The 47,847-nt window shown below is 46.3% G+C and carries 36 protein-coding genes; 21 read left to right on the forward strand and 15 right to left on the reverse strand.

What is annotated here, in order from left to right:
* Window positions 1-335: 335 nt before the first annotated feature.
* From A3EU_RS0120760 to A3EU_RS0120770, 3 genes are all read right to left on the reverse strand, one after another.
* Window positions 336-1,721 carry a DUF819 family protein gene (locus A3EU_RS0120760; protein WP_020538123.1) on the reverse strand — a complete coding sequence of 462 codons (1,386 nt, stop codon included), beginning with the start codon at window positions 1,719-1,721 and terminating at the stop codon, window positions 336-338.
* A 214-nt stretch (window positions 1,722-1,935) separates the two neighbouring features.
* Window positions 1,936-2,757, reverse strand: a complete 822-nt coding sequence (locus A3EU_RS0120765; protein WP_020538124.1) for an SH3 domain-containing protein — start codon at window positions 2,755-2,757, stop codon at window positions 1,936-1,938.
* A 319-nt stretch (window positions 2,758-3,076) separates the two neighbouring features.
* Entirely contained in the window at window positions 3,077-3,541 is a 465-nt protein-coding gene (locus A3EU_RS0120770; protein ID WP_020538125.1) for a hypothetical protein, read from the reverse strand.
* A gap of 557 nt (window positions 3,542-4,098) precedes the next feature.
* Between A3EU_RS0120770 and A3EU_RS0120780 the strand changes: the two genes are divergently transcribed.
* On the forward strand, window positions 4,099-6,522 hold the full coding sequence (locus A3EU_RS0120780; RefSeq protein ID WP_026211504.1) for an ABC transporter permease: 2,424 nt from the start codon (window positions 4,099-4,101) through the stop codon (window positions 6,520-6,522).
* Window positions 6,523-6,738: 216 nt separating this feature from the next.
* Here the strand turns inward: A3EU_RS0120780 and aroB are convergent, their stop codons facing one another.
* Entirely contained in the window at window positions 6,739-7,800 is a 1,062-nt protein-coding gene (gene aroB / locus A3EU_RS0120785; protein WP_020538128.1) for a 3-dehydroquinate synthase, read from the reverse strand.
* A 117-nt stretch (window positions 7,801-7,917) separates the two neighbouring features.
* Window positions 7,918-9,327, reverse strand: a complete 1,410-nt coding sequence (locus tag A3EU_RS0120790; protein ID WP_020538129.1) for a tetratricopeptide repeat protein — start codon at window positions 9,325-9,327, stop codon at window positions 7,918-7,920.
* Window positions 9,328-9,556: 229 nt separating this feature from the next.
* Between A3EU_RS0120790 and A3EU_RS0120795 the strand changes: the two genes are divergently transcribed.
* Window positions 9,557-10,672, forward strand: a complete 1,116-nt coding sequence (locus tag A3EU_RS0120795; protein WP_026211505.1) for a T9SS type A sorting domain-containing protein — start codon at window positions 9,557-9,559, stop codon at window positions 10,670-10,672.
* 149 nt (window positions 10,673-10,821) lie between these two features.
* Complete coding sequence (locus A3EU_RS0120800) at window positions 10,822-11,745, forward strand: PepSY-like domain-containing protein (RefSeq protein ID WP_020538131.1); 924 nt, start codon at window positions 10,822-10,824, stop codon at window positions 11,743-11,745.
* Between the two features lie 103 nt (window positions 11,746-11,848).
* Here the strand turns inward: A3EU_RS0120800 and A3EU_RS0120805 are convergent, their stop codons facing one another.
* Together A3EU_RS0120805 and A3EU_RS33130 are read right to left on the reverse strand one after the other, a co-directional pair.
* Window positions 11,849-12,154: a putative quinol monooxygenase gene (locus A3EU_RS0120805; RefSeq protein ID WP_020538132.1), complete on the reverse strand. Its 306-nt coding sequence runs from the start codon at window positions 12,152-12,154 to the stop codon at window positions 11,849-11,851.
* Window positions 12,155-12,163: 9 nt separating this feature from the next.
* Window positions 12,164-14,335 carry a CotH kinase family protein gene (locus A3EU_RS33130; protein WP_052331323.1) on the reverse strand — a complete coding sequence of 724 codons (2,172 nt, stop codon included), beginning with the start codon at window positions 14,333-14,335 and terminating at the stop codon, window positions 12,164-12,166.
* Between the two features lie 822 nt (window positions 14,336-15,157).
* On the opposite strand from A3EU_RS33130, the gene A3EU_RS31270 reads away from it, so the two are divergent.
* Complete coding sequence (locus A3EU_RS31270; protein ID WP_020538133.1) at window positions 15,158-16,546, forward strand: T9SS type A sorting domain-containing protein; 1,389 nt, start codon at window positions 15,158-15,160, stop codon at window positions 16,544-16,546.
* A 243-nt stretch (window positions 16,547-16,789) separates the two neighbouring features.
* Here the strand turns inward: A3EU_RS31270 and A3EU_RS0120820 are convergent, their stop codons facing one another.
* Complete coding sequence (locus tag A3EU_RS0120820; protein WP_020538134.1) at window positions 16,790-19,075, reverse strand: ATP-dependent helicase; 2,286 nt, start codon at window positions 19,073-19,075, stop codon at window positions 16,790-16,792.
* Between the two features lie 266 nt (window positions 19,076-19,341).
* Here A3EU_RS0120820 and A3EU_RS0120825 point away from each other — a divergent pair, with 266 nt between their 5' ends.
* From A3EU_RS0120825 to A3EU_RS0120860, 8 genes are all read left to right on the forward strand, one after another.
* Window positions 19,342-19,899, forward strand: a complete 558-nt coding sequence (locus A3EU_RS0120825; RefSeq protein ID WP_020538135.1) for a YceI family protein — start codon at window positions 19,342-19,344, stop codon at window positions 19,897-19,899.
* Window positions 19,896-22,778 carry a ligand-binding sensor domain-containing protein gene (locus tag A3EU_RS33135; protein ID WP_020538136.1) on the forward strand — a complete coding sequence of 961 codons (2,883 nt, stop codon included), beginning with the start codon at window positions 19,896-19,898 and terminating at the stop codon, window positions 22,776-22,778. The genes A3EU_RS0120825 and A3EU_RS33135 overlap by 4 nt, the downstream gene beginning before the upstream one ends.
* Window positions 22,775-23,521: a LytR/AlgR family response regulator transcription factor gene (locus A3EU_RS0120835; RefSeq protein WP_020538137.1), complete on the forward strand. Its 747-nt coding sequence runs from the start codon at window positions 22,775-22,777 to the stop codon at window positions 23,519-23,521. The genes A3EU_RS33135 and A3EU_RS0120835 overlap by 4 nt, the downstream gene beginning before the upstream one ends.
* 107 nt (window positions 23,522-23,628) lie before the next feature.
* Window positions 23,629-24,378: a c-type cytochrome domain-containing protein gene (locus tag A3EU_RS0120840; RefSeq protein ID WP_020538138.1), complete on the forward strand. Its 750-nt coding sequence runs from the start codon at window positions 23,629-23,631 to the stop codon at window positions 24,376-24,378.
* A gap of 5 nt (window positions 24,379-24,383) precedes the next feature.
* Window positions 24,384-24,752 (forward strand): hypothetical protein, encoded by a 369-nt coding sequence (locus A3EU_RS0120845; RefSeq protein WP_020538139.1) that lies wholly within the window; start codon window positions 24,384-24,386, stop codon window positions 24,750-24,752.
* Between the two features lie 12 nt (window positions 24,753-24,764).
* On the forward strand, window positions 24,765-25,178 hold the full coding sequence (locus A3EU_RS0120850) for an OB-fold protein (RefSeq protein WP_020538140.1): 414 nt from the start codon (window positions 24,765-24,767) through the stop codon (window positions 25,176-25,178).
* Window positions 25,179-25,230: 52 nt separating this feature from the next.
* Window positions 25,231-25,785 (forward strand): YceI family protein, encoded by a 555-nt coding sequence (locus tag A3EU_RS0120855; RefSeq protein ID WP_020538141.1) that lies wholly within the window; start codon window positions 25,231-25,233, stop codon window positions 25,783-25,785.
* Window positions 25,786-25,845: 60 nt separating this feature from the next.
* Window positions 25,846-26,724, forward strand: a complete 879-nt coding sequence (locus A3EU_RS0120860; RefSeq protein ID WP_020538142.1) for a DUF5777 family beta-barrel protein — start codon at window positions 25,846-25,848, stop codon at window positions 26,722-26,724.
* A gap of 343 nt (window positions 26,725-27,067) precedes the next feature.
* Here the strand turns inward: A3EU_RS0120860 and A3EU_RS31280 are convergent, their stop codons facing one another.
* Together A3EU_RS31280 and A3EU_RS0120870 are read right to left on the reverse strand one after the other, a co-directional pair.
* Entirely contained in the window at window positions 27,068-27,862 is a 795-nt protein-coding gene (locus A3EU_RS31280) for a phosphatase PAP2 family protein (RefSeq protein WP_020538143.1), read from the reverse strand.
* Window positions 27,863-28,090: 228 nt separating this feature from the next.
* Entirely contained in the window at window positions 28,091-29,560 is a 1,470-nt protein-coding gene (locus A3EU_RS0120870) for an ArnT family glycosyltransferase (protein ID WP_020538144.1), read from the reverse strand.
* A 166-nt stretch (window positions 29,561-29,726) separates the two neighbouring features.
* On the opposite strand from A3EU_RS0120870, the gene A3EU_RS0120880 reads away from it, so the two are divergent.
* From A3EU_RS0120880 to arsB, 4 genes are all read left to right on the forward strand, one after another.
* Complete coding sequence (locus A3EU_RS0120880) at window positions 29,727-30,092, forward strand: hypothetical protein (RefSeq protein WP_020538146.1); 366 nt, start codon at window positions 29,727-29,729, stop codon at window positions 30,090-30,092.
* Window positions 30,093-30,260: 168 nt separating this feature from the next.
* A complete protein-coding gene (locus A3EU_RS0120885) occupies window positions 30,261-30,593 on the forward strand; it encodes an ArsR/SmtB family transcription factor (RefSeq protein ID WP_020538147.1) in 333 nt (110 codons plus the stop codon).
* Window positions 30,594-30,603: 10 nt separating this feature from the next.
* Window positions 30,604-31,275 (forward strand): low molecular weight phosphatase family protein, encoded by a 672-nt coding sequence (locus tag A3EU_RS0120890; protein ID WP_020538148.1) that lies wholly within the window; start codon window positions 30,604-30,606, stop codon window positions 31,273-31,275.
* 149 nt (window positions 31,276-31,424) lie between these two features.
* On the forward strand, window positions 31,425-32,471 hold the full coding sequence (gene arsB / locus A3EU_RS0120895) for an ACR3 family arsenite efflux transporter (RefSeq protein WP_020538149.1): 1,047 nt from the start codon (window positions 31,425-31,427) through the stop codon (window positions 32,469-32,471).
* A 460-nt stretch (window positions 32,472-32,931) separates the two neighbouring features.
* On the opposite strand, the gene A3EU_RS0120900 is transcribed toward arsB, so the two are convergent.
* Together A3EU_RS0120900 and A3EU_RS0120905 are read right to left on the reverse strand one after the other, a co-directional pair.
* Window positions 32,932-33,834: a cation diffusion facilitator family transporter gene (locus tag A3EU_RS0120900; RefSeq protein WP_156825852.1), complete on the reverse strand. Its 903-nt coding sequence runs from the start codon at window positions 33,832-33,834 to the stop codon at window positions 32,932-32,934.
* Window positions 33,835-33,841: 7 nt separating this feature from the next.
* Window positions 33,842-34,882, reverse strand: a complete 1,041-nt coding sequence (locus A3EU_RS0120905) for an alcohol dehydrogenase catalytic domain-containing protein (RefSeq protein ID WP_026211508.1) — start codon at window positions 34,880-34,882, stop codon at window positions 33,842-33,844.
* A 515-nt stretch (window positions 34,883-35,397) separates the two neighbouring features.
* Between A3EU_RS0120905 and A3EU_RS35305 the strand changes: the two genes are divergently transcribed.
* The 3 genes from A3EU_RS35305 (at window position 35,398) to A3EU_RS0120920 (ending at window position 40,966) form a co-directional block, all read left to right on the forward strand.
* The gene (locus tag A3EU_RS35305) at window positions 35,398-36,021 is read left to right on the forward strand and encodes a response regulator transcription factor (protein ID WP_020538152.1); all 624 of its coding nucleotides are present in this window, start codon (window positions 35,398-35,400) and stop codon (window positions 36,019-36,021) included.
* Between the two features lie 310 nt (window positions 36,022-36,331).
* A complete protein-coding gene (locus tag A3EU_RS0120915) occupies window positions 36,332-39,505 on the forward strand; it encodes a SusC/RagA family TonB-linked outer membrane protein (protein ID WP_020538153.1) in 3,174 nt (1,057 codons plus the stop codon).
* A gap of 33 nt (window positions 39,506-39,538) precedes the next feature.
* A complete protein-coding gene (locus tag A3EU_RS0120920) occupies window positions 39,539-40,966 on the forward strand; it encodes a SusD/RagB family nutrient-binding outer membrane lipoprotein (protein WP_020538154.1) in 1,428 nt (475 codons plus the stop codon).
* A 72-nt stretch (window positions 40,967-41,038) separates the two neighbouring features.
* Here A3EU_RS0120920 and A3EU_RS0120925 read toward each other — a convergent pair whose 3' ends face one another.
* From A3EU_RS0120925 to A3EU_RS0120935, 3 genes are all read right to left on the reverse strand, one after another.
* Complete coding sequence (locus A3EU_RS0120925; protein WP_020538155.1) at window positions 41,039-41,992, reverse strand: hypothetical protein; 954 nt, start codon at window positions 41,990-41,992, stop codon at window positions 41,039-41,041.
* Between the two features lie 238 nt (window positions 41,993-42,230).
* Window positions 42,231-43,049, reverse strand: coding sequence for a hypothetical protein (locus tag A3EU_RS0120930; protein WP_156825853.1), 819 nt, complete (start codon window positions 43,047-43,049; stop codon window positions 42,231-42,233).
* Between the two features lie 34 nt (window positions 43,050-43,083).
* A complete protein-coding gene (locus A3EU_RS0120935) occupies window positions 43,084-45,258 on the reverse strand; it encodes a CHAT domain-containing protein (protein WP_020538157.1) in 2,175 nt (724 codons plus the stop codon).
* Between the two features lie 338 nt (window positions 45,259-45,596).
* Between A3EU_RS0120935 and A3EU_RS0120940 the strand changes: the two genes are divergently transcribed.
* Both A3EU_RS0120940 and A3EU_RS0120945 read left to right on the forward strand, forming a co-directional pair.
* Window positions 45,597-47,177, forward strand: coding sequence for a type I restriction-modification system subunit M (locus tag A3EU_RS0120940; protein WP_020538158.1), 1,581 nt, complete (start codon window positions 45,597-45,599; stop codon window positions 47,175-47,177).
* A 181-nt stretch (window positions 47,178-47,358) separates the two neighbouring features.
* Entirely contained in the window at window positions 47,359-47,736 is a 378-nt protein-coding gene (locus tag A3EU_RS0120945) for a GxxExxY protein (protein WP_020538159.1), read from the forward strand.
* Window positions 47,737-47,847: the final 111 nt, after the last annotated feature.

Below are 47,847 nucleotides of genomic sequence, written 5' to 3' on the forward strand. Positions count from 1 at the left end.
AAGTACGCAACTTGTTCAGAGTTTTACCCTGTTTATTCCTGTTTCCCCACCCTCGAGACAAGAGGGCATGGCTGCCAGTTTCATCACCTCACAATATTGTTGGTACTTATGTACCTACTTTGAAATCAGTATCTTTTTACTGATGATGTGACAAATTTAAAGCAAGTGCTGATTTATTGCAAATATTTTAATAAATAAAATTAATTTTTATAAAATTGATACTTTTTTGGCGTTTTTATTGATATTTTAAAAAAATAGAGATCAGTAATTGCGGTTGAATTACTGATCTCTTAATGGGCACTATATGAGCCTTTATTTTGCTTGATTTCTTAGGGCTAACTAACTGCTGCTTGCATTAAATAAGCACAGATAAGGGCACCATAAGTACCCAGTGCGTATCCTAGTACGGCCATCAATACACCTACAGGTGCTAAAGCCGGGCTAAAAGCAGAGGCAACAATCGGTGCAGAGGCTGCGCCGCCGACATTGGCCTGCGAGCCTACGGCAACAAAGAAGAAGGGGGCTTTGATGAGCCACGCAACAAAGAGTAGTAAGATGACATGAACGAGCATCCAGATTGCACCAATAGCAAAAAGACCCAGGTTGTTGACAATATCCCCAAGGGCCATGTGCATACCGATGGTGGCGACGAGGATGTAAATGAAGATACTGCCCCATCGGGAAGCTCCGATACCTTCTAGCTCACGGAGTTTTGTAAAGGAGAGTACTAAACCAATGGTTGTGGAAATGACGACCAGCCAGAAGAACCCACTTAATAAAGAGTTGAGGCCAGCTGCTTTTAGGCCATCTGCAAATGGTGCTAACCAACCAGTGATGAGTTCTGATCCCCAATGAGAAAGGGCCACCCCTCCGAAGCCTACGGCCAACAAAACATATAGATCGGTAGCAGTAGGGATTTTCTTGATTTTATCCTGGTATTCCGCAACTTTCTTTTCCAGGTCTTTGATAGCGGTATTGTCTGCTTTGAGGCGAGTATCGATACGGTCGGAGATTTTTGCGCCGTAAAGCAGGAAGCCCATCCATATATTGGCTACCACAATATCAACGACTACCATAGAAGCGAAGACACTTCCTTTGACCTCGAAAATTTCCTTCATGGCCGTCTGGTTGGCTCCACCTCCAATCCAGCTACCAGCGATAGTACTGAGGCCACGCCATAGCTCGTCGGGAGAAAATCCTACCAGATTAGGGAATAAATAGGTGAGGATAATAAGTGCAATGGGGCCGCCGATAACAATTCCCAGTGTAGCTGTGAGGAACATAATAATGGCCTTGGAACCCAAGCGCATAATACCTTTGAGGTCGATGCTCAGGCAAAGCCAGATCAAACTGGCAGGTAAGAGGTAGCGACTGGCGACAAAATAGAGTCGGGAACCTCCCTTGTATTCTTTGTAAACGGCTTCATCAATGCCTGCTTGGCCAAATAGTTTTTCGATTTCAGCTACCGAAGCTTTAGCCGGTAGATTTACGCCTAGCTCTTTGGCCAGGTCGTAGATGCCAGGCTCAAACCAGTCGTAGGCAATGAGATTAAGCGGCCAATGCAGAATGGCTGGTATAAAATAACACAGCAAAATAGCTGGAACGAAAGTATAAAATCGTTTCCAGGCTTTTTTGTCGCTACTAGCGGTAGTGAATACAAATGCCAGGGCCAGCATCAGGATACCGAAAACAATAGCATCATTGGTAAAAAATGGCTTCATAATTAAGGATGGGTAGATGAATTGATTACAAAAAATGCCGCGCTACTGAGCCTCAGTGGCACGGCATTTTTTGTAATGTGAGAATTGTTGCCAAAATAGGAAAATTTGCGCAATGCTTATTCTGACACCAAACCATCAACCATCCTCAAAGTCGGAAGTGCGGGGTTCGGAGTGCGGAGTGATAGGCATCCAACAATCGAACCATCAAACCAACTCAATCCCCCGCTACTAGCAGCACCATCTGCCACTGCCCAGCTTCATTCTTTTGGAAACCAGCACGGAAATCCAATGGTGAGCGGTAGAATTTCCCATAGAGGAACCCTTCCATACCATCGGCTAAGCGAACTTTGATCCAGGGGTGTGTTTCTCCACCGATGGTTTCCTGGGTGGGTGTTGTTTCGAGGTATTCCACGAGGTCATAGGAAAGCGTTTTTATGATTTTGGTACTCAGGCCGGGGCTGGAACGTAGGCGAACGCCAGCACCAATGACGGCACCAAACTCGTAAGGTTCGGCCGTGTGTGGCCAACAAGGGCCAAGGTAGGGAGCCTCGAAGTAAGGGGCTTTATCGTAGTTGTGGAATTGCCCGCCTAAGGCAAGCAAGCTTTCGAGCGTAGGCCAAAGGGTAGAGTTGGGGATTTTATCCGGGCTGTCTAATTCCCACATACGGATAAAATCCTGTAGGCCACCTTCCGCACCAAAGCCCGTTTTGATATTTTCACTGACGAAGGGCAAGAGCGCAAAAATATCCTTATTGGCAACAATGGTTTTGAGTTGTTCGCGGAAAAGAAAAAAGAGGGTGTCTTTGGGAGCGCCATCAGCAGGGTTGACCTTGCCAGCTTCGGGGTTGCATTCCAAAGGGAAAACCTCTTCTCTTGCTGTAAGTTGCTGTTGGTAGCTTTGGACAATACTATCGGTAAGGTTGGTATTGTTTGTGGTTGCAGTTTGTTCTGCTTCTGAAGTATCGGAGGATGCCGTATCTGTTTGGCAGGCCATAAAGCCCCAAACAAAAAGACCAAGTATTAGGTAGGTTCTCATAGCTCGTGATTTTTGGTGAAAATAACGCTTTAGTAGATGCTTGCGTTAATGTACAAAACCAGTTGATAGAACCCTAATAAAAAAACCTTCTCCATTTCAGTTAAGTATTGGTCAGAAATTAAGTTCCCTCTTTCAATTTCGGCTTTTAGCTTGAATAAACTCATCCTGACTTTTAGTACGGGGTCGTTTATATCTTCACTAAAAACCGAAAGTCGGGAATTAATTATTCGACCGTTACTAAAGTGAAATAAAGAAGGGTTGTGTTGGCAATATGATATTGCGCTGTTCTTTATTGGCTAAATAAAGATTTTACAAGCGTTTAGTTGTTGCCACCATCTTGTGATGCTCGCTTCTGACGAGGCTGGCCACGGCGTTCGCTTTTAGCTGCTGCCTGCTCTGCTTCCAGCATCTCAAATTGTTCTGGTGTAAGAAGGGCCTGAAGTTCTGCTTTTTTAGCATCGCGAATGGCTTTCAGTTGTTGGCCGTTGGCTCTACGATCTTCTCCGGCGTTGGCGCGGGCTTCTTTCTGTTGGTTGCGGTATTTTTCGTTGATATCTTTAAAGGCGGTAGCCTGCTCTTCTGAAAGGCCAAGTTTTTCTACCATTGCCTGGTGACGTTCTTCCATTTTTGCAGCACGCTGCTCAGGACTTGGGCCCTTGCGGAGTGGCGCTTCCATTTTATCCATAGTAGCGGGAGCTGTGCTGGTATTGCCTTTGTCTTGCGCTTGCAAGCTGAAGGTGAAAAGAATGGCTAGACTGAAGATTGCGAATTTGGTCATTTTCATTATTGAATATTTTTTTGACGTGAATATTTTTTTGAAGTTGTCTAATGTATTATTGCTCACTTACAGCAGAATACTTTAGAGCGTTTCTGTCCTTTGGACTCTGGCATTAGACTAAAGTAACATGCCGATTTTCCTGCGAATATCTTAAAGTTTTCTTAATTTTTTGCGCTAAGGATGGTAGCAGGCCCCTGCCAAGGGGAGACCGGGCTGGCGCAGCAGACCGGGCCGACCAAAGGGAGCTGCGCACAGCCTGACCCGCAGGGGAGCGCCCTAAGGTATAAGGTACTGGGTAAAATGTACGGGGTACTAGGTATACTGGAGCGCATGCAGAGACTGTTCATTTTTATGCAAGGATTGTCCGTTTTTGAACACTAGCGTGGTGTTTTGTAATGGTAGGTTTTGTTTAAGTTATTGATTATCAGTTGTTTTTTTATAGTGGAATGATAATTGAAACTATTGTGAGTATCGTTAAATGAAGGTTCTTCGCCCTTTAGGCGAATGGATCGTACCCGCCATAAATGACGGGGAACCATTAACACCGAAAAAAGCCAAAAGCAATGATAAAGAACTACCTAAAAATAGCGCTGCGTAACCTGAGACGCAGTAAAGTAATGTCGTTTATCAATATCTCCGGTTTGGCGATTGGTATTGCTACCTGCCTGCTTATTCTACTGTTTGTGCAGTATGAATGGAGTTTTGACCGCTACCATGAGAAAGCTGATCAGATAGTGCGGGTGGTCTTCAAGGGGATGGTGCAGGGAGAAAAGTTGAATGAATCCACTGTGATGCCCCCGGTAGCAGAAGCGCTGAAGGATGAATTTCCGGAGGTGGAAGAAGCTACCCGGTTGAGAGTAGCAGGTAGGCCTACGATTATTCGCGGAGAGGAAACTTATAAAACACACGAAGCTGCATTTGTAGATGCTAATTTCTTTTCGGTGTTTACCTTACCGCTGGTAAGTGGCGATGCCGCAACGGCTTTGGTGGAGCCCAATTCAATTATAATTTCTGAAGCCGTAGCTGAAAAGTTCTTTGGTGGAGAGAATCCGTTGGGGAAAACCCTTGATTTTAAGAACGGAGGCGAGCCCCACAAAGTAACCGGTGTGATGGAAGAGATACCGGAAAATTCGCATTTTCAATTTGATATTTTTATTGCCATGTCTGGCTTGGCAGAAGCTCGCCAGCCTTCGTGGATGGTCTCGGAGTTTTATACCTATCTGGTGCTACCGGAGGGCTATGATTATAAGAAGTTGGAAACGAAGCTACCGTCGGTTTTTGATAAATACGCTGGCCCACAAATGAAGCAAGCGATGGGCATGGGGATAGCAGAATTTCGGGCGGCAGGTAATGATTTGGGCTTGTTTTTGCAGCCCTTGACGGAGATACATCTCTATTCTGATTTTGCGTTTGATTTGTCTCCGCATGGAGATATCCGTTACCTCTATATTTTTGGTGCCATTGCGTTGTTTATGCTGTTTATTGCTTGTATCAATTTTATGAACATTTCTACCGCTGGGGCCTCTAAGCGAGCCAAAGAGGTGGGCGTTCGTAAGGTGATGGGATCGAGGAAGCGGGATTTGGTTTGGCAGTTTTTGCTGGAATCTATCCTGCTTGCGATGCTTAGTTTGGCGATGGCGATTGTTTTGGTTTCCCTGGCATTGCCTTTGTTTAACGAAGTTGCGGATAAGCAATTGAGCTTAAATTCACTGCCTATTCAGTGGCTGGTACCGGGACTGTTGTTGTTTGGGCTATTGGTGGGTACACTGGCGGGGAGTTATCCGGCGTTTTTCCTCTCGTCTTTTCGTCCTTCGGTAATATTGAAAGGAGGTTTAGGTATTGGGAATAAAAGCGTGAGTTTGCGGCAAGGGCTGGTGGTTTTCCAGTTTTTTCTTACGATAGCCCTGATGATTTGTACAGGTGTCGTTTTTCGGCAACTACAATTTATCCAGGATGCTAAATTGGGCTATGATACCTCCTCTGTATTGGTGGTGCCAGAATTGTGGGCATTGGGTAAAAACGAGGAGGTTTTTCGCCAGCAGTTGGCCCAGGATACTCGCGTGGTAAGCGCCAGCTATTCGGGTTATTTGCCAGCAGGATCTTCTTACAGCAACAATTTCTTTTTGATACCGGGCCAGGACAAGACCAAGATGGTGAAAACGCTGCGCTACGATGTCGACGAACACTATCTGCCTACGCTGAATATGAAACTGGTAACGGGCCGCAATTTTTCTTCCGAAATGGCAACCGACTCCAGTGGGATTATTCTCAACGAAGCCAGTGTGCGTGCCTTTGGCTGGCAGGAGGAAGAAGCCTTGGGGCAACAGCTGGTGTACGTTAATAACGAAGGACTGGGGACGACCTATCAGGTGCTTGGGGTTGTAGAAGATTTTCATTTCAAATCGTTGCACGAGCAGATTTCACCTTTAGTAATGGTGCTGGGGAGCAGGAGTGGTTCTGCCATCTTGAAAGTACAAACGGGTGATGTGGCAACCTTGCTAGCCGACCTCAAAAAGAGTTGGACGGCCCTGACCACTGAGCTGCCCTTTGATGCTTTGTTTTTGGATGAAAGAATTTACGAAACCTACAAAGCGGAAAGAAGAGTGGGAATCTTGCTAGCCGTTTTTGCTAGCCTGACCATATTTGTAGCTTGCCTGGGGCTGTTTGGGCTAACTGTTTTTGCCACGGAGCAGCGTACCAAAGAAATTGGTGTACGTAAAGTACTGGGGGCTTCGGTTGCGAGTTTGGTGCAGCTTTTGTCGAAGGACTTTATAAAACTGGTAGCAGTGGCCTACGTGTTGGCTTGTCCCTTGGCTTGGTGGGTGATGAACCAATGGCTGGAGGATTTTGCCTATCGGATAACGCTAAATGGCGGTGTTTTTGTCTTAGCGGGCATCCTGGCGCTGGCCATTGCTTTTGTGACGGTAGGGTATCAAAGCATTAAGGCGGCGCTTGCGCATCCGTTGAAGTCGTTGCGGAGTGAGTAGGGCTTTTAGGGTGCTAGGTATTTGGTACGGGGTACTTGGTATAATATTGCAGGCATAGGCTGATCAAACTGATATTGAAGCAGGTTGCGCGTGGCTATGCCAAAGCCCTACGCTTGGGACATATTTAGGAATGATTCAGGTAATGAAAGGAGTTTTAAACCTCCCTAATTAAAAGGTATTGACTTCCACTGAGGTGTTTCTTTTTGATTCTATCGCTTACCTCAACTGTCGATAATAAGCTAAACTCTCCACAATCTCTTCCTCAGTAGCTGTTTGGTTGACGGCTACCTTTCCCGCTGTGGGAATCAGGCTGAAATTGATGCGTGTATCTTCATTTTTCTTATCCTGGCGCATGGTAGAGAGGAGGAGTTCGTCGATACCTTCGGGAATGGCTTGATGGCCATAAATAGCTAGGAAGTAATCCGTGATGGCGGTAAGTTCGGGCTTGCTGAGGCTGAGCTGTTTTGCGGATAGCCAAGCTTCGCAGATCATCCCGGCGGCGATGGCTTCCCCGTGGAGTAGAGGCGTCGCTGTTTCCAGGAAATAACTTTCGATGGCGTGACCGATAGTATGGCCAAAATTGAGGGCCTTGCGGATACCTTTTTCATGAGGATCCTCCTGGACAATCTGTTGTTTTATAGCTACGGAGCGGGCTACCCATTTGCTCCAATCAATGTTTTCGAGATGGGTGATTTGTTGCAGTTCCTGCCATTGTTGTACATCAGCGATGAGGGCGTGTTTGATGATTTCGGCGAAGCCAGAGCGGAGTTCACGCGCAGAAAGCGTTTGAAAAAAGCGGGCATCAGCCCATACAGCGCGTGGATCACGAAAGAGGCCAATGCTGTTTTTTACACCATAAAAATCGATGCCGAGTTTGCCACCTACCGATGCGTCTACCTGAGAGAGTAGGGTAGTGGGGATTTGTATAAAGTCCATCCCACGCTTGAAGGTACCTGCGCAGAAGCCCCCCATATCGCCGATAACGCCACCACCCAGATTGAGCAAGCACCAGTTGCGGCCAGCACCTGCCTGGAAAAGTTGTTCCCAAATGTGCTGGCATGTTTCCAATGTTTTATGCTTTTCCCCCGCTGGAACGGTAATGTGATGGGGTTGGAAAGACGCTAATTGTTCCTTGATAAGTGGTAGGCAATGCTGGGCCGTATTGTCATCAGTGAGGACGGCGATGCCCGCAAAATCCTGGGCAGCCAGCCAACTTAGGTGGGCAGCGCTGATGGGGGAGATGTTAATGTCGTAGCAGTCGAGTTGTAGAACAGGCATGGGGGAGAAATTTTAAAACTAAAGTTTGCAGTAGCTTGGCGCTAAGATAATCATTAGTATTGCGCAGAAAATAAAACGCGATTTTGTTTTCGTGCTGTTTCTTAGAACGGGGCTATTTTAAGAAAAAGCATTACAAATATCTAGTAGCCAGTCCCGATCGGTAAGCAATTGAGTGTTTGCAATTGTCTGACGAATAGCTGCTCGTCGCGTTGGGGGGGTACGGAGGATACGAGCAAATATTTTGCAAAAGTTGAGGTAGGTCTGTTTCAGGTCGTGAGAAAGTTCTTTGTTGCGTTGGAGAAACATCATGAAAGCAGCCAAGAGAGAGGAGAGGGCATCTTCTTCCCCGGTCTCGAAATAAATTTTGGCGAGCAACACTCTTGCGCCCAGATAATAGTTGAGGTCGGTATACGCTACCCTGACGAGGTGCGACTGGGCTTTGTCCTGTTCCTTGGTGTAATAGAAGAGCTCTGCTAAGTTATAATGGTAGGCATTTTGCTGAAAAGCTTCGGGTAAATAGGGCAAAAACTTTTCGATAAAAACTTGGGCTGCTTCGTATTCCTTTTTGCGGAGGAAAAGCTTGATGACATTGGCGTAGGTCCAGGGAGAAAGCTGCCCATCTATGATGAGGAACCGTGATTCAATCCCCGTCAGGTAAAGCTGCAGGGCTTCTTGTACGTAAGGTTCGCGACCTTTACGGATTTTTCGCGCGCAATAATTGATCGCAAATTGATAAATCTCCGTAAGGTCGTGGTGAGAAATTTGATCGGTATACCGCTTCAAGTTGCCCTTAAGGTTGATAAAATGAGCTTCTTCCGATTCTTCACTGAGCATTTGGTAAATATCAAGATAGAGTCTAATGATGGGTTCGTGGCCTACAGGGCTGGCTTTAAGGTGGACAATCCAGGGTTCTGAAATGTTGATTTCGTAAACTGACTTAAGAATTTGCTGGCGATCCAGCATAGAGCAAGCGAGGTTCAATCGGCGCAAGTAATAGTAAGTGTCAAGGTCATGAGCGGCTTGTTGAATGGCAAGATCAAAGACCCTGTTTTTTTGCCGTACATAGTGTTGGTCCAGCGTTTCGGCATAGCGTGCTTTATTGCGAAAAAAATCAAAGCTATTACCCGTGGGTGTTGTAAGCTGCTGGCTGATGGATCGCTTTGCTGAGTCGTAATGTTTTTCCAGATTTCGTTCTGAAAAAACCTCCAGAGCTCCTAATTCTAGGGCTAAAGGGGTATTTGTTATCTTTTGTAGGCTTAGAAAATGAGTGGCGAGTTTATTTAATCTACTTAAGGCATACGTCAAGGTCTTGGCATTGTAATCCTGGTTGGGCCAGATCGTTTTGGCCAGTTCTTTGCGACTCTTTAAGCCCATACTGTCTGAGCTTAGCCACGTTTTTAGTATCCCTAATAAAGATAATAATTCAGGATCCTTATTGTAAAAAGGAGAAGCCAGGAAATCTTCCAGATCGTTCCATTCCTTATCTTTTAATGAACTAAGTAGAGGAATGACCTTTGATTTTTTCATAAATAATTAAAATTTAGCAAAATCGTATTTCGGTAAACAAGCAAAACATATTTAATTTAATTCAAATATTTATCAAGTAAATAATTGATTATAAGTTTTTTATTTGTGTAAAATAGGTTTTTAATGTTTTTATTGTTGATTATTTTTTTGGCAATTTAATAAAAATGTGGTTGCCAATGCTACGGATAACGATCACCTTTGTTAGGCAAAGAGAAAAAAGCAGAAGATTATGCGAAAGATATTATCCGTGACATTGTTGCTTTGCCTGATGCTGACAGCAGGAAGAACACAGGAGGTTTGGCCTGGGGACGTTAATAACAACGGTAAAGCAGACGGAGTAGACCTGTTGTTTTGGGGTTTGGCTTACGGAGCGGAAGGACCTGCCCGTATTGACGAAACCACTGATTGGTCGGCACAACCCCTACCGACTTTATGGCCAAGCAATTTTCCTAACGGCCTCAACTTTGCCTACGCCGATTGTAATGGAGATGGTATCGTAGATGAGGATGATTTTTCAGGCGCAATAGACGACAACTTCGGCTTAGAGCATCCTCCCGTTACGGCAAATGGTTACTCCAATGGGTCTGGCAACGCACCACGCTTGCGCTTGACGCCCAGTGCGACCCTCGTGGAGGAAGGAGCGATGGTTAATATTGGGTTTAGTATCGAGGATGCTGATCAGCCTATCTCTGATTTCTATGGTTTAGCCATTAAGCTGAGTTATACAACGAACTTACTGGCAGGAGACGACGGCCCGGATTTTGATTTAACGGAAAACAGCTGGGTGGAGGTAGATGGATCCTACGTACAGGAAATGTTTGTAGATAACAACGGCTTAGGAACAGCCGAGTTAGCCCTTACCCGAACCAATCAGCAGGCAGTAGCCGTAGGTAGCGGTGATATAGGAACATTTTCCATTATTGTGGAAGATATCATAGTTGGATTAGAGGTGGATACTTTCACCCTGCGTATTGATAGCGTACTGCTGATCGACGAACATTTTATCATGACACCAATCATTCCTGATACGACGCAAATTATCATTGCTAAAGACACTTCAAAACTAACGTCGGCCAGCCACCTTCCGTGGGCCCAAAACGGAGCGGCCAGCGTGGTGATTTATCCGAATCCTGCTACTCACTTTTTGCAAATAAGCACCTCCGTAGGTATCGAACAGATGGTCTTGGTAGATCAATTGGGAAGGGCAGAAGTGGTCTTGGATAGCGCGGTTCCCAAAGGCAACTACCGCTATGATGTTGGGGATCGCCAACCAGGGGTCTACTGGTTGAAAATAAGAACAACAGCGGGTATGCTCAGCAGAAAGCTGGTGATTGCACCGGATTGATGCGAAGTGGCACGGTGGGTTGGTTTGCCCAAGGTGTAGCCTGATCACAAAAAATCTCAGAGAAACTAATAGTTGAATTTACTGATACGAATTGTACCGTACTGCCTTGACAGTACCTGGACATTTCTTAACCTAAAAATCGTTTTAATATGAAAAATCTAATTTATTTATTGCTGCTCGGATACTCGGTAACACTTTTTTCTGGATGTAATTTTCTCAATCACGACGATGATACATTGGAACCCAATCCAGTGGTGTTACCTCCTGTAGCGGAAGATTTTATAGCGGAGAACTATCCCAGTCATTTTATTAGCAGCACCGATACAGAAGACCTGTGCGATAGTACACTGGTGTTAGAAGTAGAGCTGGAGGATGGCCCAGGGCCTGATGTAGATCTCTATTTTTCCCTTGATGGAACCTTCTTGTTTACAGAGACGGATATCAGTCTGATAGATTTGCCCGAGGCTGTACGCAATGCTATCAGCAACAACTTTGCAGATTACTCGATCAATGAGCAAAACATTGAACGGCATGATTATCCAGATGGTGCTATCGAATACGAGGTAGAATTGATACATAACATCACTGGTGACGAAGACGACGCCGTTTTTAACCCCAATGGAGAATTGCTTTGTTTTGAAGCTGATCACAACGATGACAACGGTAATGGCAACGGCACCGGTGTAAATATTCCAGACGAGGTTCGCAATTTTATTCAAGATCAATATTCAGGCTACATCATTACCAGTTCAGAACAAGAAGATATTTGTGACGATGTACCCATGTACGAAGTAGAATTAGAGGACGGCCCAGGGCCTGATATGGATTTGTATTTCAACTTAGACTGGGTATTCCAATTTAGTGAAATTGAAATTTCTGTGAATCAACTTCCTGCGGCAGTTACGGATGCAATCAATACCAATTATGCAGGCTATGAAATTGATGAGGACAAGGTGGAGCAGCTAGAACGTCCTGACGGATCGCTGATGTATGCGGTTGAGCTGGAATCTAATGACAACGATGCAGAAGTCATCTTCCATGCTGATGGCAGCATCTACTGCGAGGATCAATAGGCGGAAAAAATAATAACTGGGTGTGATTCATTCTTATCCACGCTAGAGTGGGCTAAGTGACGCTTCCTGGGCCATTACTTCGGTTTTGTGCTCAGGAAGTTTTTTATTCAATAAGCTCCGCCAGCGTATCCACACTCCAGGCAGCGGCTTTTTCGGCAAATAGAGGTTTAGTTTTGGCCCAGGTGTTGCGGAAGAGGTCGGAGTGGCGGTAGTTTTCCAGGGCTTCTTCACTCTCCCATTTACTGAAAGTAAACAATACATTTTCTTGCCTTTTACCACGCCACAGTTCCAGGTGCAGACAGCCAGGAAAGGCACGGATATGGGCACTGCTCTGGCGAAAGACCTCAAGGAAGTTATCTATTTCTTCAGGGCGAAACGTCATTTTTACGATACGTTTGAAGGAGGGCATATTTTTAGATTAATGAATAATGATTTTCCCTTCCGCTATGCGGTTGTCGGTATCTCCCACGACATAGAAATACATTCCAGCAGGTAGGGTTTGTACCTCTAACGTGATGCGAGGAGTCAGGATCGTTTGCTGATGGATCAATTGGCCGAGGCTATTGAAGAGATACAACTGTTGTCCTTCACCAACGCCAAAGATATCAAAATTGAGTATTTCACTGGCGGGATTTGGAAATGCCTGAATGTAGATTTCATCATCATCCAGCGTACCCGTACTACAACTACCAAACATAAAACGGTCCATGAAATCGAGGCGTTGAAGTGTCCATGTTTTTAGATAATCAATTTCTTCACTATAGGTGCTACCGACAAAATTATTGGGCCAAACATATTCGCCAAGAATAGGCCAGCGGGAGAAGTTGCGGGGCTGCGCTTCCTCCAAAAAGCTTACTTGCTCATCAATAAAACCCATGATGGAATCCGTATGCCAGGGGCCTGAGCGCAGTTCTCGCCAGCGGCAGTTCATGGCATTTGCAAAAGCGGTGTCTGCAGTAATCATTCTAGCCCAGAACGGAGGATTGAGCCAAGCGTCACCCGAGCAGACTGTGTTGAAATCAAGCTCCCATCCCGAAGTTAGATTAGCTTCACAATAATCGACGTTGCCCCAGGCGAGATTGTAATCCCATAGCGGCCCGGCGTAGAGTTTTCCCCCGTTGCTGTCTTTCTTTTTGTAAAGGAAAGTACTGATGCGGTAGCTATCTATATTTTTACACAACTCGGTAGTAAGAATGTAATCTACGAAAGAATTGACGTCGATATAGTTTTTGTAGCCCGTAGCAGGATCATCAAGGTTTTCGCTATAAATAGCAGATTCAAAATCAGTAATATAACTGCTGATGTATTCGAGCTGTTGGTCGGTAATATCTGGCAGCTCCGGATAGTGAAGCAGGTAATTGGTGCTCTGAAAACCACCACTGAGGGGCGCGAAGGGCGAGGTCCAGGCAATGGCGTCTCCGCCAGTTTCTTTATCAAGCTTGACAATATAGCCGCCGGTGAGTTCGTCACCAGCGTTGTCCTCCTCTGTTAGTTTGGCAATGTCTACCCTGCCATTATCACGTTTGATCTTTTCCATGAAGACGTAGACCCCTCGATAGTCGCCATTGATGAAAACCTCACAAAGTTGTGTGCGTGGCACCCAGTGACCGGTGCGGCGGCCCATCTCGAAGGTGAGTACATTTCTCAATAGGCTTTTGTCACTAAAAGGGCCGTTTAGTATCCAATCATTTTCGGAAGGCATTCCAAAAAGAGAAACATTGTTGTTTTCCCCTTGCGCATCGCGCGTTTCCAGCCCGTACGACTTTTTGGGGAAAATCGCTGAGGAAGACCCCCTGATTTCAATACCGATGAATCCATTGTACTCATTGCCCGAATCACCAAGGTAATTCCGCTGGTCGGAGCCGTTGTGAATGATCTGCATATTACCCAATACCTTAGGCTCATCAGGTATTTCTTCGTTGGTATTGATGACCACAAGAGGAAGGTTGGTACTGCTAAAGGCTGGCGGCGAAAAAATGCCTGTTGTAGGGCGATAGTCGCGCCGATTGTTGCTAATACCAGCATGCAGCCAGACTCTGGCACTGAGGTCGCTGGACGTTTCATCTTTGTTGTGAACCTGCACCGCGAGTACGTTATCCCCTTCGTTGAGGATAGTTGTCAATCTTTGGCCTCCTATTAATACATGTTCCGGTTCACCGCCTTGATAAAGGAGCGCCTCTCGATCATCGATGGCAGTTTGATTGAAAGCGGGGATGCCACTGCCGGCTACATTTCGGCGAGCAACTTCCTGGCCGTTGAGATAAATGACGATGCCATCATCGTAGTCAAACTGAAGTAAAGCTTGTTTTACGACATCGAGGTCGGTGATCTCAAACCGGAGGCGCATAAAGCAAGATAAAGTAGGCGTAATGGTGGTTTGATCATCATCGTCGCCATAGCCAATACCCCCGTTGCCAGTGAGCCAGGCGGTATCATCAAAGTTCAAGTTCACCCAGTCGGCGTCAACAGGAGAAGAAGGGAGGAGGTAGTGCCATTCATCCGTTTCGAAAACAACGGTTTCCCAGTGGTTGACTTGTGCGCATACATGAAAGCCAAGTATTAAAAGCACAACGGTCATCAATTCTCTCATCCTCTAGCTGATTGATTTTTTTAAGTACGCTAAGGTAATAGACAATCAGTAAAGTTTTGTTGAGGTGGTTTTGTTTTTAAAATTTGTTTAATAAATAATTTGTGTTTTAGTGTATGGCGACTTATATTTGCAATGCAGAAAGGAATAGACCCATTCTTTTCTACTCATCGGTTCTACCCCTCATATGGTCAGTGAGGAATATCAGAGGTTTTTTTACGCAATGCTGGCTCTACTCCGTTGAGAGTGGAGGTATAGAAGCGTGCCCCTGTTTGTAAAAGCAGGCGGTGTGTGGTGAACCGGATGGAATCTACTCCATAGAATGGGTGGGTTCCCGCCCTGGCGGGCGTGTGGCAAGGCGAGGCAAAATCAAGCAAAAAAATCCCGAATCACGTCCCAATCGTCAGTTAAAACGCGAAGATTCCTATCATAACAAGCGTCTTGTTTTCTGCCCAATACTAAGGTCATAAAATGAAGGTAATGTTTAGGGAGAGACAACGAATAGTAATCTTCTACTTTCAAACTTGTTTTTAACTTCATTAGGGGCCATGCCTTCTCCCGTCCCGACTTTTCTAGTCGGGACGGGAGAAGGCACCTGGCTGTTCGCTCTTTCCGCTCCTTAGGGTCGGGTTTTAAACCCGACCCTAAGGAGCGGAACCGCTGCCATCCATTGTCCTGCTCTCCCTATGAATCGGTATCCGCCGTGCTTCAAGCCCTGCTTTGCGCACCGTTTTTGAGCCTTCTTCTTTGAAGACATTGCACACTAAGCGCTTATTTCGTAAATTACAGTAACCGAATTCCTTCCTCATCCAATTTCTCTGAACGATGAAACAACTAGTACGTCTGTCACTTTTACCGCTATGCTTTTTCTTTTCTCATATTAGCCAGATCTCTGCTTTTGATATTTGGGGCATTGAAATTCAGGCCCAGCAAACAGGGCTTTTGTCCATTGATGCCTCGATTGTTGTATATATCAAAGGCGCGGCAGTACAAACGGATGGTTTTCGCGATTCGCTTAGCTTGTCTTGGGGAGATGGTACGATAAGCCGCGTAGCAATCTCGAACAACGCCGATATCAATGGAGATGGTTTTCCTGATGGTACACCGGTAGATGAGAATTTTATCAAGTACATCTATTCAGGGGCTCATACCTACGCTACGATGGATAGATATTTATTATCGGTGGAGAATCCCAATCGAGGTAATGGTATCATAAACGTTAACTTTCCTAATTCAATAAGTATCAACCTGTATACTGAATCGGAAATTACCTTAACGGAAGATTATGAGCATAATCACTTGCCTGTATTCTTAGAAACACCTACCAATTATGCTTTTATTGGACAACAGTACCTTCACTTACCCAACGCTTTTGATATTGATGATGACAGCTTGGTGTACGAATTGGTCGTGCCTAAACAGGGGCCAAACGACCCCGTACCCAACTATTTTGGCATCGGGTCACTGGCAACAATTGATTCCGAAACAGGAACTTTCTATGCCTTGATTGACCAAGCAGGAACTTACACTTTTGCTATCCAGGTTTCCAGCTACCGAAATGGGATGCTCATGGACAGGGTCGTTCGGGACATGAAATTTTTCGTAGAAGATACAGACGGAGAAAATGATCGACCATCGTTTCAGCTGAATACGCCCCTCACGGTGATCCAGCAAGTAAGCGTTGGTGATACCGTTCGTTTTCAGGCGATTGCCCAAGACGATAACACCACCATACCCGCCGTGCGTGCTACCAGCGGACTCTTCGATTATTATGCAGAACCAGCTTCGATCAATATCGACTTGGCCGTCGCAGATTTTGAGTGGATTGTCCGCGAGGAGCACGTCCGTGCCCAACCTTATCCTGTCGTTCTTCGAGCCAAAGATGACGGATACGTATTTGGTTATGCGAACTTTGCTTTGGTTCGCTACCGCGTAAGTGGCGGCCCAACCTCTACTGACGATCTGCCGGAATCACCTACGCTCACGCTTTATCCCAACCCTGCTAATGGTTGGCTGCGGGTAGATATGTCTCCTTCGTTGGCAACGAAAGTGATCAATTACCAGGTATTCACTTATGATGGGAAGTGGGTACTGTCGGGGGCGTTTCGCGGGAATAGCGAGCAGCTAGAAGTGGGGATGCTACCCGCAGGCATGTACCTATTGCAATATGAAATTGAGAGGAAGCTGTACCAACAGCGGTTTGTCATTCAATAAAATCACCACCCAACTGACCATTAGCCCCATCCCCGGCCCTTCCCATTATTGAAAATGGCCTCGTTTCGGGTTGCGTTTCACAAGGGAGGGGAGGCATTGTGAAAAGTCGGAGTTCGGAAGTAGGAAGTATATTTAGCGTACCCAAATTTCCATCAACAATCAACACCACGAAGTAGCCGCGAAGCGAGACTCCCAAACCCTCGAACCAACAAACAATCCAACCAACAAACCATCCAACCGTTTTTATTCCAAAATCTGCAACTTGGCAAACTTCAGCATGATTTTCTTCTCAGGATTGGTAATGCCTTTGAAATGAATTTGGGCGATCCCGTTGTCGATGTGGATGACCTTGCCTTTGCCAAACTTAAGGTGGAGGACAATCATGCCTGCACGAATCTGATCGTTGGGGCTGGGTTTGAAATCTTTAGGATCAATGACTGGTTTGAGTGGGCCAGCTTGGTTGCGCTTGAAATGCCCCGTCACCCTAGCTGCAGGAGGGCCCATAGGCGTACGCGCATCACTGCTCACACTGCTGAGGTTGGCGGTATTGGTGACATGATGAGCAGGTATTTCTGTTAGGAAACGGCTAGGCTCGTTATAGCTCATTTTACCAAAACGGTAGCGGGCATTGGCAAAGCTCAAGGTCAAAAATTCTTCTGCCCGCGTGATGGCAACATAAAAGAGACGACGCTCTTCATCAAGCCCTTCCGGCGTGTCCATGCTCATGAAGCTGGGGAAGAGTTTTTCTTCCAAGCCAGACACAAAAACGGAACGAAACTCCAGGCCTTTGGCCGCATGGACAGACATCAGCGTCACATTATCCGCATTTTCGGGGTCCTTATCGTCGGCATCCGTCAAGAGGGCGATGTTTTGTAAATAGCTGGCCAAGCCTTTGTCCTGAGTATCTTCCGTCTCGCCAGCGGTTTTTTCTTCTGCGACGAAGGCCTGGATACCATTCAGCAACGATTGATAGTTCTCCTGGCGGCTCATGCCCTCGATAGAGTTGTCCTTTTTATAAAAGTCCTCTAGTTTTGAACGCTTGGATATCATCGTCGCGACCTCAAAAGCATCTACTTTGTCCAGTTTTTTGCGGGCGCTTTCTATGATGTCAATAAACTCATTGAGGTTACTGCGGGTACGACCAGTAGCAGGAAACTGCTTGATAGCATCCCATAAACTGATGTTCTGGTGGTTAGCCAGGTCCATTATTTTGTCTACAGTCGTTTTCCCAATGGCCCTTTTGGGGAAATTAATGACGCGGCGCAGTGCTTCCTCATCTTTGGGGTTGACGACCGCACGGAGATAACCGATAAGGTCTTTGACCTCTTTACGTTGGTAGAACGACTGACCTCCAAAAACGCGATAAGCAATATTGTAACGTCGCAGGTATTCTTCAAAAACCCGGCTCTGAGAATTGGTCCGATACAGGATGGCCATTTCTTTATTGGTCAGGTGGTTGCGCGTTTTTTGCTCCAGAATAGTGTCTACAATACGTTTTCCTTCTTCGTTATCGGTGGTGGCTTTTATGACCGTAATCTTTTGGCCAGTTCCCTTGTCAGACCAGATTTTTTTCTGAATCTGCCGCTTGTTATTGGTAATAACCTCGTTGGCGGCCTGTACAATGTGCTCCGTAGAGCGGTAATTTTGCTCTAATTTGAAGACCTGGATATTGTGTTTCTGAAAGTCCTTTTCAAAATCCAAAATATTCTGGATCGTCGCCCCACGGAAAGCATAGATAGACTGTGCATCATCACCTACAACACTAATGTTGCGGGGGCTGCCGTCGTACTGAACAAGCTTACGGACGATGGCATACTGAAGATGGTTGGTATCCTGAAACTCATCCACGAGCACGTAGCGAAACTTCTCGCGGTATTTTTTCAAAATCTCTTCCTTGCTTTGGAGCAATTCATAAAGACGGTAAAGCAGGTCGTCAAAATCCATGGCTCCTGCTTTCTTACAACGTGCAGTATAAGCAGCATAGAGTTTGTACATGGCAGGCATCCGCGACTTGCGATCCTGGGTCATCAGTTCCTCATTCTGCTGGTAAAGCTTAGGGGTAATGAGGTTGCTCTTGGCGGAAGAAATACGTTGACGAACACTATTTACATTATAAGTGTCGGTATTAAGGTTGTTTTCCTTGATCAGCAGCTTGATCAGGCTTTTGCTATCATCAGAATCGTAGATCGTAAAGTTGCTGGGGTAGCCAATGTGCTCGGCTTCCACCCGCAGAATACGGGCAAATAAAGAGTGAAAAGTACCTGCCCACACCCGGCTGGCACGGTGACCTACCACTTTTTCGATACGTTCCTTCATCTCCCGTGCGGCCTTGTTGGTAAAGGTCAGCGCAAGAATTTCCCAAGGCGCAACGCCCTGCTCAATGAGGTAGGCGATGCGGTAGGTCAGTACCCTGGTTTTACCAGAACCCGGCCCCGCCACAACGAGCACAGGCCCATCGGTGTTGATAACTGCCTGGCGCTGAACATCGTTTAACTGATCGAGATAAGAAGACGTAGGAGATGGAATCAAAACTGCTTTATTTTGACTGCAAGATACGGGATCAAGCGAAAAGAAAGAGGAGATCAACGAAAGAATTGACATCTTCTTAAATACGTTTCCAATTAAGGTCGATGGAAAAGTAATGGGCCATCAATTTTTCTCGTTCAGCTAGAATAAGTCCTTGTTCAGACAACCTTTTCCTTTATCAATCAATGAAATTGACTAATTTTCTGTCCAGTGTATTGAGCAAAAAACGAATACTCAATTTATTTTATGCTGTTCCTTAAGTTAATACTATGCGAATATTATTTTTCCTGTTTCTGACAATTGTTTTTTTAATACCCGCACAAAGTCAGCGTGAAACCTGGCAAACGCGTGAAGGCAAAGTGAATTTCCTTTCGGATGCCCCTTTAGAGATGATCGCGGCAAGCTCTAACGAATTACGAGGGGTACTGGATGTCGAAGAAAACACCTTTGCTTTTGCGGTAAGCATCAGTTCTTTTGACGGTTTTAACAGCCCCTTGCAGCGACAGCATTTCAACGAAAACTACCTAGAGAGCACCCTTTTCCCACAGACAAGCTTCAAAGGCCGCATCATTGAGCAAGTGGATTTTAGCAACGATGGGGAGTATGTCATCCGTGCCAAGGGGATTTTAAATGTACACGGAGTGGAACAGGAACGGATTATTAAAAGTACACTGGTTGTAAAAGGAAATAGTATTAGTATTACAAGTAACTTTTCCGTTCGCCTGGATGAACATAATATTACTATTCCCAGAATTGTCAATCAAAAAATTGCGGAGGTTATACAAGTAGAGGTTGCAGCAGTATTAATAAAAAGGAGCAACCCTTGAAGCAGCTAATTGGTATATGGAGCATTTTGTTATGGGCAGGTGTTGTTTCGGTAGTAAACGCGCAATACCTGTCTTATGATTGTATTTCGGAAGAGAGCGATTTGATAGAGGGAAACTATAGTACCTTGTTACAATCTTTCGATGGTAGCTTATGGGTAGGAGCCAGTGCCGGGTGCTGGAAATATGATGGCGAAAATACCTTGCCAGTCCCTCTCAACGGTGTTTTCAATACCTTGGATATTAGTGCTGTCTATGAAGATGCGGAGGGCAAAAAGTGGATGGGTTATAGCACTGGTCAGGTCGCGTATGAAGATGAGTTGGGGCAGTTTCTCCCTTGGGAAATAGAAGAGGGTTGGCCTCAAGCCAGGATTACAGCGATGCAGAAAGATAGCCTGGGACAACTATGGATTGCTACTTATGGAGAGGGCGTTTATTGCTATCGTAAAGGAAGGCTTTATCAGTTTGGTAAAGAGGAGGGCCTCGTCAGTGAAGATATTTATGACCTTGTTATTGATCAGGCTGGATTGGTTTGGGCTGCTAATGATGCAGGTATTTGTTTGCTAAGCTGGCAAGAAGGTGAGAAAGAGGTACGTAGCTTTTCTACAACCGATGGTTTGCCCGATAATATTGTTACCCATCTTTTTGCTGACCCTGATAGTGGCGTTTGGCTAGGTACCTACGACGCAGGTATTGCCTATTGCCAAGTGAAAAATAACCAACTAAAAGTAAGCTTGCCGGACATTTGGCCTGGTGGGGTCGTGAGTAGTATTGCTAAGGTAGACCAGGGCCAGCTTTGGGTGGGCACCCAGGAGCAGGGACTGCATGTATTTATGCTTAAAGAACAAAAGGTTATCCGCCAGGAGACCCAGCTGGAACATCCTCCGCAGCGTATCGTCAAATTACTCTTTGATCAGGAAGGCTTGTTGTGGATACTCTCACATGATCAGGGGCTTTGCAGGGTACAAGCCCGTTTGCTCAACTGGGATAACCTTCCCGTTGCCACCCAGGCAATTGCCATAGATCAGCAGAACCAGATCTGGGTAGGTAGCCAGAAAGGGCTTTATTATCGGCCAGCTTCCGGAGGTGCGTTAGTTCCTTATAAATTGGCGGAAGATTTGAATATTATCAGTTTGCATGTCGATCATCACAACCGATTATGGCTGGGAACTTTTGGGGAAGGCTTGTTTATATTGGATGCTGAAAAATTAGATTTACAAGAGATTGGGGCAGCTCACGGTTTAGGCAATGGAAGTATTCTTTCAATCAGTGGGGATGCTAATGGTATCTGGCTGGCTACCTTGGGGGGCGTCTATTATTCGCCATCGCCTAGCGCCGGAGGATTACCTCGCTTTAGCAGGCCCGAAGCAACCCAGTCGATTGGGACGGATTTTCTATATTGTAATCATATTGACCATGCAGGTAATGTTTGGTTTGGTACCGATGGTCATGGCGTGAGTTATGTACAAAAAGACGGTACTCTTAAGACCTTTCGGACAAGTAAGGATGGCACTTCAATTAATGCTGTTTACGCTATTACGGAAGATGGCCGCGGACGGATTTGGATCAGCACGAATGATCAACAGCTCTACTATTTAGAAGAAGGAAGCTTCCAAAAACCAAAGAAACCCATGGCCTTTGGCCGGAACGAGGTGATTGGCATCGGTAGTGATCATTTTGGCAATATTCTTATTACGCACCAGCGAGGTTTGATGGTGTACGATGTGGCTACCGAAGAGACGATTGATTACCATCATTTTTACCAAGAGGCTGGTTTTTCTCCGGCATTAAATGCTGTAGCAACAGATAAGGAAGGCAAAGTATGGCTTGGAGGAATAAGGCAGTTGCTTTGTTACACTCCTTTTTATGGTAAATATCGGCAGCAGCCGCGCTTGCATCTTGAGCAAATTTCCGTGTACTTGGATCCTTTGGATTTTGAAAACAAAACAGTGTTGAAGGCGAATGAGAATAATCTTATTTTTAGTTATCAGGGTGTTTGGCTCAGTGATCCCGAGGAAGTGCGTTTTCGCTATCAATTGAAAGGCTTTGACCAGGATTGGATTGCTACTCGCGATCACCAGGCGGTATATTCTAATTTACCACCAGGACGGTATGAATTTGTCGTTACTGCTTCCCAAAATAATCAATTTTCTTCTTCGGAGCAGCGAGTAAGCTATGCTTTTAGAATTCGCCCACCGCTCTATTTGCAGGGCTGGTTTATTGGAGCCTCCATTTTGTTGGTAGTATTACTGGGAAGGTATTTTTTACAAAAAAGAGAAGGACGGCTGCAAAAAGAAGCCCTTTTGTTAAAGGATAAAGTGGAAAGCCAGTATGAAACCCTGAAAAGTCAAATCAACCCCCACTTTTTGTTCAACTCCTTTAATACGCTGGTTGCACTCATTGAGGAAAACCCCAAAGGTGCAGTAACGTACGTAGAAAAATTGGCTGATTTTTATCGCTCGATTTTACAGTATAGGGAGCAAGATGCAGTGAATTTGAGTGAAGAAATTCAAGTGGTAAAAGATTATCATTTTCTTCTCACGCAACGGTATCAGGATCATTTGCAGTTGGATATTGCTGCGCTGCCACAGGGGAAGAGAGTACCTCCTTTAGTGGTGCAAATGTTGATAGAGAATGCCGTTAAACATAATGTCATAAGCAGGCATCATCCGCTTAAGATTTCTATATACACGGAAGCCAATTATTTGGTAGTAGAAAATGCTATTCAACCTAAACTCACCAAGCAGCCTTCGACAGGTTTCGGGTTGCAGAATATTCGTAACCGTTATGCCCTGCTGAGTACCTTGCCTGTTAAACTAGAACAGGATGAGAAGTTTTTTCGGATAAGTATCCCCCTTGTTGTTGATAAATTAAGCCAATGAAAGTATTAATTATAGAAGATGAACCTGCGGCTGCTCGCCGACTAAAGAAATTGGTGATAGAGATTCTGCCAGAGGTAGAATTATTGCCAGTACTGGAAAGTATTGCCGAAAGTGTTGCTTTTCTCGATCAGCAACCCGCTCCTGATCTGATCCTCTTGGATATCCACCTAGCTGATGGCGCCAGCTTCGAAATTTTTCAACACGTTACCGTGAAAATACCAGTTATTTTCACTACTGCTTATGATCAATATGCGATAGATGCCTTTCAAGTGAACGCGATTGATTATTTATTAAAACCCATTAAAAGAGAAGCATTAGCCAAGGCTATCAATAAGTTTAAAGGTCAGCAAGTTGCCCCATCTATAGACTATCAGAAACTGGCTCAGCAATTGGAGATTCGTAGCGAGGCACGCTTTTTAATTCGCCTGGGGCAGCAAATAAAGCTATTAGATGTAAAAGATATTGCCTACGCTTATACTGAAGATCGTATCACCTTTTTTATGACCAATAATGGTCGACGTTATCCCGTAGATTACTCGTTGGAAAAGCTGGAAGAACTCCTTCCCGAAGATCGCTTTTTTCGGATCAACAGACAGTTTATTGTGGGGCTATCTGCTATTGAAGAAATGGTCACTTATTCAAAAGGGCGGGTGAAATTAACGCTCCAACCCGCTGCCGAACAGGATACCATCGTGAGCACGGAGCGCTCTCCTGTTTTCAAAAAATGGCTGAATGCTTATTAGGTTTTTCTGTTTTTCCCGCTCAGGCAGCAATTGTTCCCGTTCAGTAGAAAGGATTTTCAAGAGCGCTATTCTGCCCTTATGTTTGTTGCAAATAGCGACACTAAGAAATGGCGAAAATTATTCAGACGAGTTTGGGAGTGGTAATCCTGCTAATGGTAATCATTCAGTTCAATTCCTGTAAGCACGACCCTTTCATCACGGAGGATGATATGATGCCCATTGACACGACGGGCAATCCAATTGATACGACAGAGATGGGAGAGCCCTGTGATCCGGATAAAGTGTATTTCGAATTAGAAATTCAGCCGATCCTCATCTCCAACTGTGCATTCAGTGATTGCCACGATGCCGCTTCCGCGCAAGATGGCGTGGTGCTTACGAGCTACGAGCGGGTCATGCAAACTGCTGATGTGCGGGCTTTTGATTTGGATGGTAGTGACTTGTACGAAGTCATCACCGATAATGATCCCGATAAAAGAATGCCGCCGCCGCCGCGTGCTGGCCTTACCAGTGCCCAGGTTAACTTGATCGCTGCCTGGATCTTACAAGGTGCTGAAAACCTGGAATGTGACCCCGACGCTGGTGGCTGTAACACAGACAATGTAAGCTATGCTGCAACCATTGTCCCCATTCTCCAGAATACTTGCTTGGGCTGCCATAGTGGAAGTGCTCCATCAGGAGGAATTAATTTATCCACTCACGCTGGTGTCCAAACCGTAGCACTCAACGGCCGACTAGTAGGAGCCGTTAGTCATAATTCGGCTTATTCGCCAATGCCACAAGGTGGACAAAAACTTTCCGATTGTAAAATTGATCAGATTCGTGCCTGGGTAGATGCCGGTGCTCCTAATAATTAGAAAAAATGCTAAAGTCATCATCATTACTGTTACTATCGGGCCTGGCCTTATTGGTAACCGCTTGTTACTATGATGTGGAGGAAGAATTATATCCCACACTAGAATGTTTGACGGATAATGTCAATTACAGCGAGGAAATACTTTCTATCATCAGTACCAATTGCTACAGTTGCCATAACGCTGCCTCTAATTTTGGCAACGTCACACTGGAAGGATATGCTGCCCTGAAAACGCGGGTAGACAACGGACAACTTCTCAAAGTCATCCGCCACGAATCAGGGGTTTCTCCGATGCCGAAAAATCAACCACAATTGGTTGCTTGCGATATTGCAAAAATCGAAGCCTGGGTCGCCGCTGGTGCCCCGAATAATTAATTCAACTTAGCTATGAAGAATATAATTAAATACGGCCTTTTATTGGCTGTTATTGGTGCTGGTATAGGCGTTTACCTCTGGAATAAGCCCCACGAGAATATGGATCGTGCCAAGACGGATGTTCAAATCTCCGCAGGTGAACTGTTTACGGCTTTCGCCGAAAATGAAGCGCAGGCCAACGAAATCTACCTGGATAAAGTAATCGCAGTTACTGGTAAGGTGCGAGAAGTGAGCAAATCCCCCGAAGGACTCGTGAAAGTGACGCTTGACAGCGGCGACGAGATGTTCGGTGTTATCTGCCAGCTCGACGAACTCAGCGAGCATCAGCGTACGGAGTTTCAGCCAGGAGAATCCGTAATGCTTAAAGGAAAATGTACCGGAATGCTCATGGATGTTGTCCTGGTACGTTGTGTCGAAGTAAAATAAAATTTCCCCAATCATATCTTCGTCTCGGACGGAGATCAAATTTATTAAACCAATGCAAAAATTCTTTTTTCTTTTAGCGGTAATCCTCCTGGTTGGAGGTACGGTAAATGCCCAGAAATATTTCACCCGCGCAGGTAAAGTCACCTTTACTTCGGAGGCCCCGGTGGAAAAAATTGAAGCTGTTAACCAATCTGCAACGGCCATCCTGGATACAGAGAGCAGCCGTATGGAATTCGCTATTCTTATTAAAGCTTTTCAGTTTGAAAAAGCTTTGATGCAGGAACATTTCAACGAAAATTACATGGAAAGTAGCACTTATCCCAAGGCCACTTTCAAAGGACAAATCGACGATGCCACTGCTGTGAATTGGGGTAAAGACGGCAGCTACCCTGTTACCGTTAGCGGAGATATGACGATCCATGGAGTAACCCAAAAACTAACCGCCCCAGGTACCATTACCATCAAAGAGGGCTCCATCGCTGCTCAGTCTACTTTCACCGTAGCAGTAGCAGACTATGGTATTGAAATTCCTTCAGTGGTAGCCGAAAATATCGCTAAGGAAGTAACGATCGCTGTCGATGTTCAACTTGCTCAACTGAACAAGTAATGTCGTACCAGGAGCTACCAGAATGATTATTCTCGGTAGCTCCTATTTTAATTTTATATCATGAAGAACTGGATAATACTCCTTATTTTCTGCTGTTTCGGATGGTCTGCATACAGCCAGGATGATTTGCTGGGTTTGCTGGGTGAGGAAGAAACAACGGACTACGCCACAGCGGCCTTTAAAACCAATCGGGTGATCAACCTCCATAGCTTGGAGAGTACTGCTGCAGGTGTGCTGGATATCAAAATATCTCACCGCTTTGGTATGCTGAACAGAGGGGCTTATGATCTTTTTGGGCTGGACAATGCTACCATTCGTATCGGTGCTGATTATGGTATTACCAACCGCCTGACGGTGGGTTTTGGTCGCAGCAGTTATGAAAAAACCTTGGACGGATTTGTGAAGTACAAATTTCTCCGACAAAGTTCTGGCAAAAAAGTAATGCCTATTACTGCCGCTTTATTTGCAAGCACTGCGGTACAAGGTTTACGTTGGGCCAATCCTGATCGGGAGAATTATTTCTCCTCTCGGCTTACTTATACTTACCAGTTGATTTTTGGCCGCAAATTCAGCGACAATTTCAGCCTCCAGTTTTCACCCACGGTAGTACACCGCAATCTGGTCAAGTTTAGCATAGAAGCCAACGACGTTTACGCTGCCGCAATGGCTACCCGCATCAAGCTGACCAAGCGGATGGCGATCAATGCCGAATACGTTTATGTGCTTCCGGATCAGCTCGTCCCCGGCTACCGGAACAGCCTCAGCATCGGCTTCGACATCGAAACAGGTGGCCACGTCTTTCAACTCCATTTTACGAACAGTACCTCCATGATCGAAAAAGGCTTCGTTACCGAAACCAGCGGCGACTGGCTTGACGGGGGAATTCATTTTGGTTTCAATGTGAGTCGGGTATTTACGGTGCACAAGCCACGGCATTAAGAATTAGCAAGATTCGGCTCTTCTTAGTCTGGCTCAGATTAACTTTCCTTGGAAAGCCTTTTATTAGGAATAACATGAGTCATCCCGAATTTTGATTGTCATCAAAATCCGTGCTGACCAACGGCAAAACCTATCGTTAAAGACGAAGCCCCATGATTTCTATTAGTGAAATCATGGGGTTTTCTATAAATAGTCGGATAAATCACTCTTTTTAGCTATTTACGAATTCTTTCTAAGTTAAAGTCGGGCTGGATTTTGGCCTTAGCCAAAATTCGGGATGACTTATGTTGAGTGAAGTGCTATTTTATCGCCTACCCAGACCACTCCGTAGAAGGTATAGGTATTAAAAACGATAATTCAAGTATACCCCTCCCATACTAGGAGCGATAGCTAATTTTTTTCCTTTAGGTTTCTTTTTGTGCAGGGTCGGAATAAGGTACCCCACCGCACCGCCTACCAGGTAGCCCGCCAGCACATCGCTGGGGTAGTGCCTGCCGGCTCTGATTCGTAAGTAACCCGTTAGAGCTGGTAAGGCCGCGGCCATTCCCCATACATAGGGCTTTAGTTTGCTATCTGGATAGTAATCTGCAAAGACGCGGGCCGTGAAAAAGCTCGCTGTAGCTGCGCTACTGGTGTGTCCGGAGAAAAACGAAGACCGATCATTGCCGCTGAGGACCGTCGTGCCAGGGAAACCCTCTTCAAAAAGATAAGGCCTCGGGCGTAACGCTCCTACTTTGACCAAATCTGTAATCCCCTGGTTAATCAGCATCGTTTCGATATACAGGAAGCCAATGGTACTGATATCTCGACGACTCTTTTTACCCGCCAGAAAAAGTACGGGCAAGCCCAGTGTCGTGAATAGCGTCTGGTTACTGAAATCCCGCGCTTTCTGGGAATAATTTCCCAGACCCATTTGGTCAAAACGAGATAACTTAGGAAGTTCCAATTCACCCGCAGTCAGCGTCGGTAAACGTTTATGTAGAAAAAAAGCACCAACTGTTCCCACAAAACCACTACCTGTATAAAGCACCTCCCGTTTCAGGGAAAGGTAATACGGCCCGTCTTGAACTTGTGCGGTCAAACCCGTCACTTGCAAACAAATACAAATCGATAAAACGTAAAATTTTCTGTAACCCATAGTATCCAAATCTGTGTAAGTAATTATCTGCTAGATGAAATCGTTTGGGGTTGAATACTTAAGACGTGGCTTGGACTTCAGTCCGAGCGGGAAGATATTGCGATTGTGGCCGGGCTGAAGTCCAGCCTACGCTTTTCCAACCAAACGATTTCATCTAGCGCCAGAAATTATCTGTGATTGATAATTTACTATAAATATCGGAATTGATGTTGTAGAAACCTTGTAGCGCTACTTCCCTTGATAGTTTTGGCATTCAAAAACCCAAAATTTGCGCTGAATTTCGCCATTGTCAGCCTCAATTAGAATGGGTGCTAACTGAATGACCGTATCAAAATGTTCTATAAGTAATGGAGGGATGAAATCCAATGAATCTGGTGATTTCATCCGCTTGTCGGAATCCAGATAAAAGGCATCCTGGCCTTTGAGGAAATTCAATTGCGGATTGATTACTTCAAACTGAAATCCGGGTTCCCCGATGACGTTTCCGGCGTAGACCGGCTTATCAAGATAAAAATTCAATACCGCTGTCGTTTTATACCCGTCATTGGAAAAGAAAAAATGGTCGGGGTGCCCTGCTTGTAATGTTTCTACTTCTGTTACCAACTCCTCCCAACCATACCAGGTATCGTCGGATTTCAGGATAATCGGGTAGTTGATGACCTGGTAGAGGGCAACAAAGTGCAAGACCAGCGCAAATCCGAGCTGGTAATTTAAGGTGCGGTTACCCAAGTAGTGGCCCGCTAAAATGATGGCCGCAATGTAGCCCGGCATCATCCAGTTGAGTTTTACCCAGTAGAAAAAAGAAACGGCAAAGAAAAAGCCCAGCAGCGGTACAGAGAACGCCAGGAGGAAGAGCCGCTTGCCGTCGGGCAAACGCCATTTGCTTATCATCTCTCGTCCTACTTTTGTAAGCGTGATCAATAAACCGATGAAAAGCGGAGGGAGCAAGATCAGAATTTGGGTACCCAGGTTACCGAAAAGGTATTTGGGCCGAAAAGATAGTTTCATAATCGTGGTTGCTCGATCAGAGGATTGAAACAGCAACGACACCCATTCGTTTTGGGCATTCCACACCAGTACAGGCGTACAACCCACCACAAAAGACAATAACAGCCAAAGCATTGACCTAGACAGCAATAAGTGGCGGTGTTTGGACGAAAGTACCAGAAAGAAGAAGACGCCAAACAGGAGGAATAAAGCGGTGTACTTACTATCAAAAGAAAGCCCTATCAAGAGGCCAGCAATTGCCCAGTAAGCTTCTTTTTGCTCAAAAACAGCTTTGTAGAACACTAGCAAAGTGAGTGTCCAAAAAAACATGAGCGGCACATCAGGTGTCGTGTTGATGGACAGAATGGTGACAAACAATGTGCTACCGAAAAGAAGGGCGGCATTTAAAGCCTGCTGTTTTTCTAAAAAACATTTGCTCAGGTGAAAAAAGCTAAATAACGTACCCAAAGTCACGAGAAAATCAGTGAGCTTAATAGCGACAACGCTTTTGCCAAACAGCAAAGAAAAAAAGTGTAGCATGTAAGCGACCATCGGAGGGTGGTCGAAATACGACAAGGCCAAATGCTCGGAATAATAGTAATAATAGGCATCCTGAGGCATCAAACCCATGCTTTGCGTAAGTAGTAGCCGAACCAAATACAAGCCAATAAAGGCAATGAGTATTCCTTTGTTTTTTAGTGCTAGTTCCATACTGTCCCTTAAAAATTGAGTACAAAGAGACGAAGAAAAATTGGAGAAACCTTGTAGAAGTAATGTTCTCTTTGGATTTAGCGCCAAAAAATCAGGATCAACGGGATTTTGGTACCTTTAATTTGATTAATAACAACCATGAGTACGGCACAAAAAAGGACTAACTATGGCTTTCTTAAAATTTGAACACAAGAAAAAACCATTACTGCCTCGCCATTCGTTTTTGTGGCGCACGTTGCGGTACATGTTCTATGCATTGGTATTGGTCATTTTTTCGGTAGGTATAGGTACGCTGGGATACCATTTTTATGGTAAATTGGGTTGGATCGATGCCTTTTTTAATGCTTGCATGATCCTGGCAGGTGTAGGGCCGATTGCGCCTATGCCTGATGATGGGGCCAAAATTTTCTCTTCCTTTTATGCCCTATTTAGTGGCACTGCCTTTTTTAGTATCATCGCGGTCTTACTCTCTCCTATCGTTCACCGCTTTTTGCACATGCTCAACCAGGAAGATGGCGAGGAGGAAGATTAAAACTTATAGTTATATCCCAATCTCACTACCTGGGTTTCGTGAAAATCATCGTTGGTATAGGGTTTGTTTGTCAAAAGTAGCACAAATTTAACCTAAGAATTTGGAGGAAAGTTGGAGATGGTTAAAATTATTTATCGTAATATTGCAATATACTAATACAGTGAAACCATGGGCCTAACCAAAACCGAAAATTTTACCGACCAGCAAAACGAATTAGCAACCATCGCCAAGGCGATTGGCCATCCGGCCAGAGTAGCGATTTTACAACATTTACTTAGGGTAGATGCCTGTATTTGTGGCGACTTGGTGGCTGAAATACCACTCGCTCAACCGACGATTTCGCGCCATTTGCAGGAACTCAAAGCAGTGGGCATCATCAAAGGCAGTATCTCAGGCACCAGTGTCAATTATTGCATTGATGCTACCCGCTGGCGAGAAGTTCAAAACCAGCTGAACGGTCTTTTTGATACTTACGTATCTGATCAAGACTGTAATTGTTAACTAACAAATAATGCTTGTGCAACACGACTCAAAACAACCTCCAGAGGGCTTACCCTTATTAGATGGCATTCGCCAATTAGCAGAGGAACTACTCGCCGAGCGCACCCTCATCCCTGAGGCCAGAAAAGAACTATTAAACCGGTTAACCAGTTATTTGGTGCAGAAATTGGCCGCCAATGAGCCCATTCTCCTCAATTTTATCTGCACCCACAACTCCCGCCGCAGTCACCTGGGCCAAATCTGGGCGGCTACTGCTGCCGCTTATTTTGGCTTGCCAAACGTTGCTACCTATTCCGGCGGCACAGAAAGCACCGCCTTCAACCCCCGCGCGGTCGCGGCCCTAAAGCAGGTGGGTTTCCAAATCGAAAACCCTGGAGGAGATAACCCGCATTATCAAGTACATTACGCTTCAGAAGCGCCTCCCTTGGTTTGTTTTTCAAAGACTTTCGACGATCCAGTTAACCCAGAAAAACAATTCGCCGCCATCATGACCTGCTCCGATGCCGACGAAAATTGCCCCTTTATTCCAGGGGCCGAACTCCGCCTCCCCCTCACCTATGAAGACCCCAAAATAGCCGACGACACCCCCGAAGAAGCCGCCCGCTACGAGGAACGCCTCCGCCAAATCGGCCGAGAAATACTCTACGCTTTCCAACAAACCCGTCTCAAAGTCGGAGACTGAATTTTATGGTGTAAAAGTTGGGTAAGTGTAAAGGTGTAATGTTTTTTTAGGAATATTGAAGAATGAATTCAATTAATTGAAAACCAATTACTTATGTTTTACACCCTTACACCCTTACACCCTTATACCATCTAACCAACCAACCAACCATGACAAAAAAACGCCTATCCTTCCTCGACCGCTATCTCACCCTATGGATCTTCCTCGCCATGGCCATTGGTGTAGCTTTGGGATATTTTCTGCCCGAAACGGCCGATTTTGTCAATAAGTTTTCGGTGGGCACCACCAATATCCCCATCGCTATCGGTCTCATTCTTATGATGTACCCGCCGCTGGCAAAGGTGAATTATAAAATGCTTCCAAAGGTTTTCCGTAACGTCAAAATCCTGGGATTATCGCTGGTGCTCAACTGGATCATCGGCCCTGTTTTGATGTTTGTGCTGGCCATCATCTTCTTGCGGGATTACCCCGAATACATGACGGGCCTCATCTTGATCGGCTTAGCGCGTTGTATCGCAATGGTGGTCGTATGGAACGACCTCGCCGAAGGCAGCAGAGAATATGGTGCTGGTTTGATTGCACTCAACAGTATCTTCCAGGTATTCTTTTACAGTTTTTATGCCTGGCTATTCATCACCGTCCTTCCTCCATATTTTGGTTTCGAGGGCGCCATCGTCGATATATCTATCGGCACCGTCGCCGAGAGTGTGGCCATTTATTTAGGCATCCCTTTCCTGGCGGGGTTCCTCAGTCGGGTGCTCCTGGTTCGCGCGAAAGGGGAGGAGTGGTACCAGCAAAAGTTTATCCCCGCCATCTCTCCCATCACCTTGGTGGCCTTGCTTTTTACCATCGTCGTCATGTTCAGCCTCAAAGGCGAGCTGATCGTAACGATTCCGCTCGATGTGGTAAGAATCGCCATTCCTTTGCTCATTTACTTTGGCCTCATTTTCCTCATCAGCTTCTTCATCGGCAAAGCCCTGGGCGCCGATTATCCTCGCAATACGGCCATTGCATTCACGGCAACCGGCAACAATTTTGAGTTGGCCATTGCCGTCGCCATCGCCGTTTTTGGCCTCAATTCAGGAGAAGCCTTCACCGGCGTTATCGGCCCCTTGGTCGAGGTACCTGCCCTGATCGCTTTGGTCAATGTAGCCTTTTGGTTGCGGCGGAAATATTACCCTCAAACGGTGGAATAGATCGTTTTGGGGCCATGCCGGTAGTGCCGTTGCTGTGCAAACGCCACTACGGCACCGCGCTGTCCACGAATACATGGTAGAGCCGCGATGCATCGCGGCTCTACCATGTATCTGTTCCCATCGCTTGTCCTCCTCCTCCGTCCGGCGAGCTACGGCCTACCGGCCTCCGCACTGATTTTAGACTCAGCTATTTGAGGCGCGCGAAGCACCTGTCTTTTCGATTTCCCAATCCAGCGAAAGCCTCCTGATGTACAACCTCACCCGAGGTTGATTTGATGCATTATCCTTGTTTTTCTACCGATATTTGACCTCATCCGAGGTCCACAAGGTCCAGATTTCATTATTTTCCATCCAACCATCCAACCATCCAACCATCCAACCATCCAACCATCCAACCATCCAACCATCAACCATCAACCATCAACCATCAAACCATCAAACCACCAAACCACCAAACCACCTACCCCATCTCCCAAGGCTCCACATGCACCAACACATCCACCATCTCCGGCATGGCTGCTCGAATTTGGTCTTTCAGATCATGAGCGATATTATGGCCGGTTCGTACACTGATGTCGCCGTTTACAACCAGGTGGATGTCGGCGTGATAGGTCATCCCTGATTTGCGGATAAAGCACTTCTCGATTTCGATGGCTCCCTCTACTTTGGAGGCAATTTCATGGATTTGCTCAATCATGTCATCGTAGAATTGCTCATCCATGATTTCCCCCAGCGCCGGGCGCAAGATCAGGTAAGCGTTAAAGACAATGAAGCCCGCGGCAATGATGGCCGCCCAATCATCGGCGTATTCGTAGCCTGGCCCCATCCAAAGTGCCCAACTGATTCCACAAAAAGCAATAAAGGAAGTGATGGCATCACTGCGATGGTGCCAGGCATCTGCCTGTAGAGAGGTGCTCTGTACTTCTTGCCCCTTGCGGCGAACATAACGATAGGACAGCTCTTTGACCAAAATAATTACTCCTAATACGATCAAAGTAAAAGGCTTGGGTACATCGTGAGGCTCCTGTATATTATGAATAGCCTGAATGACAATGATCGTCGCAGAAACAATGAGAAAACCCACAACAATGAACGTCACTACAGGTTCTATCTTTCCATGCCCGTAAGGGTGGTTTTCATCAGGCGGCTTGGTCGAATATTTCAAACCAAGCAATACCAGCGCAGATGAAACAACATCCGTGGTAGATTCGATAGCATCTGCAATAAGGGCAAAGGAATTTCCCAACACACCCGTAATTCCCTTTACGACGGCGAGTAGTAAATTGGAAACCAAACTAAGAATGGCGGTGCGGATGGCTTTGGTAGAAGAATCGACGAGCTTCGGTTTTGGATGCTTAAAGATAAATCAATTAAAACGTATCAATTACGAGTACACCCTTGTTTTTAAAATTATTCATGGCAGGCAATGCTTCAATAGTGTCCGTTAAAGAAATTGTTTTTTCAATGAGCCTTTCGGGCTGCAAGCGATCTTGTTTGATCATCGCCAGCATATCCGTGTAACGGAAGGCCTGCATCCCGTGGCTGCCAATGATCTCCAATTCATCGGCCAAAACCCTGTCCATAGGTACTTTGGGGTGTTGATGGTCGCCTGTCATCAAGCCTACCTGAATGTGTTTGCCACGCTTGCGCAGGCAAGCGATGGAGTTAAAGCAGGTGATCGCACTACCCAACGCATCCAGCGAAACATGGGCACCTCCACCTGTCGCCGCTTTTACAGCATCAACGACCTGGTCATTTTGTAAGGCATTTATGACTGTTGTCGCTCCCAGTTCTTGAGCCAGTACCAATGTCGCCGGGTCTATATCTATAGCTGTTACTTGGGCACCCAGCGCAGTCGCGATCATGATGGCGGATAAGCCCACACCGCCGCAACCATGGATGGCTACCTGTTGTCCGCCAGCTACCTTCCCTTGGTCAACAATGGCACGGAAGGCCGTTATAAACCGACACCCGAGCGTAGCTGCTGTTGTATCGGCAATCTCTTTGGGCAATTTTACGACATTGATATCAGCGTAATCCAGCGCTACATATTCGGCAAATGAGCCCCAGTGCGTAAAACCTGGCTGAAATTGGTGGTCACAAACCTGATGATTGCCAGAAATACATTGCCCGCAATGCCCACAGCCCGCCACAAAAGGAACCGTCACCCGATCTCCAACTTTTATCTCTTTGACATCCTTCCCTGTAGCGACTACTTTACCTGCCAATTCATGCCCCGGCACATGGGGGAGTTTGATATCAGGATCATGTCCCATCCATCCGTGCCAGTCGCTACGACACAAGCCAGTAGCCAGCACCTTCACCACAATCCCTTTAGGTGACGGACCAGGGTCAGCAACGTTCTGAATGGTTAACACTCCCTGGAATTGCTCGTAAATCAATGCTCTCATGTACCTGTCAATTTGCTTCACGCAAGATACCCAAATAACTTTTTCATCACCATCACCATCACCATCACCAACAACCAACAACCATCTAACCATCTAACCATCTAACCATCTTTTGTCATCCACCTTACCAGTTCCAATTCATTCACTGCAACTCATGCCCCATTCACCAAAGCTACCCAGGTGTGTGGTTGTTTAGGCGCATAAATCCGTTTACCTTGGAGCCAAGATGAATGATGTGGGTTTTTATTGGGTACCTATTTTAGGTATCCTGCATTGAATGACAAGACGAATGTATCCAAAAGCAAGTATCCAAACCTGCAACTTAAAGACCACATGATTTGTCATTATTAGGGAAAGGGAAGGAGAAAAGAAAGTTAATTCTTGACCAGTACGGAATGGCCTTTGGAACTCCAACACTATCCACGCTTATATTAGTCAACACTAGGTTTTTTTTGACTAATTTTGAGTAGTACCTCCATGAGCGGTAGTACTACGTCACCCGACAAACTGTTTAAATGATATCCGTAGCGATTGTTACGGCCAGTCGCTCTTTGCGAACGGCTTGGCAAGCAGTTGTGGACAAAATGCCCGACGCTCGATGCGTAGGTGCTTTTGCTACGGCCAATGCCATACCGCAAGAAGTTGATGGTCCACCTATTGAAGTAATACTCTTGGGCATAATGCCTAAGGACGATGGTCTCCGTTTATTTACCAAAGCGCAGTCTGCTCAGGCTGATGCTGAAATATTGATTTTAGCAACGGATCTTTCTGATTCGCAATTCTTTGCTGTGCTTCGTTCTGGAGCAGCGGGTTTTATTTCCTCTAATAGTTTTCCGGCGATAGTACAGGCTGCAATACGACAGCTAGCAAAGGGGGAAACACCCCTGAGTAAGGATGCTACAAAGCGCATAATGGACTCCTTTCGGGCCCAACGGCGTAGCGATAACCTTTCGGAAAGAGAGCAGGAAGTTTATCATCTACTGTGCCAGGGCAAAAATTACCGAGAGATCGCAGAAAGCTTATTTGTAAGCCAGAATACGGTGCGTTTTCATCTGAAAAATATTTATAAAAAATTAGACGTGAAATCCCGCCATGAAGCGGTTGCTCGCGCCTACGAGCTCGGCCAGCAGGGAGGATGACTCACTGTAATACCGAGCTAATAATTTTGGAACTATTGAGCGTTTTTTCATACTAGTAGTTGGCTGCCGGACCCTCGGGTCCGGCAACTTTTTGACCTCTCAGAATTAGCCAAAAAACGCAAACGCTTCACAACAATAAATTTTCATCAACCTTTTGGGATGATCCTTTTGGTCATCTGAGCCTCCCTACGTGAAAACGTCAGGAGAGAAAAGGTAAGCTGTTTTTTACTGTCGAATAATTAATACCTCTGGGTCGGTTACGATCCTTTGGCAGGATTCTTTATGCGACTTTTTAATAAAACTCACTGTTATGAAACGTATTTTATTACTTTTTGGCCTGTTTTGCAGTTCCGTTTTGGTACTCCAGGCCCAACGCACCGTCACGGGAACAGTGACGGAAGCCGATGGCACCCCCATGATCGGGGCCAGTGTTCTAGTAAAAGGAACCAGTACCGGAACGGTAACGGACCTGAATGGTGCCTATCAAATTGGGGTGCCTGCTGGTGCCGAAGTGCTTATTTACAGCTACACAGGGTTTGACCCTAAAGAAGTACCCCTCGGGGCAAGTTCCGTGATGGATATCGTCTTGTCAGAAGGTGTTACCCTGGAAACAGCGGTGGTCACGGCACTTGGTATCGAACGAGAGCGTAAAGCACTCACTTACGCGGTGGAAGAAGTAGGGGGCGATGCCTTGGCTCAGAATCGGGAAACCAATATTATTAATGCTATTGGTGGCCGGGTGTCTGGGGTACAAACCACTTCCTCTGGTGGGCAGGCCGGATCATCTGCACGGATCATTATTCGTGGTAATTCTTCGTTCCTGGGGAATAACCAGCCGCTCTTTGTTATTGATGGTATCCCCGTTGATAATTCCCAGATTTTTGGCGGTGGCCAAAATGGAGCCAATGGTGGAGGCAACGGTGATTCTCCACTTTTCTTTGGCGGTACCACCAACCGTGCAGTAGATATTGATCCCAATAATGTAGAAACGATGACCGTCCTCAAAGGGGCAGCAGCTACAGCACTTTATGGATCACGTGCAGCCAATGGGGTCGTACTCATTACCACGAAAAGTGGTAACCAGGGCAGCAAGCCAAAAATTACGTTTAGCAGTAATTATGGCTTTAGTAACGCACGCTTGCCAGAACTACAAACCAAGTACTCACAAGGGCTAAATGGCACCTATTTCAACGGGAGCGATCCAGCTCAACGGATTTCTACCAGCTGGGGGGCACTCATTGATACCCTCAGGGTAGACGGTGATGGGAATTACGACCCGAACGGCAGCCCGGTTTCCGTTCATGATAATGCGAAAGATTTTTTCCGCCAAGGGTCAAATCTGGATAATGCCTTGTCTATTTCGGGGGGAACAGCTACTAGCGACTACTATCTTTCTTACGCTAATCGTATCGAAGAGGGTATTGTTCGTAACAATGATATGGATCGCCATAGCCTCTTGGCAAAATTCAACACCCAGTTGAGTGATCGCCTGAGGATTGGAGCAGGAATTACCTACACCAATACAGATATTACGACCGTAACAGAAGGCAACGGAAGACAATCTTATATGTGGACGGTTTACGGAGCACCAGTCACCTATGATCTACAGGGGGATAATCCACAGGATTACCTCAATGATGATGGTACACAGCGCTTGTATCGTACCAGTCGAAATAACCCTTATTTTACCGTCGATCAGAATCGATTGGTCAGTAATGTTAATCGCTTCTTACCCAACTTCAACATTAGCTACGAAATAATGGATGGCTTGCGCCTGACCAACCGTTTTGGAGCCGATGTTTATTTTGACCGCCGACTTTACCGCGAGGTCATCGGTACGATTGGAACGTTCCCGACGGGGCGTGTTTATGAGGACAATATCACCAATCGCCAGTTTAACAACGACATTACACTGAACTACAACCGTCAGATCAATGACTTTAATCTTGATGTTTTGGTCGGTAACCAAATCAATGACCGGGCCACTGATCGGATCTTCACGCAGGGAGTAAACCTGGCCGTTCCTGACTTTTTTGACTTGTCAAATGCGGCGACGATTACAACCAGCCAGAGTAATAGCCAGCAGCGTTTGATCGGGGCTTATGCTTCGGCGACAGTGGGCTACAAAAGCTTTTTGTACCTAACCGTAACGGGCCGTAACGACTGGTCGAGTACACTGCCGAAAGACAATCGGAGTTATTTCTATCCCAGTGTTTCGGGAAGCTTTGTACTGACCGATGCTTTCGCAAGTTTGCAGAGTAGTAAGGTGCTTTCGTTTCTGAAAGTTCGCGCGGGTTATGCCCAGGTAGGCAATGATGCGCCAGTCTACGCCACCCAGACCGACCTGTACGCGCAGTCAAGCGTAGGAGATGGCCAACGGGGAAATATCCTTTTCCCGTATAACGGTACCAATGGTTTTACCATTAGCAATGTGATTGGAAATCCAGCGCTGAAGCCTGAACGAACGGAAGAAATTGAGTTCGGCGTAGAAGCCTACTTCTTCAATAGTCGCATCCATTTGGAAGGTACTTATTACGACCGTAAAACGAACGATCAAATTTTCCAGGCACCAGTCGCAGGTTCTTCTGGTGCAGTATCTCGTTTGGTGAATGCCGGTTCGATGCAAAATGAAGGTGTAGAGTTTTTATTAGAGGTAACCCCGGTGAAAACGAGCTTCTTCCAGTGGGATATTGGCGGAACATTTACCAAGAATACCAGCCGTGTAATTTCATTGACAGATGGTGTAGATAACATTCGTCTGGGAGGGTTCACCAACCCTGGAATCTACATTGTACGTGATCAGGGATACGGTGTTATCTGGGGTTCTCAATATGCACGTAATGACGACGGGCAGGTGCTTATTGATAGTGATCCTAATTCTGGTACCTACGGATTACCCCTGAGGGCTGCCGCCAGCTTGGGAGTAATTGGCAATACCCAGCCCGACTGGTTTGCAGGCATCCGTTCTACCTTCCGTTTCGGTAACGAAAAGACCGGCGAATTTACCCTCTTCGGCTTGTTGGATATCCGCCAGGGAGGAGACATTCTTAACCTGGACAATTTCTATCTCAACGGCTACGGTACCACCAAGCAAAGCGAAGATCGCACGGGCGAAAACACGTTCGTCTATCCGAATGGTGTCCTTGCCGATGGTTCACCGAATAACATTGAAGTTCCTTACGATGAAAATTACTGGCGGATCAACTTTGGCCGCGCAATGGAAGACCTAGTGGAAGATGGCAGCTTCGTTCGTTTACGTGAAGTAACCTTTGGCTACAGTCTACCCAAGTCTGCATTGAGCAGAACCTTCATGGAGGAGTTGAATATCTCCTTCACGGGGCGTAACCTCTACCTCAATGCACCGAATTTCACAGGTGCTGACCCCGAATCAAGCCTTTATGGCTCTGCCAACGGACAAGGTTTCTACAATTTCATCACCCCCGGAACAGTGGGCTACAACGTAGCATTGAATGTAACTTTCTAGAAAAGTACATCGTGTTCAATAAAAATAATGATAATGAAACATATAAAATTTCTCTTTATCCTGGCTTTGGGCTTATCCCTGGTAGCTTGTGATGATTATCTCGATATCAATACAGATCCTAATCAGCCGGAAAGCCCCGGCGATCTGGATTTATTACTCGCGGAGATGACCGCTACCACTGCCTACAACCTTGTAGGAGGAGGTAACTGGAGCCGCTATGGCGCGCAGTGGATGCAGCAAATTGCAAATAATACAACTGCTCCCAGCAATGATACTTACCGAATTAATACGTCGGATTGTAATAACGAATGGGCTTTTTATTCCTACGCTGGTGTTTTGATTAACGCCAAAAAAATGATTGAACTGGGAGAAGAAGCTGGTCAGGAGCACCATGTAGGTGTTGCTAAAATTTTAATGGCACACAATTATGCATTGTTGGCCGACTGGTGGAGCGATATCCCGTTTACGGATGCACTTCAGCGGGAGAACAACGGTAAGCCTTTATTTGATGACCAAGCAACGGTATACGATGGTATTCAGCTGATGCTGGATGAAGGAATTGCTGCATTGGGCAAGGAAAGTCCGATTTCTATTGGCGGCGGTGACCTGTTGCTGGGGGGGGATCCCGCAGCCTGGATTCGTTTTGCGTATGCCCTCAAGGCCCGCTACTATCTTCGTTTGACTGATGCTCCTGGGGCCGATGACCAAGATTTGTCGAACCTGGCGCTTGCCTCCCTCGAAAAGGCGATGACTAGCGCTGGCGATGAAGCCCGCTTTGAGTACAATAGCGACCCAGGGCAAGAATCTCCCTGGAACCAGTGGGTAGTGAAATTTGCCAATACGATGCAGATGAGTAATTTCTTTGTGAGCAAACTTCAGGGCCTTAATGACCCTCGCTTGCCCATTATGTCGGACGTTAATGGTGTCGATGCGATCTACCTTGGTCATCCCAACGGAGGGGCACCGACCCAGACGCTGGCGGAAATTTCAAATATCGGAGCCTATTACCTGGATCCCGACCTGGACATCCCGATGATGACTTACGTCGAACAACTTTTCATCAAGGCGGAAGCCCAATGGCGAACCGGGCAGACAACCGAGGCTACAGCTACCTATGAAACAGCTATTCGTACCCACATGGAGCAGTTGTCGGGCAATGGCGAGTTTGAAACAGTAATTTCGAGCAGTGATATAGATGCATATCTGGCGGCTAATCCATTGGAAGGATTAGGCGATCTGATCGAGCAGAAGTACATCGCCAGTTTCCTTTTAGGAGCTTTTGAAGCTTACAACGACTTCCGTCGAACAGGATTTCCTGATGATATCCAACCTGCGCTGAATGCGGACTACAATCAAATTCCTACCCGCATGATCTACACGGACACCGAGGTAAATAACAATGCGGCAAATGTTCCCGCAAATATTACGCTCACCTCAAAAGTTTGGTGGGACGGTAACTAAAGAAGTATGTTTTGCCATGAAATGGCATATGGTGAATAGGATGTCGCCTCGCGTTGTGCGGGGCGACCTTTTTTATCGGAATTTGAACTTCAAAAAGACAGTCTCCCCCCGCTCAAGCGCTTGGCCTACCTCTTTTCGGCCACCATAAATAGCGCCCCTGGTCTGGTTCTCCTCAATTTCGGTGGGATAAAACGTGGCTAGTTTTTCTTCCCTTATAAAAGTTTGGCCCATAGCTTGATAGACATCGTAGGTGAAAAGTTCCAAGGGATCTCCTATACTGATGCCATTGTCTGCTCCTGCATCAATGATTACCCGGGAAGGTTTTTTCGTTTTACCACCCACCACCTTAACTAAATGTATGGGGCACGGAAAGAGCGCCGAAAGTTCTTTGTTCCAAACAGCAGGAAAGGCATCTAAAGCATCAAGGAGGAGCTTGTTTTTCTGCTCCTGAATGATTGCAGCTTCCTCCTGCGGGGAGCCAGGGAAGGGGTACATTTTGACGAATTTCCAATCAGGGTTTCGCCCATAATCAAAGACAAAATTCCGGGCCAGGAAATTCTTGCGGCCATAGGCACGCGTAATACACTTGACCTCCCTGCTGTACTTGAGTTCGCCAGTGACAATATTGGTCACGCGCAAGTTGAAGCTAAAGCCACCAGCAAGGGAATAGTTGGTGCGTGTAAGCATCCCCAGCGTGTCAAGGGCATCACTCTGACTTAAATCATCGATTAGCGGTTCCATGTTTAATTGGAAAATATACTCTGGGTCAACTTCCCCTTTATTTTCCTCGGTAGAATGGTTGATCACCTGGAAATGCCAGTGCCGTTCTAAGGAAAGAAAAGCAATTTGCTGCACCCTTTCTACTACACCTGGTGGCACGTCAACAGGAAACTGCATCGGCTCTACCAATACAGGAATCTTATCCCTGCTAAAGGTATCCAGCAATTGATTTTCTTGCCCAATTGCATAATTTGCCATCAGGCAGCAGCAAAGGAATAGCAATGATAATCCAATCTTTTTTATCATAGTTTTTTGTGTTTGGTAGAGGTGCCCTATTGGTAGCTTTAACCCGTCTTTAATAACCTATTTCGACCTCGGATGAGGTCGCACAAGCACATGCCTGTTTTTTTTGTAAACAAATATTAGGTGGAATACTATCCCTACCGCCCATGTTAGTTTCCTAACTAATATGTTATGTTCCGCTGGTCTCTTGACCAGTAACTAGCGTTAGTCCCCTTTACGTTGGTCAGGTTTGTCACCCCCCCTACAAAATCTCGATAAAAACCTCTTGCCCATTATCCAGTGCCTCTTGAATCTCTCGACCGCCAGACATGATGACACAACGACTAAAATGCTCGCTTTCCACTTCTTCTACGACAATACTGGCTATACGAACGGAACGAGAACGAATCTCGCCCTGGTTGTTTTCTACAATTGTGGTTCTTACCGCTAGTTCCTGATGGCGACGAAAACCTTGTTTGGTGCCTCCTGCAATGAGGATGGTCCGGGCTTTGCTCTTAGAACCTTTAAGTACTTTTACGAGCTGTACTTCAGCGGGGAATAATTGGGTGAGCATATGTTGTAGGCCGGTAAGAACCAGCGCTTTGCGTTCGTTGGCATTACTCCACATGCCGGCATTAAAAGACAGTTCCTCTTGTATAACGGGACGATGATCCGTAGCGCGGAGAAAGGTAAGGTTGAGTTTTTGCTCACCGATGGATATGTAACCGGTAAGGAAGTACTCGACCCCTTGTACCGCCCACTGATCTACGACATAGCCCTCCATGAAGTCTTCGTCACGTTGTAAATCCCGCTCGGCAGCTACAGCTTCTTGCTCGGAATGGGCGATCAATTGCACCCTCGCATCAGCATAAAGGGCAGACATTACTGCTTCTTGGAGCGTCTTGCAATCAGAAGCGTTGGCACCTGTCGGCCCAAGCAAGTAGTCTCTGAAAGTAGGCTGCCCCCCTCCACAGCGAAAGTTGAGAACAGCAATCCGTGATTGAGATATCGCCAGTTGTTGGCACCCGAGAATAAGAAAGATTACCAGCACGAATCGCTGGCCAGAGAAAAAAGAGGACAAGGTGAGAAAGTGTTTATTTAAAATTGATTGCTCACTACCGCGAGGAACGAGCACCAAAGATAACAAAAACCAAAAAGATAGCACCCAATACATACCAGCCATACGTTTTCCATCCAGCCGTAGCGAAAATTTGGTCTTGGCCAACGAGTACAAAGCTCGCCCAGTAGTGAGGGTGGGCACTCAGTCGATCCTGTTGAGCGAGATAATTGAGCTGGGCTTGCTGTAGCGCGCCGCTGGTGGATTGCCCTCCTGCCAGTGCATCATAAAACAAGGGCATGAGTTCCGCCGTGGCGGCATCGGATACTGGCCAAAGGCTGCCAATCAAGGCCCGTGCGCCTCCTTGCAAAAAGGCCCTGCCTATGCTGAGTACCCCTTCGCCGGCGCGGTAGGGGCCTGACTGTGTTTCACAAGCGCTCAGTACCACCAACTGCAATTGGAGTGGCAGACTGGCAATTTGGCTGGCGGTGAGGCTACCGTCTTGCAGAAATAAGGCTGATTGACTTGGGTCTTCCTGATCGCGGCAAGCGTGGGTAGCTATATGCCAAACCGTAAACTCCTCCCTGCTGGCGGTGAGGGCCTGAAGGCGAGCTTCCGAGCCAAGAAAAACTTGCCCTTTTACGCGGCTGATGATCGCTTCGGCCTCTTCCATACTATGGTTTAAGGCCGGTAATGGACTCACACAAGCAGTACGGCTGGCCATGGCATCGCCGTTAAATTCGGGGGCCAACGCACCCACTTTGAGCGGTAGGTTAGGGTCTCCATCATCTAGCCATGCAAGTGCCGAAGGAGCCGTTGTTAATTCGTAGGTTTTGACTAAATAATCCAGCTGTTGGGGACTGTAAGACGGCTCACCCTCCGGTGCTTGGCTGCTGAGCAGAGCGCTGAAGGGCAAGTTCCAAAGTGCACCATCGGGCAGGATAAGCAACTTTTTTGGGGCTGACTGCCTGTGATGGCGAAGTGCGGGGCGGAGCAACACGTTTTCATACAACCAAAAAGCGGCCTTGGTGTAGCGCTGGTAAGCGGCAGTAGGTTCCTTGAGGAAATCCTGTCCGGTCATTTCTGACTGAAAATTTTGCAAGGCCGTTTGCGTTTCCTTGTTCCAATAAAAGTGATCAATCTGTACTTGTTGGCCATCAAGGTGGAAGACGATACCTTCGTCGCCCAGCAAGAAGTAGCTAATGAGTAAGGTCTGTTGTTCGCGCAGTTGGGCCTGTACCGCTGCTAGTGAAAGCTGCGCGGATGGCGCAGGTGGCCAATGGCTGAGCTGGGGTAGCTGCTGATCTACAAGCTCGCGCAAGCGTTGGGGTTGCTCAAAAAAACTGCCAGATTGGGTGGCTAATTGTCGGGCCAACCGCAGTTGTTTGCCCAATGGCGGCCAATCCAGATCATCGCGATCGGCAACATAACCTTGGAGTTGATCAGAAAGCAAGGTGGATTTGGCTTGCTCAGCCAGCAAAAAAGCTTCCTCCCACCACCCGGCTTGGGGAGCCTGCTGATGCAGCAGTAAACAGATGGCCATAGCTCGGTGCGCCAATGCCGGAATGGTAGCAGCCAGCGCCAGGCGGTCGGCCTCGGCAGTACGCGCCCGTCGGAGAAAGTGCAGCAATTCCAGGCAGTGCCGCAGCCCGGTAAGGCGTTTTTCCAAAGTAGCAGCATCGGCTTGCGCTGGCAAAGGGCTGCGATAAGCACCCAGCAATGCTTCGAGCGCCAAGCCAGGGTCTGTCCAGTCAAGGGGATCAGCCAACTGTAGGCTGTCGGGGGCACCCAAGAGCTGAAAAACCTCGCGACTCAAAGGCTCGTCGCCTTCCTGTAGGTAATTGTAGTCCATCAAAACAGCGGCCAACATCCGGTTGATGGTATCCGAAGGTGGAAAGCTCCGCAGCCGCTGAATCAGCGCCTGCATCTGTCGTAGCGGCCGATGCTGCACCGTCGCCAGTTGGCTGGCAAGCTGCGTAATTTCTTCGGGATTATCACTGGCCATCGCCTGCTCATACACGCGGTCGGCCTGCTGCAATACCTGATATTCCGGATAGATATTTCCCAAAATCTCATAGCCCAAGGCCTCGTTGAACCCATCCGCAGACATGATCTGATCATACAAATCTTCCGCCTGCCGGGTCTGTGGGCTGTTCTGCCCAAAGCCAGCTTGCATAGCCAGCAGTAGCAGGCCAAGGAGGGCAAAAGAAAACCAGGAAACGGCAGTTCGCATACGTAGGTAAAATGTGGTGTTAGCAGATAAGGGTTGGAAGAAATTTTGCAGATGCCTTTCAACTAGAGCCTCCAATCCTGACTTGGAGGACTATAGCTTCATTGCTTGGATGGTGTAAAGGTAATCAGAAGCAGGGGAGTATTACCCATCATCATTGGCATCGTAATATTGCTAATGTGCTTTGTTGTGAATAAAGGGTCGCAAGGCGTTCTTTCCTTATTTCGGAGAAATGGCGATTAAATAAATAGCGTTTTGAAATGTAATTCCTACTTTGGTGGATGAATTAAATATGCGCTTAGCTCTGAAAAATCGACGACCTGGCGACAAGAAAATACAGCATGACCGAACAAACGCAACAACTGCAAACACAACTCTGGAACATTGCCAATACCCTGCGTGGGAAGATGGATGCCGACGATTTCCGGGATTATATCCTGGGATTCATTTTTTATAAGTACCTGAGTACAAAAATGGAACTCTATGCCAACGAAATCCTGGAACCAGACCAGCTGAAATTCCGGGATTTGGAAGACCATGCACAGGAAGAAGCTTATTTGGAGGCCGTAAAAGATGCCGCCTTGGATAAACTGGGGTATTTTTTATTGCCATCAGAGCTATTTTCAGAACTGGCAAAACGCGGCAATTCAGGTGGAAAGCACAAATTCATTTTAGGCGATTTAACCAAGGTGCTCGCACACATCGAGCAAAGCACTATGGGCTCGGAAAGCGAAGAAGATTTTGGCAACCTCTTTGAAGATTTAGACCTTACCAGCTCTAAACTCGGCAGATCCGAAAACGATAAAAACGAACTTATCGTAAAGGTACTCTCGCATTTAGAGGAAATCGACTTTGATATCGCCAATACCGAAAGCGATATGCTGGGCGATGCCTACGAATACCTCATTGGGCAGTTTGCCAGCGGTGCAGGAAAAAAGGCTGGCGAGTTTTATACGCCACAGCAGGTCTCCAACGTGTTGGCACAAATCGTAACGCTGGGCAAAGACAGGCTAAAGTCGGTGTACGACCCCACCTGCGGCTCGGGCTCCTTGCTGTTGCGGGTGGCCAAACAAGTAAAAGAAGTAAGTGCGTTTTACGGGCAGGAAATGAACCCCACCACCTACAACTTGTGCCGAATGAACATGATTATGCACGATGTGCATTACAAGCGTTTTGATATAAAAAACGAGAATACCCTCGAAAAACCGCAGCACGAAGAGATGCGCTTTGAGGCCGTTGTCGCCAACCCGCCCTTCTCGGCAAAGTGGAGCGCCAGCCCTTTGTTTATGAGCGACGACCGCTTCTCGGCCTACGGTAAACTGGCCCCAAAATCCAAAGCCGATTTTACCTTTGTGCAACACATGGTACACCAGTTGGCCGATAATGGTACCATGGCCTGCGTGCTACCCCATGGCGTACTGTTTCGTGGCGCTGCCGAAGGGCACATCCGCAAGTACCTGATCGCAGACCGCAATTACCTCGATGCCGTCATCGGCCTACCTGCCAACATCTTTTACGGCACCAGCATACCTACCTGTATCTTGGTCATGAAGAAAAACCGAGCCAATCAAGACAACATCTTATTTATAGATGCCAGCCAGCATTTTGAGAAGGTAAAAACCCAAAACATCCTTCGCGAAGAAGACATTCAGCAAATAGTCGCCACTTATAAAACCTACACCAGCGGAGCATTGGCCGAAGCCCAGGTAGACAAATACAGCTACGTCGCCCCATTGAGCGAAGTGGCCGAAAACGACTACAACCTAAACATCCCCCGCTACGTAGACACCTTCGAGGAAGAAGAACCCGTAGACCTGGCAGCCGTCTCCAACGACCTGAAAGCCATAGATGCAGACATGGCCACCACCGATGCTACCATTGCCGATTACTGCAAGCAACTGGGGATAGATACACCATTTTAGTCTTAGTATTGCGCAGAAAATAAACTGCGATTTTTTCTAAGTTTTTCAAATAGTTAAAACGCTTAAAATGTAGCGCTTATTCAACTATTATGAAAACCAAAATCGCTTTTTATTTTCGTGCTGTCCCTTAACCATGATTTTTAGGATTGTTTGATTGCCATGATTAAAAACTATACCGATTATGGGTGAACTGAAGTACAGTGATATAACTGAAAAAATAATAGGCGCTTCTTTTGACGTACATTCCTTCTTGGGCAATGGGTTTCAGGAAGTTATCTATCAGCGTGCTTTAGCATGGGAAATGACACAGCGGGACTTATCATTTGCCAGGGAAATAGAGCAGGAAATTTATTACAGAAATTTACCTAAACCCATTGGTACCAGAAGGGCAGATTTTGTTGTAGAAAACAAAGTTTTGGTAGAAATTAAAGCCATCATTCAATTAGATGATGTCCACCTGGCTCAAGCGCTAAATTATTTAAAAGCATATAAATTGAGTGTAGGACTCCTTATTAATTTCGGTAGTAAATCACTAACCTTCAAAAGGTTAGTGTTGTGACGCCCCCAAGAAATCCGTTGTCTGAATCACGGATTATACGGATTACGAGATTACACAGATTACACGATGACACAGATGATGAGCAAACTGAAATACAGAGACATAACCAAA

This window comes from Lewinella cohaerens DSM 23179 (assembly GCF_000379805.1).
Lineage (GTDB): Bacteria > Bacteroidota > Bacteroidia > Chitinophagales > Saprospiraceae > Lewinella > Lewinella cohaerens.

Coding starts and splice junctions, on each gene's coding strand:
- A3EU_RS0120850 (WP_020538140.1), top strand. CDS start 24,765: ATGAAGAATATAATTAAATACGGCCTTTTATTGGCTGTTATTGGTGCT.
- A3EU_RS0120890 (WP_020538148.1), top strand. CDS start 30,604: ATGCTTGTGCAACACGACTCAAAACAACCTCCAGAGGGCTTACCCTTA.
- A3EU_RS0120840 (WP_020538138.1), top strand. CDS start 23,629: ATGGCGAAAATTATTCAGACGAGTTTGGGAGTGGTAATCCTGCTAATG.
- A3EU_RS0120805 (WP_020538132.1), bottom strand. CDS start 12,154: ATGCCCTCCTTCAAACGTATCGTAAAAATGACGTTTCGCCCTGAAGAA.
- A3EU_RS0120780 (WP_026211504.1), top strand. CDS start 4,099: ATGATAAAGAACTACCTAAAAATAGCGCTGCGTAACCTGAGACGCAGT.
- A3EU_RS0120855 (WP_020538141.1), top strand. CDS start 25,231: ATGCAAAAATTCTTTTTTCTTTTAGCGGTAATCCTCCTGGTTGGAGGT.
- A3EU_RS0120770 (WP_020538125.1), bottom strand. CDS start 3,541: ATGAAAATGACCAAATTCGCAATCTTCAGTCTAGCCATTCTTTTCACC.
- A3EU_RS0120885 (WP_020538147.1), top strand. CDS start 30,261: ATGGGCCTAACCAAAACCGAAAATTTTACCGACCAGCAAAACGAATTA.
- A3EU_RS0120940 (WP_020538158.1), top strand. CDS start 45,597: ATGACCGAACAAACGCAACAACTGCAAACACAACTCTGGAACATTGCC.
- A3EU_RS0120760 (WP_020538123.1), bottom strand. CDS start 1,721: ATGAAGCCATTTTTTACCAATGATGCTATTGTTTTCGGTATCCTGATG.
- A3EU_RS0120905 (WP_026211508.1), bottom strand. CDS start 34,882: ATGAGAGCATTGATTTACGAGCAATTCCAGGGAGTGTTAACCATTCAG.
- aroB (WP_020538128.1), bottom strand. CDS start 7,800: ATGCCTGTTCTACAACTCGACTGCTACGACATTAACATCTCCCCCATC.
- A3EU_RS0120870 (WP_020538144.1), bottom strand. CDS start 29,560: ATGGAACTAGCACTAAAAAACAAAGGAATACTCATTGCCTTTATTGGC.
- arsB (WP_020538149.1), top strand. CDS start 31,425: ATGACAAAAAAACGCCTATCCTTCCTCGACCGCTATCTCACCCTATGG.
- A3EU_RS33130 (WP_052331323.1), bottom strand. CDS start 14,335: ATGAGAGAATTGATGACCGTTGTGCTTTTAATACTTGGCTTTCATGTA.
- A3EU_RS35305 (WP_020538152.1), top strand. CDS start 35,398: ATGATATCCGTAGCGATTGTTACGGCCAGTCGCTCTTTGCGAACGGCT.
- A3EU_RS0120825 (WP_020538135.1), top strand. CDS start 19,342: ATGCGAATATTATTTTTCCTGTTTCTGACAATTGTTTTTTTAATACCC.
- A3EU_RS0120925 (WP_020538155.1), bottom strand. CDS start 41,992: ATGATAAAAAAGATTGGATTATCATTGCTATTCCTTTGCTGCTGCCTG.
- A3EU_RS0120800 (WP_020538131.1), top strand. CDS start 10,822: ATGAAAAATCTAATTTATTTATTGCTGCTCGGATACTCGGTAACACTT.
- A3EU_RS0120880 (WP_020538146.1), top strand. CDS start 29,727: ATGGCTTTCTTAAAATTTGAACACAAGAAAAAACCATTACTGCCTCGC.
- A3EU_RS0120915 (WP_020538153.1), top strand. CDS start 36,332: ATGAAACGTATTTTATTACTTTTTGGCCTGTTTTGCAGTTCCGTTTTG.
- A3EU_RS0120845 (WP_020538139.1), top strand. CDS start 24,384: ATGCTAAAGTCATCATCATTACTGTTACTATCGGGCCTGGCCTTATTG.
- A3EU_RS0120795 (WP_026211505.1), top strand. CDS start 9,557: ATGCGAAAGATATTATCCGTGACATTGTTGCTTTGCCTGATGCTGACA.
- A3EU_RS0120835 (WP_020538137.1), top strand. CDS start 22,775: ATGAAAGTATTAATTATAGAAGATGAACCTGCGGCTGCTCGCCGACTA.
- A3EU_RS0120935 (WP_020538157.1), bottom strand. CDS start 45,258: ATGCGAACTGCCGTTTCCTGGTTTTCTTTTGCCCTCCTTGGCCTGCTA.
- A3EU_RS0120765 (WP_020538124.1), bottom strand. CDS start 2,757: ATGAGAACCTACCTAATACTTGGTCTTTTTGTTTGGGGCTTTATGGCC.
- A3EU_RS31280 (WP_020538143.1), bottom strand. CDS start 27,862: ATGGGTTACAGAAAATTTTACGTTTTATCGATTTGTATTTGTTTGCAA.
- A3EU_RS0120790 (WP_020538129.1), bottom strand. CDS start 9,327: ATGAAAAAATCAAAGGTCATTCCTCTACTTAGTTCATTAAAAGATAAG.
- A3EU_RS0120920 (WP_020538154.1), top strand. CDS start 39,539: ATGAAACATATAAAATTTCTCTTTATCCTGGCTTTGGGCTTATCCCTG.
- A3EU_RS0120860 (WP_020538142.1), top strand. CDS start 25,846: ATGAAGAACTGGATAATACTCCTTATTTTCTGCTGTTTCGGATGGTCT.
- A3EU_RS31270 (WP_020538133.1), top strand. CDS start 15,158: ATGAAACAACTAGTACGTCTGTCACTTTTACCGCTATGCTTTTTCTTT.
- A3EU_RS0120945 (WP_020538159.1), top strand. CDS start 47,359: ATGGGTGAACTGAAGTACAGTGATATAACTGAAAAAATAATAGGCGCT.